Source organism: Nesterenkonia salmonea (assembly GCF_005771525.1).
In the GTDB taxonomy this organism is placed as follows: domain Bacteria; phylum Actinomycetota; class Actinomycetes; order Actinomycetales; family Micrococcaceae; genus Nesterenkonia; species Nesterenkonia salmonea.
Window position 1 is genome coordinate 1 of sequence record NZ_VAVZ01000009.1, and the last position, 57044, is coordinate 57044.

51 protein-coding genes and 3 tRNA genes (1 of these 54 running past the window's edge) are annotated in these 57044 nt (G+C 62.0%); 13 read left to right on the top strand and 41 right to left on the bottom strand.

What is annotated here, in order from left to right:
• Positions 1-159: 159 nt before the first annotated feature.
• Positions 160-236, bottom strand: a tRNA-Met gene (locus tag FEF26_RS04570).
• Between the two features lie 601 nt (positions 237-837).
• Positions 838-909 (bottom strand) — tRNA-Thr (locus FEF26_RS04575).
• 199 nt (positions 910-1108) lie between these two features.
• Between FEF26_RS04575 and FEF26_RS04580 the strand changes: the two genes are divergently transcribed.
• Positions 1109-2650, top strand: a complete 1542-nt coding sequence (locus FEF26_RS04580) for a TIGR01777 family oxidoreductase (protein WP_138252368.1) — start codon at positions 1109-1111, stop codon at positions 2648-2650.
• A 114-nt stretch (positions 2651-2764) separates the two neighbouring features.
• On the opposite strand, the gene FEF26_RS04585 is transcribed toward FEF26_RS04580, so the two are convergent.
• The 12 genes from FEF26_RS04585 to FEF26_RS04640 form a co-directional block, all read right to left on the bottom strand.
• Positions 2765-3241 (bottom strand): pyridoxamine 5'-phosphate oxidase family protein, encoded by a 477-nt coding sequence (locus FEF26_RS04585; protein ID WP_138252369.1) that lies wholly within the window; start codon positions 3239-3241, stop codon positions 2765-2767.
• A 92-nt stretch (positions 3242-3333) separates the two neighbouring features.
• A complete protein-coding gene (locus FEF26_RS04590) occupies positions 3334-5169 on the bottom strand; it encodes a DEAD/DEAH box helicase (RefSeq protein WP_243730410.1) in 1836 nt (611 codons plus the stop codon).
• A 442-nt stretch (positions 5170-5611) separates the two neighbouring features.
• Positions 5612-6064, bottom strand: coding sequence for a DUF4282 domain-containing protein (locus tag FEF26_RS04595; RefSeq protein WP_138252370.1), 453 nt, complete (start codon positions 6062-6064; stop codon positions 5612-5614).
• 148 nt (positions 6065-6212) lie between these two features.
• Positions 6213-6827: an MBL fold metallo-hydrolase gene (locus tag FEF26_RS04600; protein WP_138252371.1), complete on the bottom strand. Its 615-nt coding sequence runs from the start codon at positions 6825-6827 to the stop codon at positions 6213-6215.
• Between the two features lie 34 nt (positions 6828-6861).
• Entirely contained in the window at positions 6862-7959 is a 1098-nt protein-coding gene (locus FEF26_RS04605) for an S-(hydroxymethyl)mycothiol dehydrogenase (RefSeq protein ID WP_138252372.1), read from the bottom strand.
• Between the two features lie 54 nt (positions 7960-8013).
• Positions 8014-10383 carry an FdhF/YdeP family oxidoreductase gene (locus tag FEF26_RS04610; protein WP_138252373.1) on the bottom strand — a complete coding sequence of 790 codons (2370 nt, stop codon included), beginning with the start codon at positions 10381-10383 and terminating at the stop codon, positions 8014-8016.
• Positions 10384-10404: 21 nt separating this feature from the next.
• Positions 10405-11310, bottom strand: a complete 906-nt coding sequence (fdhD, locus tag FEF26_RS04615) for a formate dehydrogenase accessory sulfurtransferase FdhD (RefSeq protein ID WP_138252374.1) — start codon at positions 11308-11310, stop codon at positions 10405-10407.
• A gap of 21 nt (positions 11311-11331) precedes the next feature.
• Positions 11332-12564 (bottom strand): molybdopterin molybdotransferase MoeA, encoded by a 1233-nt coding sequence (locus FEF26_RS04620; RefSeq protein WP_138252375.1) that lies wholly within the window; start codon positions 12562-12564, stop codon positions 11332-11334.
• 28 nt (positions 12565-12592) lie between these two features.
• Complete coding sequence (locus tag FEF26_RS04625; RefSeq protein ID WP_138252376.1) at positions 12593-12901, bottom strand: DUF6457 domain-containing protein; 309 nt, start codon at positions 12899-12901, stop codon at positions 12593-12595.
• Positions 12902-12972: 71 nt separating this feature from the next.
• Positions 12973-13611, bottom strand: a complete 639-nt coding sequence (gene mobA, locus FEF26_RS04630) for a molybdenum cofactor guanylyltransferase (RefSeq protein WP_138252377.1) — start codon at positions 13609-13611, stop codon at positions 12973-12975.
• 27 nt (positions 13612-13638) lie between these two features.
• Positions 13639-14814, bottom strand: a complete 1176-nt coding sequence (locus tag FEF26_RS04635; protein ID WP_138252378.1) for a cystathionine gamma-synthase — start codon at positions 14812-14814, stop codon at positions 13639-13641.
• Positions 14807-16348 (bottom strand): pyridoxal-phosphate dependent enzyme, encoded by a 1542-nt coding sequence (locus tag FEF26_RS04640; protein WP_138252379.1) that lies wholly within the window; start codon positions 16346-16348, stop codon positions 14807-14809. Before FEF26_RS04640 ends, FEF26_RS04635 begins: the two co-directional genes overlap by 8 nt.
• A 102-nt stretch (positions 16349-16450) precedes the next feature.
• Here FEF26_RS04640 and FEF26_RS04645 point away from each other — a divergent pair, with 102 nt between their 5' ends.
• Positions 16451-17479: a DNA-3-methyladenine glycosylase family protein gene (locus tag FEF26_RS04645; RefSeq protein ID WP_243730411.1), complete on the top strand. Its 1029-nt coding sequence runs from the start codon at positions 16451-16453 to the stop codon at positions 17477-17479.
• Here the strand turns inward: FEF26_RS04645 and FEF26_RS04650 are convergent.
• Together FEF26_RS04650 and FEF26_RS04655 are read right to left on the bottom strand one after the other, a co-directional pair.
• Positions 17476-17859, bottom strand: a complete 384-nt coding sequence (locus FEF26_RS04650) for a thioredoxin family protein (RefSeq protein ID WP_138252380.1) — start codon at positions 17857-17859, stop codon at positions 17476-17478. The genes FEF26_RS04645 and FEF26_RS04650 overlap by 4 nt on opposite strands.
• Before the next feature lie 143 nt (positions 17860-18002).
• A tRNA-Tyr gene (locus FEF26_RS04655) sits at positions 18003-18084 on the bottom strand.
• A 121-nt stretch (positions 18085-18205) separates the two neighbouring features.
• On the opposite strand from FEF26_RS04655, the gene FEF26_RS04660 reads away from it, so the two are divergent.
• On the top strand, positions 18206-19084 hold the full coding sequence (locus tag FEF26_RS04660) for an LLM class flavin-dependent oxidoreductase (RefSeq protein ID WP_138252381.1): 879 nt from the start codon (positions 18206-18208) through the stop codon (positions 19082-19084).
• Positions 19085-19125: 41 nt separating this feature from the next.
• Here the strand turns inward: FEF26_RS04660 and FEF26_RS04665 are convergent, their stop codons facing one another.
• Positions 19126-20361: a cobalamin-independent methionine synthase II family protein gene (locus tag FEF26_RS04665; protein WP_138252382.1), complete on the bottom strand. Its 1236-nt coding sequence runs from the start codon at positions 20359-20361 to the stop codon at positions 19126-19128.
• A 277-nt stretch (positions 20362-20638) separates the two neighbouring features.
• Here FEF26_RS04665 and FEF26_RS04670 point away from each other — a divergent pair, with 277 nt between their 5' ends.
• On the top strand, positions 20639-21127 hold the full coding sequence (locus FEF26_RS04670) for a YajQ family cyclic di-GMP-binding protein (protein WP_138252383.1): 489 nt from the start codon (positions 20639-20641) through the stop codon (positions 21125-21127).
• 8 nt (positions 21128-21135) lie between these two features.
• On the opposite strand, the gene FEF26_RS04675 is transcribed toward FEF26_RS04670, so the two are convergent.
• Positions 21136-22368, bottom strand: a complete 1233-nt coding sequence (locus FEF26_RS04675) for a Na/Pi symporter (RefSeq protein ID WP_138252384.1) — start codon at positions 22366-22368, stop codon at positions 21136-21138.
• A gap of 229 nt (positions 22369-22597) precedes the next feature.
• Here FEF26_RS04675 and FEF26_RS04680 point away from each other — a divergent pair, with 229 nt between their 5' ends.
• A complete protein-coding gene (locus FEF26_RS04680; RefSeq protein WP_138252385.1) occupies positions 22598-23473 on the top strand; it encodes a M48 family metalloprotease in 876 nt (291 codons plus the stop codon).
• Here FEF26_RS04680 and FEF26_RS04685 read toward each other — a convergent pair.
• Positions 23464-24891, bottom strand: a complete 1428-nt coding sequence (locus FEF26_RS04685) for an FAD-dependent oxidoreductase (protein ID WP_138252386.1) — start codon at positions 24889-24891, stop codon at positions 23464-23466. The genes FEF26_RS04680 and FEF26_RS04685 overlap by 10 nt on opposite strands.
• A gap of 246 nt (positions 24892-25137) precedes the next feature.
• Between FEF26_RS04685 and FEF26_RS04690 the strand changes: the two genes are divergently transcribed.
• Together FEF26_RS04690 and FEF26_RS04695 are read left to right on the top strand one after the other, a co-directional pair.
• Positions 25138-25557, top strand: coding sequence for a hypothetical protein (locus FEF26_RS04690; protein WP_424991725.1), 420 nt, complete (start codon positions 25138-25140; stop codon positions 25555-25557).
• A 68-nt stretch (positions 25558-25625) separates the two neighbouring features.
• A complete protein-coding gene (locus FEF26_RS04695) occupies positions 25626-26114 on the top strand; it encodes an HIT family protein (protein ID WP_138252437.1) in 489 nt (162 codons plus the stop codon).
• On the opposite strand, the gene FEF26_RS04700 is transcribed toward FEF26_RS04695, so the two are convergent.
• Together FEF26_RS04700 and FEF26_RS04705 are read right to left on the bottom strand one after the other, a co-directional pair.
• Positions 26111-27220, bottom strand: coding sequence for a polyprenyl synthetase family protein (locus tag FEF26_RS04700; protein WP_138252388.1), 1110 nt, complete (start codon positions 27218-27220; stop codon positions 26111-26113). The two genes, FEF26_RS04695 and FEF26_RS04700, sit on opposite strands and share 4 nt — an antisense overlap.
• Positions 27221-27231: 11 nt before the next feature.
• Positions 27232-28008 carry a demethylmenaquinone methyltransferase gene (locus FEF26_RS04705; protein ID WP_341805138.1) on the bottom strand — a complete coding sequence of 259 codons (777 nt, stop codon included), beginning with the start codon at positions 28006-28008 and terminating at the stop codon, positions 27232-27234.
• A gap of 65 nt (positions 28009-28073) precedes the next feature.
• Between FEF26_RS04705 and FEF26_RS04710 the strand changes: the two genes are divergently transcribed.
• Positions 28074-29390: an isochorismate synthase gene (locus FEF26_RS04710; RefSeq protein WP_138252389.1), complete on the top strand. Its 1317-nt coding sequence runs from the start codon at positions 28074-28076 to the stop codon at positions 29388-29390.
• Positions 29391-29423: 33 nt separating this feature from the next.
• Here the strand turns inward: FEF26_RS04710 and menD are convergent, their stop codons facing one another.
• A complete protein-coding gene (gene menD, locus FEF26_RS04715; RefSeq protein WP_166432915.1) occupies positions 29424-31346 on the bottom strand; it encodes a 2-succinyl-5-enolpyruvyl-6-hydroxy-3-cyclohexene-1-carboxylic-acid synthase in 1923 nt (640 codons plus the stop codon).
• On the bottom strand, positions 31336-32388 hold the full coding sequence (locus tag FEF26_RS04720; RefSeq protein WP_138252391.1) for an o-succinylbenzoate synthase: 1053 nt from the start codon (positions 32386-32388) through the stop codon (positions 31336-31338). Before FEF26_RS04720 ends, menD begins: the two co-directional genes overlap by 11 nt.
• A gap of 52 nt (positions 32389-32440) precedes the next feature.
• Here FEF26_RS04720 and FEF26_RS04725 point away from each other — a divergent pair, with 52 nt between their 5' ends.
• The 3 genes from FEF26_RS04725 (at position 32441) to FEF26_RS04735 (ending at position 35605) form a co-directional block, all read left to right on the top strand.
• Positions 32441-33415, top strand: a complete 975-nt coding sequence (locus tag FEF26_RS04725) for a phosphatase PAP2 family protein (RefSeq protein ID WP_166432916.1) — start codon at positions 32441-32443, stop codon at positions 33413-33415.
• Positions 33412-34341 carry an HhH-GPD family protein gene (locus tag FEF26_RS04730; RefSeq protein WP_138252393.1) on the top strand — a complete coding sequence of 310 codons (930 nt, stop codon included), beginning with the start codon at positions 33412-33414 and terminating at the stop codon, positions 34339-34341. Before FEF26_RS04725 ends, FEF26_RS04730 begins: the two co-directional genes overlap by 4 nt.
• 115 nt (positions 34342-34456) lie before the next feature.
• Complete coding sequence (locus FEF26_RS04735; protein WP_243730412.1) at positions 34457-35605, top strand: FUSC family protein; 1149 nt, start codon at positions 34457-34459, stop codon at positions 35603-35605.
• Positions 35606-35621: 16 nt separating this feature from the next.
• Here the strand turns inward: FEF26_RS04735 and FEF26_RS04740 are convergent, their stop codons facing one another.
• Together FEF26_RS04740 and arsB are read right to left on the bottom strand one after the other, a co-directional pair.
• The gene (locus FEF26_RS04740; protein ID WP_138252394.1) at positions 35622-36062 is read right to left on the bottom strand and encodes an arsenate reductase ArsC; all 441 of its coding nucleotides are present in this window, start codon (positions 36060-36062) and stop codon (positions 35622-35624) included.
• A gap of 14 nt (positions 36063-36076) precedes the next feature.
• Positions 36077-37198: an ACR3 family arsenite efflux transporter gene (arsB, locus tag FEF26_RS04745; RefSeq protein ID WP_243730413.1), complete on the bottom strand. Its 1122-nt coding sequence runs from the start codon at positions 37196-37198 to the stop codon at positions 36077-36079.
• A 117-nt stretch (positions 37199-37315) separates the two neighbouring features.
• On the opposite strand from arsB, the gene FEF26_RS04750 reads away from it, so the two are divergent.
• Positions 37316-37750, top strand: a complete 435-nt coding sequence (locus FEF26_RS04750) for an ArsR/SmtB family transcription factor (protein ID WP_138252395.1) — start codon at positions 37316-37318, stop codon at positions 37748-37750.
• Here the strand turns inward: FEF26_RS04750 and radA are convergent, their stop codons facing one another.
• The 13 genes from radA to FEF26_RS04810 form a co-directional block, all read right to left on the bottom strand.
• Positions 37751-39157, bottom strand: a complete 1407-nt coding sequence (radA, locus tag FEF26_RS04755) for a DNA repair protein RadA (RefSeq protein ID WP_138252396.1) — start codon at positions 39155-39157, stop codon at positions 37751-37753. It lies immediately after the preceding gene.
• A gap of 126 nt (positions 39158-39283) precedes the next feature.
• Complete coding sequence (locus FEF26_RS04760; RefSeq protein WP_138252397.1) at positions 39284-41803, bottom strand: ATP-dependent Clp protease ATP-binding subunit; 2520 nt, start codon at positions 41801-41803, stop codon at positions 39284-39286.
• A gap of 154 nt (positions 41804-41957) precedes the next feature.
• Complete coding sequence (locus FEF26_RS04765; RefSeq protein WP_138252398.1) at positions 41958-42260, bottom strand: histone-like nucleoid-structuring protein Lsr2; 303 nt, start codon at positions 42258-42260, stop codon at positions 41958-41960.
• Positions 42261-42445: 185 nt separating this feature from the next.
• Entirely contained in the window at positions 42446-42622 is a 177-nt protein-coding gene (locus FEF26_RS15670; RefSeq protein WP_166432917.1) for a hypothetical protein, read from the bottom strand.
• Positions 42623-42628: 6 nt separating this feature from the next.
• Positions 42629-44143: a lysine--tRNA ligase gene (lysS, locus tag FEF26_RS04770; RefSeq protein ID WP_138252399.1), complete on the bottom strand. Its 1515-nt coding sequence runs from the start codon at positions 44141-44143 to the stop codon at positions 42629-42631.
• Positions 44144-44179: 36 nt separating this feature from the next.
• Positions 44180-46201: a M13 family metallopeptidase gene (locus tag FEF26_RS04775; RefSeq protein ID WP_138252400.1), complete on the bottom strand. Its 2022-nt coding sequence runs from the start codon at positions 46199-46201 to the stop codon at positions 44180-44182.
• A gap of 66 nt (positions 46202-46267) precedes the next feature.
• The gene (panC, locus tag FEF26_RS04780; protein ID WP_138252401.1) at positions 46268-47173 is read right to left on the bottom strand and encodes a pantoate--beta-alanine ligase; all 906 of its coding nucleotides are present in this window, start codon (positions 47171-47173) and stop codon (positions 46268-46270) included.
• A 34-nt stretch (positions 47174-47207) separates the two neighbouring features.
• Positions 47208-48128, bottom strand: a complete 921-nt coding sequence (locus tag FEF26_RS04785; RefSeq protein ID WP_243730414.1) for a Rossmann-like and DUF2520 domain-containing protein — start codon at positions 48126-48128, stop codon at positions 47208-47210.
• Positions 48129-48216: 88 nt separating this feature from the next.
• Entirely contained in the window at positions 48217-49926 is a 1710-nt protein-coding gene (locus FEF26_RS04790; RefSeq protein WP_138252402.1) for a PH domain-containing protein, read from the bottom strand.
• Positions 49926-50438, bottom strand: a complete 513-nt coding sequence (locus FEF26_RS04795) for a PH domain-containing protein (RefSeq protein ID WP_138252442.1) — start codon at positions 50436-50438, stop codon at positions 49926-49928. The genes FEF26_RS04790 and FEF26_RS04795 overlap by 1 nt, the downstream gene beginning before the upstream one ends.
• Complete coding sequence (locus FEF26_RS04800) at positions 50428-50976, bottom strand: DUF3180 domain-containing protein (RefSeq protein ID WP_138252403.1); 549 nt, start codon at positions 50974-50976, stop codon at positions 50428-50430. The genes FEF26_RS04795 and FEF26_RS04800 overlap by 11 nt, the downstream gene beginning before the upstream one ends.
• A complete protein-coding gene (gene folK, locus FEF26_RS04805; RefSeq protein WP_138252404.1) occupies positions 50973-52067 on the bottom strand; it encodes a 2-amino-4-hydroxy-6-hydroxymethyldihydropteridine diphosphokinase in 1095 nt (364 codons plus the stop codon). Before folK ends, FEF26_RS04800 begins: the two co-directional genes overlap by 4 nt.
• An 82-nt stretch (positions 52068-52149) precedes the next feature.
• Positions 52150-52791 (bottom strand): GntR family transcriptional regulator, encoded by a 642-nt coding sequence (locus tag FEF26_RS04810; RefSeq protein WP_138252405.1) that lies wholly within the window; start codon positions 52789-52791, stop codon positions 52150-52152.
• A gap of 140 nt (positions 52792-52931) precedes the next feature.
• Here FEF26_RS04810 and FEF26_RS04815 point away from each other — a divergent pair, with 140 nt between their 5' ends.
• Positions 52932-53936, top strand: coding sequence for a 1-aminocyclopropane-1-carboxylate deaminase (locus tag FEF26_RS04815; protein WP_138252406.1), 1005 nt, complete (start codon positions 52932-52934; stop codon positions 53934-53936).
• Positions 53937-53973: 37 nt separating this feature from the next.
• Here FEF26_RS04815 and folP read toward each other — a convergent pair whose 3' ends face one another.
• The 3 genes from folP to ftsH all read right to left on the bottom strand — a co-directional run.
• Positions 53974-54801 carry a dihydropteroate synthase gene (folP, locus tag FEF26_RS04820; protein ID WP_243730415.1) on the bottom strand — a complete coding sequence of 276 codons (828 nt, stop codon included), beginning with the start codon at positions 54799-54801 and terminating at the stop codon, positions 53974-53976.
• Between the two features lie 20 nt (positions 54802-54821).
• On the bottom strand, positions 54822-55394 hold the full coding sequence (gene folE, locus FEF26_RS04825) for a GTP cyclohydrolase I FolE (protein WP_243730416.1): 573 nt from the start codon (positions 55392-55394) through the stop codon (positions 54822-54824).
• A gap of 101 nt (positions 55395-55495) precedes the next feature.
• Positions 55496-57044 carry the 3' portion of an ATP-dependent zinc metalloprotease FtsH gene (gene ftsH / locus FEF26_RS04830; RefSeq protein WP_138252408.1) on the bottom strand. 359 nt of this gene lie beyond the right edge of the window, so the window shows 1549 of its 1908 coding nt (coding positions 360-1908); the start codon falls outside the window, past its right edge; its stop codon occupies positions 55496-55498.

The window sequence follows — 57044 nt, forward strand, 5'->3', positions numbered from 1 at the left end:
CCAGGAAAGGCTGGGCCGGCAGCCCCTGACACGCCCGGGCCATACACACATTTCTGCCTATAACCCCGTTGTGAGGAGAATGCTGCCCGCTTATCAAAGTGCCGCGAATGGGAAGAGACCTCCAGCCATGGGCATAGAGGTCTCTTCTTTATCTTGCTTTGGTAGCGGTGGGGGGGCTCGATCCCCCGACCTCACGATTATGAGTCGTGCGCTCTAACCAGCTGAGCTACACCGCCACGACAATATCCACTCCGGATGTGGTGTGTTCACAACTCCAAGTGCGGAAATGTCCAAGGAGCAATCTTTCCACACGCGCTCCGGCTGGTCAAAGCGCGGAAGTTGGGCTTCTCGATTTCTCCCCAGGAGGTTCTGCCTCGTCCTTGGAGCTCACGGCCATGCGAGTCGCCGCCTGCGGCACAGGTGCAAGGAGAGGTCGTTTGATTGCGGTACTGCGGCCCCAGTCAGGCCCTCAACTTTGCGATATGTGCGGTGGGAGACGAAGATCGCGTCGAACGCGAGCATGGCGAGCGAGAACCATGGCAGCCCCACAAGCACTGCGATCCCTCCATGAAGTACTCGTCCTACGAAGAATCTGAAGCGAAGTCGCCAACGGGAAGAACGGTATTGACCGACCAAGAAACGCTAATGAACCAGGAAAGGATGAGCAAGACACCTATGACATGCCCAAGCTGTACACACTTTTGATCCTATAACCCGCAGCACGCTCAATCGGCAAGGGGTTCGAGTTGCCATCCTCTGAAGAAAGAATGACCCGGGCGCAGCTTCCTCACACTGAGAGTGTCAAGGAAATAATGCTGCACCTCGGGCCATATGCGGAGCCCCAACCGGGAATCGATCCCGGGACCTCAGTCTTACCAAGACTGCGCTCTACCACTGAGCTATTGGGGCAACGGCAGTAAACAGTAACACTGCTGCCGACGCTCCCTCAAGTTCAAGGGCACTGGCCCGCAGGGCAGTCCCAGTTTTCCCACTGGCCAAGAAGCAGAACCATCCAGCGCATGCACCTGTGGCGGTGGTACCGTCCGTATACCGGCCTGCCGCTGACCTGCGGCTAACGGACCCGTCGGCGAGACTTGCAGGAGTTCTGATGCCACAGTTCCACTACGAAACGTATCTGCCATTCTCTAGGGAGGATGTGTTCACCTGGTACACGCGGGCGGGCGCGCTGACCCGGCTCCACCCGCCCTTCGCCGGTTCGGTCCGCCAGGAACCGCCGAACGGCCCCGTCAACGGCTCGGGCTCCGTCATCACACTCAACCTCCCAGGCCTGCTGGGCACGAGCGCCACTGCAGCAGCCAAGACTCTCAGCTCCATGTTGCCATTCCCCATCCCAAGCAGCATGAAGTGGACCTCTCGCCACGAGGACTTCGAGCAGGGTCGGAGTTTCAGCGACGTCATGGTCTCCGGCCCCATGCGCAGTTGGCGCCACTCCCGTGAGTTCAGCGACGAAGGCTCCGGCACCATGCTCCGAGAGACCGTCACCTACGAATTCCCCGTGTTGTCTCACCTCCCCCAGGCCGTCACCAAGCAACTGCACCGGGTGTTCGAGAACGAACTCTTACGCGTATTCGATTTCCGAACTCGGCAAACCACCGAGGACTTGGCCTTTCACCAGGCCCACGGCACCCTGAAGAGTCAACAGGACGACGCCGCGGCCCAGGAGTCACCGAAGCCTGAAGTACCTCAGATCGTGGCAGTCTCCGGCGCCTCCGGCATGATCGGCACACAGGTATGTGCTCTCCTCGGTGGGGCGGGCATAGAGGTCCGCCACCTTGTCCGCCGCGACCTCACCGACCCCGCCAGCACGACCCCTAAGAATGGGGAGATCGCCTGGGACCCCGACAATGAACAAATCGACGACGCCGCACTGGCGGAGGTGGATGCCGTCATTCACCTCGCAGGCCACCCGCTGGCTTCGCGGTTCACCGCAGAGCACAAGCGCAAGGTGCGCGACTCCCGAATCAAAGGCACCACACTGATCGCGGACTCTTTGGCAAGCGCTGAGAGGGCCAATCCAAGGGGCAGGACCCTGATCAGTGGCTCAGCGATCGGCTGGTACGGCGCCACCGCTGCGGACCGACCGCACCAGGACCAGGTCCTCAACGAAGATGTTGAAGTCGGCACCGACTTTTTGGCAGGGGTCTGCGACGCCTGGGAGGATGCCGCGCTCCGAGCTGAAGCTGCAGGTGTTCGTGTGGCCATGCTCCGCACCGGAATCGTGCAGTCGCCATCAGGCGGGGCACTGCAGCAGTTGCTGCCGATCTTTGCCGCCGGTGCCGGCGGGCCACTAGGCCAGGAGCAAGTCCAGAGTTGGATAAGCCTCGATGACCTTGCCTCACTCACCGTGCATTTGCTGCTGAACCCAGAAGCTCGCGGCCCGGTCAATGGTGTCGCTCCACACCCAGTGACCGCTCACGACTACGCGAAAACTCTCGGCAATGTACTGCGCCGACCATCGGCCATACCCGTGCCATCCTTCGGGCCCAAGCTACTTCTTGGTTCTGAAGGAGCCCAGGAAATCGTGTTGGCTGACCAGCATGTCAGCGCAGAAAAGGCCCTCCACCTGGGGTTCGGGTTCCGGCACCCCGAACTGGACACTGCTTTGCGTCACATTCTCGGCCGCCATTGACGCGCGGGCCGGGGAAAGTAGAAAAGCTATAGAAACGCAACATCCGGTCGGACAACAGCGTTTGGCGCTGGCAGAGTCCTACCGGATGTTGTGGTTGAGTCCGTGTGGTGGGGTTTAGAGCTCGACGCGGCCTTTGTCACCCATGGCCGGCGCGCTGTCCGTGACAGTTGAGGCGACCAGCTTCACCAGCGCCACGGCCTTGCCCGGTCCTTCCCAGTACTGGGCAGTGTCCGGGTCCACGCTGATCAGCAGGGCCTCTGAGTCCTCGCCGCCTTTGGCGAAATAGGCCTTAGCGCCGAGATCCTCAAGTTGCTGCTTCTTATGAGCATCGTCGACCACCTGGGCGACACCAGTGACAGAGATCCAGGTCTTATCGGCGACAAAGGCGAGGTTCACGTGGCCATCACCGAGGACGTCGTCGATCTTCTCCGACTCAGCAGGGCTGAAAAACCACAACCGGTGCTGCTCGTCGATATGGGACACCGACATCGGCCGTGACACTAGCCGTTTTGATGAGTCCACGGTAGTGAACATACAAGTACCGATGTCGTCGATGCGGGAAATGAGTTCTTGAGCGCTGAGTTCAGTCATCCTGCAGTGTAGGCAGGGCGAACTGGACACCAGCTCAAGACTCGCCTCTGAAACCCTTGACGGCCCCAAGAGGCGAGCCCGGAACACGAAGCCTAGCGGTCACGCCAGCGTGGCTTCTTAGCAGCTTTCTTGGCGGGCCGGTCAGTATCAAATCCGCTGCGCTTCTTGCCCGTGTCGAACCTCTTGCCTCCGCTTGATGCGCCGTGAGACCCGGAATCACGCTCGAGCCGAATAAGCTCTCCACCGATCCGCGTCTTCGACAGCGCGGCCCACTGATCTTTCGTCAGCGTCTCCGGCAGCTCCACGAGGGAGTGTGTGGGGCGGATATCGATGCTTCCGATCTCCCGGGCAGACAGACCGGCTTCATTTGCGATGGCACCCACAATGTGTCCCGGTGCAACGCCAGCCTGGCGGCCGACAGCAATCTTGTACATCGCATTTCCTGGGCCGGCCACCGAAGGTGAGCCCTTCTGGCGGGGAGCGCGAGCACCAGCATCACGGGGACCCCGGTCACGGGATGCTCCCCGGTCCTCACGTTCGAAGCTCTGCGAAGCGGCGCGGGCCAGATCGTCTTCTGCCTTCTCATCCAGCAGCAATGGGCGACCGTCGTGCACCACAGCTACTAGTGCCGCGGCGACGTCTTCAGCCGGAGTGTTGTGCTCATTGACATAACTGGTGACCAGGTCCCGGTAGTCCTCAAGGTCCTCAGTGGCAAGGGTTTGAGTAATCCGCTCAGAGAAACGATCCAAACGGGAGGCGTTGACGTCAGCAACGGTGGGCAGGTTCATCTGCTCAACAGTCTGGCGCGTGGCCTTCTCAATGGAACGCAGCATACGCCGCTCTCTCGGGGTGACGAAGAGGATCGCTTCACCGGAGCGTCCGGCTCGGCCGGTCCTCCCGATGCGGTGCACATAGGACTCGGTGTCCAAAGGGATGTCGTAGTTGAAGACGTGGCTGATCCGGTCCACATCGAGCCCACGTGCTGCAACATCCGTGGCCACCAAGAGGTCAATGCGACCGTCCTTGAGTGATTCAACGGTCTTCTCCCGGAGATTCTGTGGGATATCACCGTTGATCGCTGTAGCCCGGAAACCACGGGCGGTGAGCTTATGGGCGACCTCTTCGGTGGCAGACCGGGTCCGGACGAACACAATTGCCGCCTCGTGGGGCTCAGTCTCAAGAATCCGCACCAAAGCTTCTGGCTTGGCGTGGTGCTTGATGAAGACGTACCGCTGACGAGTGTTCGCACTGGTAGTCGTCTTGTTCTTGACCGAGACTTCAATCGGATCGTTGAGGTAGTCCTCAGAGATCCTGCGAATCGCCTTAGGCATAGTGGCCGAGAACAGAGCCACCTGCTTAGTGTCAGGGGTCTGCGCGAGGATCTTGTCGACTTCCTCGGCAAAGCCCATACGGAGCATTTCATCAGCCTCGTCCAGAATGAGGTGCTTGACCTCACTGAGGTCCAAAGATCCCTTAGACATGTGGTCGATCACACGGCCTGGTGTGCCAACAATGACATTGGCTCCCCTGCGGAGACCCTGCAGCTGTGGGCCGTAGGGAGCGCCGCCGTAGATGGGCAGCACAGAGATACCGCTGAGTTGGGCGGCGTAGCTGGAGAACGCTTCAGCGACCTGAATCGCCAGCTCGCGAGTGGGGGCCAAGACCAGAGTGTTGGGCAGGAATCCAAGGTCGCCGGCCTCATGATCGGCAGCCATGTGAGTCAGCGCTGGCAGGGCGAAGGCGGCGGTCTTACCGGTACCCGTCTGAGCAAGCCCGACGACGTCACGGCCAGCGACCAGGTGAGGGATGGTTTCTGCCTGGATGGGAGAAGGGGTTTCGTATCCCATCTTCTCAATTGTGCTCAGCACCTTCGGGGATAGTCCGAGGTCGCTGAACGCTAGCTGATTGGCCTGAGGTGTTTCTGTCACGGTGACTCCTTGTCACAGTTGTGCGGCTCGATCCCCGCTTTATGCCTCAGAGTGCATGATTCTTCAGACCACTTGTGCTCGAACTGCTGGCGCTCGGCGCAGCAGTGCATGGGCACAGCAGGATTCATCATGTGATATCACGCTGGACATTTCACGGGGACGGACCACGAGGGTTTCCGGAATCGACCCGTGACGAAAACAACGCTCAACTGGACCTACCGACCGGGGACCGGGCGAGCCAGGAGTCTGCACAGATAAACGGGATTATCCGGAGAGTGCTTGGATAGTCTACGCCATAGGAGACGGTTTCACTGCATCGGGCTCAGCAGCGCCGGGTGGCGGGCCTTATGCGGGCCACCCGGCGCTGTGACCGCGTACTGCTGTGGCACGAGGGAGAATCATCACCCCATGCTGCGCTCAGCAAGCACATCGGCTTCGGGTTCTAGCGGCGCTGAGACATTTCCCGACGCAGGTTTTCCAGCTCCGAGGTGGTGGCTGCAGTGTTCTGCGCGGTGCGAATCATTGACACATAGAGCTCCAACGTCAATCGGATCAGAATGAGGTAGAAGGGCGCAGCGACCAAGACAAGCAGAAGCGTAAGCAGACCCGCAGCGGCAGACTCAGTCATGGTGATAAACGCTATGATGATGCCCACCAGAGCAAGGACACCAATCAGCAGTAGAGCAACACCGTAGATGACCGCTGCGAATTTGATGGTGACGAAGCTCTTGAAACTGAAATCGAAGAGCGCCTTGAAGAACCCTGCTGCATTGGGTCCCTGGTCACGTGGCGCCTGGTATCCACCGAACTCAGGTGGCTGGTTCTGCTGAGGCTGCTCTGGGTAAGGGGGCTGGCGTGGCTCGTCCCCGTTCGGCGGTGTAGGTGGCTGTGTCATGGTTTCTCCATCATCATTCAAATGCGGCTGTCAGCGACACAGCAGTGCCGCTTACTCCTCACCCTACACAGTCAATGCGGCCTGCCTCCAGAGCTCAACCACGCCAGTTCCCCGCCATTGCAAGGATCAACGCCTCTCACGCGAGGGTTCAGACGTTGGGGGCTTCCTCCCCGATCGTGGTGGAGGGTCCATGCCCAGTGTTGACCCGAGTCTGAGCAGGCAGACCAAGGAGTTGGGTTCGAATCGACTCCACGATGGTGTCGAAGCTGCTGTAGGAACGACCTGTAGCACCGGGACCCCCCTGGAAGAGAGTGTCCCCGGAAAACAGAACAGGGATGTCTCCCAAGTCCTCGGAGTAGAAGCAGGTGGATCCCGGTGAGTGCCCAGGAGTGTGGATAGCGCGCAGTGTGGCGCCGGCGACGCCAAAGGTGTCTCCGGCGCTGATTTCTGCGTCGGGTTCTGATCCTTGGTGCACCTGGTTCCAGAGCATCCGGTCCTCAGGGTTGAGGTGGATGGGGCCTCCAATTTTTTCCTTGACGTCCAGGACTTGGCGGATGTGATCGTCATGCCCGTGGGTGAGCAGGATTGCTGCCACGTTCCTTCCGTTGACGGCTGAGACCACGGCGTCGACGTCGTGCGCGGGGTCGATCACGATCACATCGTGATCATCTCCGACGATCCACACATTGTTGTCCACATCCCAGGTCCCGCCGTCCAGAGAGAAAGTGCCGGAGGTCTCGAGGTGTTCAATCCGTGCATTCATGTGTACTCCTACTTCAGGTGGCTCTGCTCTGGGCTCATTCTGTGAGTTCGACGACGGTGCGCAGCACGTCTCCGCGGTTCATAGTGTCGAAGGCTTCTTGGACCTTGTCCAGGGTAGTGCGCTCGGTGACAAAGGCATCGAGGTCCAGCCGGCCCTGCTGATAGAGGTTTACCAGCATCGGGAAGTCTTGGGAGGGCAGGCAGTCGCCGTACCAGGAGGATTTCAGGGCCCCTCCGCGGCCGAAGACGTCAATCATCGGCAGTTCGATCGTCAGTGAGGGGTCAGGGACCCCCACGAGGACCACTCGTCCAGCGAGGTCACGGGCGTAGAACGCCTGCCTATATGTCTCAGGACGGCCGACGGCGTCGATGACGACATCTGCGCCGAAACCGTCAGTGTGCTCCCGAATGGCGTCTACTGGATCGGTCCGCTGGGAATTGATGACGTGAGTGGCACCCAGTTTCTGTGCCTGCTCCAGTTTCCGGTCATCGATGTCCACCGCAATAATGGTGGTCGCCCCGGCGAGCTTGGCTCCGACCACTGCGGCGGTACCCACACCGCCTACGCCAATGACTGCCACGGACTCCCCACGCTTGACCGCAGCGGTGTTGAGCACCGACCCAATACCGGCCATGATCCCGCAGCCGAGGAGCCCGACGGCGGCATTGGCTGCGTCTGGGATGTCATCGATGACAGTGCACTGCCCCGCCGCTACGAGTGTTTTCTCAGCGAAAGCGCCAATGCCCAATGCTGCCTCAAGCTCGGTCCCGTCGGTGAGCGTCATCTTCTGCTTAGCGTTGTGGGTGTCGAAGCAGTACTTCAGCTCGCCCTTGCGACAGGCCCGGCATTCACCGCACACGGCGCGCCAGTTGAGGATCACTTTGTCTCCCACTGCCACAGAGGTGACCCCCTCCCCGATCTGGGAGACCCTACCTGTGGCCTCATGTCCGAGAAGGTAGGGAAAGTTATCCCCAACTTCACCCTGCTGAAAGTGTTGATCGGTCTGGCAGACGCCGCAGGTGAGGACATCGACGACAACTTCGCCCGGGCCTGGGTCGGGAATGATGATCTGTTCAATGGCTGCGGGCGCGTTTTTGTCTTTGACAACCACGGCGTTGACGGTGAGAGGCATGGAGCGCTCCTTCTTGAGTGGGGTGGTGCAGGGTGTGCAGATGGGACAGAACGCTTACGGGGTAGCCAATTCGAGCCCAACGTCCCGCTCCACGTGATGTTCTTCTTCGCGGGTCTCTGCGGCGCAGGGTTCAAAGCGAATGAAGATCGCCTTGAACCCTGGTGTATTGGATTCTCGGGCCACCAGATCCCGGTGGACCAGGGCATTGGCCTCTGGATAGTATGCGGCGGCGCAGCCTCGAACGGTCGGATAGGCGACGAGGCGGAAGCGTTCGGCCCGTCGCTCCTCATTGCGGAAGACGGAGACCACATCGACTAAGTCTCGGTCGGCGAACCCTGCGGCCTGAAGATCTTGGGGATGAATCAGAATGACCCTTCGGCCCCCGGATATTCCGCGGTAGCGGTCGTCGAGTCCGTAGAACGTGGTGTTGTACTGGTCATGGGAACGCATGGTCTGCAGCACGAGGTGACCGGGGGGCGGCATCAGGTATTCAAGGTCCCTGACCGTGAAGTGGGCAAGACCGTCTTCCGTGGCGAAGGCCCGGTGATCTCGAGGAGGGTTCGGGAGAACGAACCCGAATTTGTCGCGAACCCGTTTATTGAAGTTCTCCGTGCCGAGAACCACTCGGGAACAGTGGTCACGGATGACGTCATAGTCTTCGGCCATCGCCTGCCAGTCCACCGGGTGGTCGGCGCCAAGAATTGCCTGGGCCATGCGAGCCACAATGACCGGCTCGGCGAGTAGGTGATCGGAGACAGGTTCTAGCCGACCCTGCGTGCTGCTGATCACCGACATCGAGTTCTCCACTGACAGGAACTGAGCACCACCGGGGTGCTTATCGTCCCGATCAGTGCGGCCAAGAGTGGGCAGGATGAGGGAGGTCTTGCCGTGCATCACATGCGAACGGTTGGGCTTGGTGGAGATATGGACCGTCAGCCCGGTGCGCTTCAACCCCTGAGCCATCAGTGCGGTGTCTGAATTAGCCATAGCAAGGTTCCCGCCCAGGGAGACGAAAACGTCGACTTCGCCTTCAGCCATGGCTTTCATGGTGTTGGTGGAGTCGTGACCGTGGGGTCGCGGAGAGGTGATGCCGAACTCGGCGTCGAGCCGGTTGAGGAACCCTTCGGTGGGTTTCTCCCAGATGCCGAAGGTGCGGTCGCCTTGGACATTGGAGTGGCCGCGGACAGGACAGGCCCCCGCGCCGGGTTTACCGAAGTTCCCCTGCAGCAGGAGCAGGTTGACGATTTCCTTGATGGTGTCCACCGAGTGCGGCTGCTGGGTGATGCCCAACGCCCAGCAGAAGATGGTCGCCTTCGAGGCAGCCAGCGTCGCCGCCGTGTCCTCGATCTGGGCTCGGGTCAGGCCGGTCGCTCGTTCGGTTTCCTCCCAGTCGAGGTGTGTGCGGGCTTCGCGGTAGGCCTCAAAGTTCTTAGTGGAGGATTCGATGAAAACGGAATCGACGACGCTGCCAGGGTTGGCTTCTTCTTCCTTCAGCAGCAAGTGCCCCAAGGCTTGAAAGAGTGCTTGGTCACCGCCGACCCGGATCTGCAGGTATTCGTCACTGATCCGTTCCCCTCCTCCCATGAGTCCCTTGGGAGTCTGGGGGTCCTTAAACTTGAGAAGCCCGGCCTCAGGAAGCGGGTTGACGGCGATGACCTTCCCGCCGTTTTTCCGGCATTCTGCCAGGGAGCCGAGCATGCGCGGGTGGTTGGTGCCAGGGTTTTGACCCACCACAAAGATCAGTTCTGCCTGCTCGATATCTTCTAGGGATACTGTGCCCTTGCCGATGCCGATAGTGGGGGTCATCGCGGTGCCGGAGGATTCGTGGCACATATTGGAGCAGTCCGGGAGGTTGTTGGTCCCCAGACTTCGCGCCAGGAGTTGGTACATGAACGCTGTCTCGTTGGCGGTTCGGCCTGATGTGTAGAACGCACACCGGTCGGGATCTGTGGCCCGAACATGCTCTCCTATGAGGTCGAAGGCTGCACCCCAGGAGATCGGCGAATAGTGGTCTTCGCCTTCGTGGATGATCATCGGCTCGGTAATCCGGCCGGACTGTCCGAGCCAGTATTCTGTCCGGGTTTCCAATTCGCTGATGGGATGTTGGGCCCACCACTCCGGTGTCACGATGCGCTGAGTGTTTTCCTCTGCCAGTGCTTTGACCCCGTTTTCGCAGAATTCGACCTTCTTGCGGTCACCGGTGGTGGACTCCGGCCAGGCGCATCCGGGGCAGTCGACGCCGCCGGGCTGGTTGACCCGATACATAGATCGCAAGGTCCTGCTGACTCCACCCTGTTCCAAGCCGCGCTCGAAGGATACTTTTACGGCTTTGAGTCCGGCGGCGGATCCCTTGGGCTCCCCGACTTGCAGTGTTGTTTCGTCGATGTCGCCGAACTCGACGCGGCGTCCCCGTACTTTAGACATGGCCTGCAGATCCTTGATCTTTCATTCGACTCTGAATGTGTCCTGGGGCACTAATTCTAGTCCGCCCTCGAGGCGATGGTCATGGGTGTAGACGTTTGCGCTCTTGCCGCGGGAAAACCCGATAAGTGTAAGCCCAGCGCGCTCAGCCAAATCAACTGCGAGCGAGGACGGGGCTCCGACTGCGCTGAGCATCTCGATCCCAGCTAGGGCTGCTTTCTGCACCAGTTCAAAGGATGCCCGCCCGGAGACCTGCAGCACTGTCCCCGTCAGTGGTAGGCGGTCGGCCATCAGAGCCCACCCGATGACTTTGTCCACCGCGTTGTGGCGGCCTACATCTTCGCGCAGACACATGAGGTGCCCTTCGGAGTCGAACAGCCCTGCTGCGTGGACTCCTCCGGTTTTGTCGAAGATCTGCTGGTGATCCCGCAGAGTCTCGGGCAGTTGCAGAAGGGTCTCTGCGCTGATGCTCAGTTGAGGGCCTGCTGAAGGGGCAGGTGGGAGCGTCTTCTCCACCGCGTCGATGGAGGTGGTGCCGCATATTCCGCAGGCCGATGTGGTGAGAACATTGCGTTTTTCACTGATGGAGGCTCGGACCGCATGCGGATCGAGGTCACAGTCAATGACGTTATAGGTTTGGTTTCCGAACTCGTCTGCGCCGGCGCAGTACCGCATTCCGCGCAGTTCCTCTGACGTGCCCAACATTCCCTCCGCCACGAGGAACCCGGCCACCAGTTCAAAGTCATTGCCGGGGGTGCGCATGGTGACGGTGAACGCTTCTCCCGACAGTCTGACCTCAAGGGGCTCTTCAACGGCCAGCACATCAACCTTGCTTCGGGAAGTGACGCCGTCTTGGTGGGGGCGGGCGGGCGCGTTGTCAGCCTCACGCAGGATCCGTGTGATCCGCTTACGCTGTGTGATACGGCCCATGGTACGCCTCCTTCTGTCTGGTCATCGGATGCTGATGTGGGCCCTGCCGCCTATGGGGCCGGGGCTCCCCGGCACTGGCAGGCATTCCACGTGCTGGTCGGTTGTGAGGCCACCGGCGGGGACGATGGCCAGAGCGTCGGCCTCCGCTAGACCCCGCATCATATGGGAGCTGGTGTGGGGTAAGGGTTGCACAGTTTCCTGGGTGACCTGCACTGGCACCAGACGCACCCCGGTGCGGGGTCCCTGAAGCGCACTACCCGCCCTGAGAGCATGGGAGGTCGCGGCTGGGGTGATCCCTCTGAGCGCGCGGATGAGGGGCTCTCCCAGGGCCGCGAGGGCCGCAAAGCCCGCCAGAGGATTTCCAGGAAGCCCCAGGATGTATGTGCCATTGTGGCGGGCCAGCAGGGCCGGGTGTCCGGGGCGCATCGCTACTGAGTCAACGAGGATCCGGGCCCTAAGCCGCGTGAGCGCTGGGCGCAGGACATCGGCGGGTGAACCAGCTGTTCCGCCTGTGGTGATGATGACATCCGGCGGATTTTTCTCCATCAGGTCGACGAGGGCGGCGGCGTCGTCGTCGATTCTGTCACTGCCTACCAGGTCTGCTCCCATGGCTCCCAGCATGGTCGGCAGCGCGAGTCCGAACACATCGCGGACCTGCCCCGGCGCGGGATGTCCTGAGGTGATGACCTCTCCGCCGGTGAGGATCAGCCGGACCCGAGGTGGAGGGATGACCGCAAGGTTGTCATAACCAGCCACTGCTGCGGTGGCTGCCCTGGTTGCGGTGAGGATGCGGCCGGGCTCGCAGAGCAGCTGACCGGTGTGCGCCTCGGCCGCCGTCGGCCGGATATTGCGGTGCGGCTCCAGGTCAGGGGTGCCCGGGGTGGCATGGAGACGCGTGCCCTGAGAGCCACTGTGGTCGATATACCCATGTTCGGAGCGCAGCACCGAGTGGGCGCCTTTTGGTATGGGAGTTCCGGTGACTACCGCGACGGCCTCCCCAGCAGCCAGCGGCTGCAGCACGATTCCCGGCCGGTCTGCGCGATCACTCCTCAGCGCCCACTGTGGTTCCTCGGCGGCAGTGACAGCCCATCCGTCCATGGCGGAGGTCGCGGCATGGGGAATATCCAGCTGCGCGGTCACCGGTTCGCTGAGCACGCAACCGATCCCTTCCTCCAGGCTGCGCCGCACAGCAGGCAGCGCTTCAGCAGAAGCCGCGATGCCTCTGGCCTGTTCGAAGGGGATGGGAGAGCTCACAATGGGACTGCTTTCCGCCGGGGCTGGTTCACTCTGCGGGCTGGGAGCGCTGTTCGAGCAGTTTGCGGGTGAGCTGCGTGGCAGCGGTGAAAGCCTTCTGGTAGTCCGCTTGCCCGGAGGCTTCGGCCAGACCGGTCACGTAGCCGATCAGAAACGTGGTCACCGGCGCGGCGGGACGGACCACTGTGTGGGCGGCTTCTCCGGCGACCTTGAGGAGCTCATCGATGTCAACATTGGTGCCTTGGATTTCCAGGTGGCGAATGAGTTCATCGACCCATTGCGCTATCGGTTCGTGGATGGAATGCTCCGTGTGCTGGGGGCTGTCGGCTTCTGGCATGGTGCTCCTCGCGGGATTCGATCCTGACGTCACGGGACGGTTCTGACCAGGTTCTCACAGAACTCTTGTGTCTAGGGCTCTTCCTTGGGCTGGGCCAGTGGAAGGGTGACACGGAGTTGTTGAGCATCTTCGGGGGTGTCGACATCCCGGCCCAGGCCTGCGGGCATGAGCGGGTGCGCGGTCGGCGCGGCTGTGAGCAGCCAACGAAGCGACCGGCCCGTCTCTTCACCCGGTGCCAGGTGAGAGACGCGGTTGCTGAGCCATATGCGGTTCACGGCGCAGCTGAGCATCTGGAAATTCCCTTGCTGGTCTCGTGGGACCACGGCTTCTTCGCCAGTTTCGCGCAGTGCAGGAATCCAGTCCAGCAACCAGTCCAGCAGCGGGCCGGGGTCGACTGTGTCCACTGCAAGCAGGAGGAGCACCTCGGCGGGTTCTGCCGGTCCTACCTGCGCCAGCGCCCGCACTCCGGCGCAGACGGCTGCTGCAGGCCCCGATAGTGGCGGGACTTCACGCGTCAGGAGGACGTCGCTGGGAAGGTGGCGGCGGAGGTGATCAGAACCGACGACGACGCCTGACACCTCACGCTCGGCAAGCGCGTCAGTCCAGTGCTCGAGCAGGGTTCGGTCATTCCTTGCGAGAAGGGCTTTGTCCACTCCCCCAAGTCTGCTTCCGGCTCCGCCTGCGAGCAGCACTGATTGGACTCGGGTCATATCAGCTGCTGCGGGGCACTCTGCGCATTAGAGCCCAGCCAGGGACTGTTCCAGATCGTCTATCAGGTCAGCGACATCTTCGATGCCCACTGAGAGGCGCAGCAGGTTTTCCGGCACTGCGAGCTCGGTGCCGCGTACCGAGGCGTGGGTCATCTCATGCGGGTAGTTCATGAGGGACTCAACGCCGCCGAGCGACTCCGCGAGGATGAAGTACTTGGTTGCCTCGGCAACTTTGCGGGCGGCTGGTTCTCCTCCTGCCAGCTGCATGGACACCATGCCACCGAAACTGCGCATCTGTGCGGCAGCAAGTTCGTGGCCGGGGTGGGAGGCAAGACCCGGGTAGAGCACGCGTTCGATCGCTGGATGACCTTCGAAGTGCTCGGCGATGGCCTGCGCGTTGGCGCAGTGCCGGTCCATGCGCACTCCCAGTGTCTTCAGACCCCGAGTGGTGAGGTAGGCGTCCAGGGGCCCGGAGACCGCTCCGACAGCGAACTGCTGGAAGGCTATTTTCTCGGCCAGATCATCAGCTGCGGGGCCTGAGCCCAGCACTGCGGCTCCTCCAACCACGTCGGAATGCCCGCCGATGTACTTGGTCGTGGAGTGCACCACCACATCGGCTCCTAGGAGCAGCGGCTGCTGGAGGTATGGGGTGGCGAAAGTGTTGTCCACCACCAGGAGCGCGGAGTTGACGTGCGCCATCTCAGCCAGCGCAGCGATATCGGTGACGGCCATCAGCGGGTTGGAGGGGGTCTCCACCCACAGGAGAGTCGCGTCGTCGTGCTCAAGTTCGGCTGCCACACGGTCGTGGTCACTGAGATCCAGCGGGGTGTTGGAGACACCCCATGCGGAGTGGATCTTGTCGAAGAGACGGAAGGTGCCGCCGTAGGCGTCGTTGCCCATGACGATCCGCTGACCGGGGCGCATCAGGCCGCGGATGATCGCGTCCTCTGCTGCGAGGCCGGAGCCGAAGCTGAAGGCGTGCTTGCCGCCTTCGAGTGCTGCCAGTTGGGTTTGGAGGGCGGTGCGTGTGGGGTTACCGGCCCGTCCGTAGTCGTAGCCGTTGCGCAGGTTGCCGATGCCGTCTGGGGCGTAGGTGGTGGAGAAGTGGATCGGCGGAACGACAGCGCCGAAGACTTGGTCCACATCCTGACCGGTATGGATGGCGTGGGTGGAGAATCCGGGGTTGGCCTTGGGGTCACTCATCGATGGTGTCTTTCTCTCTTTTGGCGCCTGACAGGTGGGCCAGCAGGTCGTTGCGGGTGAGCACGCCGACAATGTCTCCACGGTCAGCGACCAGAAGGGTGGGGTTGGCGCGCAGTTTGGTCAGAATATGCGGAACGGGTTCGGTGATCCCGACCAGGGGAAGGTTGTCGTTGAGGTGGTCTGAGACCAGGTCATCGGGTCCGGCGTGGCCCTCAATGACGTCCTCCGACAGGTGGGCAACATCTACCACGCCGTAGACCTCACCGATACGGGCAGCCCCGCCCGGGCGGTCTATGACTGGCACAATGTCGACACCGTAGCGGTTCATCACGCTCACCGCTTCACGAAGTGTGGTGTCGCGGGTGATTGAGATGACCTCCGGGAGCGCATCGGAGAACATGTCCCGTTTGGCCCGTAGGAGGTCGGCTGCAGTGGCCGAGTGATCAAGTCCAGCTTTGCGGGCTGCCTGTGCTGAGCCCCCGCTGGCGATTTCACCGTCGCGGACCGCAGCGCTGATTTCCTCTGTGGACTTCACACTGATCTCTGTTCCGGTGGAGGTGGAGACCACTTCACCGAAACCGTGGTCAATCATCCACTGATCATTGAAGATCTTGGCCAAGTATCCACGTCCGGAGTCGGGCAAGACTGCGACGACGACGTCGTCGGGGCCCAGATCCTTGGCCACTCTCAGGGCGGCGGTGACAGCCAGCCCAGAGGAGCCGCCCACGAGCAACCCCTCCTCGGTAGCGAGCCTGCGGCACATGGAGAATGACTCAGCATCGGTCACGGCATGCTTTTCGTCAGGGATCGAGGGGTCATAGTTGGGCACCCAGATGTCCTCGCCCACGCCTTCAACGAAGTAGGGTCGGCCTTCTCCGCCGGAGTAGACGGACCCGTCCGGGTCGGCGACGACTACACGCACTGGGCCGGAGGCGCGGTCAGCGGAAACTTCCTTGAGGTAGCGGCCCGTTCCGGTGACGGTGCCTCCGGTGCCTGCGCCGACCACAAAGTGGGTGAGTTTGCCCTCAGTATCAGCCCAAATTTCTGGTCCGGTGGACTCATAATGGCTGGCCGGTGCTCCAGGGTTGGAGAACTGGTCTGGTTTGAAGCCGCCCTGTATTTCACGGGCCAGCTGGTCTGAGATGCCGTAGTAGCTCAGCGGGGACTCTCCGCCTACTCCGGAAGGCCCGACCACCACGTCGGCTCCGTAGGCCCGGAGCACGTCGCGTTTCTCCTTGGCCACTTTGGGGACCGTGACAAAAACTGCCCGGTAGCCCTTCTGCTGGGCCACGAGCGCTAGACCGACGCCGGTGTTTCCGGAGGTTGGTTCAACGACCACACCGCCGGGGCCCAGCTGGCCGGACTTCTCAGCGTCTTCGATCATCTTCAAGGCGATTCGGTCCTTGATGGACCCACCCGGATTGAGGTATTCGAGCTTCACCAGCACAGTTGCTTCAATACCGGCGGTGACATTGTTCAGACGCACCAGAGGGGTGCGTCCGATCAGCTCGACGACGGACTCGGCGTATTTCATGACCTTCAGCGTACCGGCGAGCTTCTCAGTACCCCAGCCCCTGCGTCTTGTGACGCAATAATGACGGTGCACCCTTGAGCCGCACGCGCGTAGAGTAGCCCGGTGATACCTCAGGCGGTCCGGGTGGTGGACATGGATGCGCCCTTCGACCTGCCGCGGACCCTGGGGGTCCTGCAGCGTGGCTATGCCGATCCCGCCATCCGTGTGGATTCAGGTTCCTTCGCCGGTGGACCTGGAGGAACACCGGGGGCCGGTGCATGGCTGGCTCTGCGGCAATACGACACCGTCGGCCGACACGTGGGGGCCGTAGCCCTACGCTTTGACCAGTTGGATACCTCCCGCGTGAGAGTCCATGCCATCAGTGACAGTGGAGAAGCACTTGGTTCAGCCCTGGATCGGGTTCCAACGCTGCTCGGCGCAGAGGATGACTGGAGTGAAGTGGAGTTCCTGCTGGATGCTCTGGGGGACAGGATCTCCACCACGCTGGCCCAGGTGCGCCGTCGCCACCCAGGAGTGCGACTCCCGGCCACAGGAGGGCTGTTCGACCAGCTAGTGACGGCGACATTGGAGCAGAAGGTCACCCACCGTGAGGCCCGGCACGGCTGGCGGCACCTTCTCCGCCGTCACGGCGAGCAAGCACCCACGGCATCAACCCTCAGAACCCCGGACTGGCTGAGGCTGCCCCTCACCGGTGGGCAGCTCAAACGGGTCCCGAGCTGGGAATGGCACCAGATGTGGGTTCAACCACCGATGTCGCGCACGATCTTGCGATTGGCTGAGAGAGCTAGCAGCGTGCATCGTTTAGGGGCTTCAACTCCGGTCGAGACCAGCAGCGTCGGTGAACTGTCCGAGCAACTGACCGCGATTTCTGGAATAGGGCCGTGGACCACCGCTGAGGCGTTGCAGCGATCCCATGGGTCGGCAGATCTTCCAGCCGTGGGGGACTATCACCTGGCTCACTTTGTGGGTGAGGCCCTGACGGGGAAGCGGACTGATGATGCGGGGATGCTTGATCTGCTGCAGCCATTCCGTCCGCACCGGCAGCGCGTCATCCGGCTGCTGAAGTTGTCAGGTTTTCGCAGCGAACGCTTCGGCCCACGGCTTGCACCGGAGGACCACCGAGCGCGTTAGCCCTGCTGAGCAGATTCGCCGTCTTCCTGTTCGGCGACCTGCTTGTGGACCTCTTCCATGTCCAGGTCTTTCACAGCGCTTACTACCTGGGTCAGCTGTTCAGCGTTGAACGCGCCGGGCTGGGAGAACACGAGGACTTTCTCGCGGAAGGCCATAAGCGTCGGTATTGAGCTGATTTGCGCTGCCGCAGCGAGCTCTCGCTCGGCCTCGGTGTCGACTTTGCCGAATGTGATGTCCGGATGCTGCTCTGAGACCTGCTCGTAGACCGGGGCGAATTGCTTGCACGGTCCGCACCAGTCGGCCCAGAAGTCGATGAAGAGAATGTCGGAGTCCTCCAGCGTCTGCTGGAACACGTCAGAAGTCAGGTCAGTGGTAGCCATGGCCGCCACGATACGGCACACACCAGGTTCGTGTGGAGTCCTCAGAGGCTTTAAGCAGGCGGCGAAGGCTGGAATATGGCAGTGGCCCGGTCTCTTCACAGAAAATTCCGGGCCACTGCGCGCTTGCGCTGCGAACGCGTACGTGGCGGGTGAGGGATTCGAACCCACGTAGGCTGTGCCAGCTGATTTACAGTCAGCCCCCTTTGGCCGCTCGGGTAACCCGCCGTGAACGGCGCGCCCAAGCGCAAGCACCGGTCAACTTTACCGCACCCTACCCGCAATTCTCGAATTGGGGTGAGGAGTAGAATGACAGGCAGAATTCCCACCAGAATCGGAGACCATCGACATGTCTGAACTCGATGCAGAAAAGCTTGCCGGTCGGCTCACTGACCGCGCTCCGGCGGGCATTGCTGAGCAGATCGGGCAATTGATCGAGGCGAAGGTCCTGCCTGTGGACTCTCGCCTTCCGACTGTTCGTGACCTGGCCCAGGAGCTCGGGGTGAGCGTCGGTACTATCGCGCAGGCCTGGAGCCATCTGCGTGAACAGGGCCTGGTGGAAACACGCCGTCGAGGCGGAACGCGGGTGGTCCCGAGGGCTCGGCGCCGCGCGGAAGACTTCGCGGGTCCTGGCGAACCACTCAAGCGCATGGGGTTCATCAGCTCAGGCGTACACGCCCCTGGTCCGGCAGAGGGCTTGGAAGCTACGCTGCGCATCATTGCACATGCTGAGGATCTGGGGCTCGACTCCGCGGTCCTCTCCCCCGCAAGTGGCGAGCAAGGAGTTTCTTCCCCGGTGGCAGTCCTCGCCGCAGCCACTCAGCGCACGGCACGTATCCGGCTCGGCACCACGGCCACAATTCCCGCAGGTCAGGGTGAAAACTCGGTCTCAGCGGACCTTGATGCAGTGAATCTGCTCTCAGGTGGCCGTCTGATCGGTTCAGAGGAGCAGGCCCAACTGGTCCGCACTGTCATTCCCACCGATACCGCGAGCCGTGAGCAAGAGGCACGGTATCGGGAGATCGCCGAGGCCCTTCCTGAGCATGTGCTGATCGGCCCCAGCGATGAGATCGCCGATGCACTGCTTGCTGATCCCGACTATGTCGGCGCGCAGTATGCTACTTTCGCTCTTCCGCCGAGTCTCGACGAGACAGACTGCACTCACATTCTCAACGATGTGGCATCCAGGCTCGGCCCCGCACTCGGCTGGGCGCCCTCACCGCGCTGACCCTTTCGCACCACCACGACGGCGCAGCACCATCCCGCCCATCAGAAGAGCTTCTCAGTAGCGAGTTTGGCACCGGCAGCCAGGGCCTCAAGCTTGGCGTTGGCGATGAGTGGGTGAATGCGCCCGCCGAGCCCACAGTCGGTCGAGGCGATCACATTCTCCGGACCCACTCGCTCAGCGAACCTCAGAATGCGCTGGGCGACCAACTCCGGGTGCTCCACCACGTTCGTCGCATGAGAGACAACACCCGGAACGATGACCTTGCCCTCAGGAAGCCTCACACTGTCCCACACAGCAAACTCATGCTCATGTCTGGCATTGGCAGCCTCGAAGGAGTAGTACTTGGCATTGATCTGAAGCATCAAGTCCACAATGTGCCGGAACTCGATGTCGGTGGTGTGCGGACCATGCCAGGAACCCCAGCACAGGTGGAATCGAATCTGCTCCTGCGGCAGGCCCCGGAGAGCGTAGTTCAACGCGTCAATGCGTAACTGGGTGAAGGCGCGGTAATCCTCCACGGAGGGTTCGGGGGAAATCTGGTCCCAGTTCTCCGCAATGGAGGGGTCATCGATCTGCAGGATCAGACCCGCGTCGATCACAGCCTTGTACTCTTCACGCAGCAGATCCGCCCACGCATAGATGTGGGCTTCCTCATCACCGTAGTAACGGTCGGCGATCCGGGCACCGGAACCGGGTGACAAGGAGGTGATGAAGCCAGTTTCAAGCCCGGCGGCGTCCAATGCAGCGCGTAGATTCTGCACATCAGAGGTGATCTGCGCCTGGCCTTTGTACTTCAATGGACCCGTGGTTGCCGGAAACGGCGTAGCCGTGGATCCGGTGCCTATCCCGGATGCTGGATCGGCATAGGCATCATGGAAACGGACCCAATCACGACGATGAGGGAAGCTGGTGAGCTTCACATTGCGCGGTGAGGACGCCACCGGTGGCTGGGTGAAGATGTCCTCCCCTGTGACCTCCAAGCCCTCTGCGCGCTGGAAGATATAGGACCACCAGGCGCCGTAGTCCACGGGTGAACTCATCGCTTTGCCGAACTCTCCGTCTCCCGGAACGGTGATTCCCTGAGCCTTCTGCCGGGCGACCAGATCTTTGACCGCCTCGGCGAGCAGGTCGTCGAACTCGGCGGTGCGCCTCAGGGTGAGCCCATCGGCCTCGAACGATCGGGCAGCGTTGGCCTCTATGAGCTCTGTGGTGCGCGGTAGTGAGCCCGCATGGGAGACGAGAATTTGGTGCCGGGAATCCTGGATAACGGCAGGCATGCGGCTGCGTCCTTTCGAGAAGTTACGCCGCGCCGGGGAGCCCTGTCGCCTCGTTGTCTCTGAGGCTGCGAACTCCGCGACACAGCATGTGGTGTGCGGTCGGGTCCGCAGCGTTGCCGGCCACATGTCCCGGTGGCCTGGGGCGAGGCTTCGCATACGCGCTGCTGCGAGCGAGTCTACACAATCCACCTCAACAACTGAATTATGTTCAATATCTTGCGCTGGTGAGTCGTCGTAGTCTGTACTACACATCAATTCACCGACAGAAGGAGCGACCATGGCTAAGGAATCGACGTTCGACATCGTGTCAAAAGTAGATTCTCAGGAAGTGGCGAATGCGCTGAATCAGGCGTCCAAGGAAATCGCCCAGCGATACGACTTCAAGGGCACCGGCGCCTCGGTGGAACAGAGCGGTGAGCTGATCGTCGTCACAGCCAATGCCGAAGAGCGAGTGAAGGCTGCCAATGACGTGTTGGAGAGCAAGCTCATCAAGCGGGGGATCTCACTGAAGTCTTATGAACCGTCTGAGCCGAAGCAGTCGGGAAAGACATACCGAATTGAGGGACAGATCAAAGAAGGGATTGATCAGGCGACCGCGAAGAAGATCACAAAAATGATCCGTGATGAAGGTCCCAAGTCAGTGAAGGCTCAGATTCAGGGCGATGAACTGCGAGTATCGTCAAAGTCTCGTGACGATCTGCAGGCAGCCATCAGCATGCTGAAAGATTTTGAGGACGCTGATCTTCAGTTCATCAATATGCGCTGATCAGCGCATCAGAGGAAAAAGATAAGCGCCAGCGGTAGGGCGATGAAGACGCCCACTACCCAGGCGAAGGCGATGATCGTGCGGTCAACGGCCAAATCGGAGAGCCACTCGGCTCCCTTGATCGGAATCTCACGAATCCCTGGAAGGCCGTAGATCAGGATGGTGCCGAACACGTTGAAGAACAGGTGGACCAGGGCTGCGGTCAGGGCGATCGTGCCCACTGCACCGTCAAAGGCAAAGGCGGCAACAAGGGCCGTGATGGTCGTTCCGATATTCGCGCCCAGCGCGAACGGGTAGAGCTGGCGCAGGCTCAGCGCACCGGACCCTGCCAGCGGAACCATCAGGGATGTGGTGGTGCTCGAGGACTGGACCATCACCGTCACCAATGCTCCGGAGGTAATGGACGTCACCGGGCCGCGGCCGATGGCGGTGTTGAGCACCCGTTGTGCCCGACCCACCAGCAATGCCTTGAGCTTGCGTCCGATCAGGTTGATCACGGTCAGGATGAGCGCGATAGCGACGACGATCATCGCGACCCCGGCCCAAACTCCCGGGAGCCATTCCAGACTCCAGGTGATCAGCTTCGCCAGAGGCGTCGTCGCGGTCTTCACCACTGTTCCGATGCCGCCGAATATCGAAGCAACAATCCCGCCGTCGGAGCCTGTAAGTACAGAGGCTGAGGCAGTCGCCATACGTTCCAGCAAACCGAATGCGATCTCCAGAGGCAGGAAGATCGCCACCGCGAGCAGGTTGAAGAAGTCATGCACGGTCGCAGCTGCGAAACCGCGCCGGAACTGTTCCTTGTCCCGAATCATGCCCAGGCTTATCAGCGTGTTTGTCAGGGTAGTGCCGATGTTCGCACCCAGGATGATGGGCACGGCGATCCCCAACGGCAGGCCACCTGCAACAAGGCCGACGGTCACCGAGGTGGTCGTAGACGAGGACTGGCTCAGCGCGGTGGCAACGATGCCAATCATGAGACCGACGACGGGGTTGGCAGCGAACTCGAAGAGTGAGGCAGCGCGATCGCCGGCAGCGATGGAGAAGCCTGAGCCGATCACGTTGACTGCGGTGATCAAGACGTAGACGCAGACGGCGACGATCAACCAGTTCAGGACAGTGACGGTCCTGGTGGAGAATCGGTGGTGAAGGCCTGCGGGAAGCCGGGGGCTGTGAACCGTGCCAGCAACTGCGCCGGTGCTAAACGTTTCGTGCTTCTCCGGTGCTGGCAGTACAGCCATCAGCTCTCCGTTCGTGCATGGTGAGGGCGGTCCCTCGACGGTACTGGAGCGATCCAGTTGCTTTGTCCCCTGAAGGCTGACAGCCGAAAGTGAATTTCAGGTAAACAAACTGGGAACTTCACTCAAAAGATCCAGACCGTGACGAAAGTCTCACCGGAACACACAGACATAGAATGGCGTTGATCCAGGTGAACGAGTCACCACGGCGCTTTTACGACAGGAGTCAACGATGCATCATCATCACGGACGGTTGCGCACCGCAGGACTGCTCGCGTTCCTGTTCGCCATGGTGCTCATGGTGGGCGCCATCGTGGCCTACTCCATGCAGAGCCCCGCAGCGCTGTTCATCTTTGCGGGTATTGGCCTGATCTCCGTTGCCTACTCCTATTGGAATTCAGACAAGATCGCTCTCAGAGCGATGCGCGCCTACCCGGTGACCCGGGAACAGGCGCCAGCGCTCTATGAGATGGTTGAAGAGCTCGCTCACCGGGCACAAGAACCAGTGCCGCGCATTTTCATCTCCCCTCAGCCGACACCCAATGCGTTCGCCACCGGACGCAACCCTGAACGCGGCGTGGTCTGCTACACAGAGGGCATTCTCAATCTGCTGACTCCCAGGGAGCTGCGGGCAGTCACCGGGCATGAGCTGATGCACATCTACAACCGTGACATCCTGATCTCCTCGGTAGCGGCGGCAGTGGCAGGATTCCTCACCACCATCACGCAGTTCTTCATCCTCTTTGGGGGCGGTCGCGGCCGCGGTGGCGGCGGTAACCCGCTGGCACTCGTGGGTGGCCTGTTGGCGGTCATCCTGATGCCCATCGCGGCGAGCCTGATCCGTTCCGCTATCAGCCGTACCCGCGAATATGACGCAGACGCTGATGGGGCCGAGCTGTCAGGGGACCCACTGGCGCTCGCCTCAGCGCTGGATAAGCTGCAGAACGGCATCTCCCGGGTTCCGCTACAGGAAGACCCCAAACATGATGCTCACGCCCATATGATGATCGCCAATCCGTTCGGCCCCCGGGCACGGCAGATGTTCTCCACCCACCCTCCGATGGAAGACCGGATCGCGCGGCTCAAGGAGATGGCCGGTCAGCGCTGAGCGCGGCTGATCCGCACCATATCTGCGCGGGGAACAACCTTGACCCGCTCACGCTGGACCTCACCTGACTCGGAGGCGGCTGCACCCAGCGAGAGTTCGTGCTCGTCGAGCTTCAGCCATCCCTCCCAGGTGGTGTACTCCACGCCACGGGACTCCAACAGCTCGAGGATCGCCTCCTCACCAGGATTCTGCGCCTCGGGAAGCCGGTCAATGTCCTCCAGCAGGCAACCGATCGTCTCCAGCGCGTCGCCCTTAGTGTGACCAATAAGCCCCACAGGGCCACGCTTGATCCAACCAGTCGCGTACGTGCCGGGGACGTGCCTGCCTTCCTCGTCAAGGACGCGCCCTGCTTCATTGAGCAGGACGCCCCGCTTGGAGTCGAACGGGATGCCTTCAATCTCTGAACCGAAGTATCCAATGGCGCGGTAGACCGCCTGCACCGGGTAGTCCTGGTACTCACCGGTCCCTGTGACATTGCCGGTCCCGTCCAGTTCCATCCGCTCAAAGCGGATCCCGGCCACTTTGCCGGTGCCCTCACCGTTGCTGTCCTGACCTTCGAGGATCTTCACCGGCTGGTGGAGGAAATGCAGGTGCAGTTTGCGGGAGGACTCCTCTGTACGTTCTTCCTGCTCGACGAGCCAGTTCGCCAGTGTGTTCACCATGGTCTTGATCTGATTGCTGGACTTGATGGCCTCATCGGAGGCTTCATCGAAGTCGAAATCCTCTTCATAGAGGACGATGTCCACATCCTCAGAGTGGGAGAGCTCACGCAGCTCCAACGGAGTGAACTTCACCTGGGCTGGCCCACGCCGGCCGAAGATATGCACATCAGTGACTGGTGAGGCCGCCAGGCCCTGATACACGTTTTCTGGGATCTCGGTGGAGAGCAGATCGTGGGGCTGCTTGGAGAGCACGCGCGCCACGTCCAGCGCGACGTTGCCGTTACCGATAACGGCCACCTGCTCAGCTTCAAGGGGCCATTCCCGAGGGTAGTCGGGGTGCCCGTCATACCAGGACACAAAGTCAGCCGCGCCGAAGGAACCTTCCAGCTCAACCCCGGGAATGTCCATCTCGACGTCCTTGATGGCGCCGGTGGCGAAAATCACGGCGTCGTAATGCTCCCTCAGCTCTTCAATGCTGACATCGGAGCCGATGTTCACATTGCCCAAGAGCCGCACGTCACCGCGGTCCATCACCTTGTGCAGGGCCTTAATGATGCCCTTAATCCGCGGGTGGTCAGGGGCCACTCCGTAGCGGATCAGGCCGAATGGCGCGGGGTACCGGTCGAACAGGTCAATGGAGAAGCGCAGGTTGTGCTTCTTCTGGGCCTTGGCCAAGATGTCCGATGCGTAGACCCCGGCGGGACCTGCACCGACGACTGCGACGCGTGTGGGCCGGGAGTTGAAAGTCTCAGACACGGTACGGCGGGTTTCCTTTCAATGAACGCAACGAGCGCGCGAATTTACCTCAGGACAGTATGCCCTATATGGGTCGTGCGCCCATAGGTCGTATCAGGGTTTACCACTGGGCCTTCCAGTACACCCACTATGGTCAACACACCCGGTTGCCGCAGTTCTTCCCATGGCCCATAAGATGACAACACAGCGATCCGGAAACCGGTTGGCACACAGCGGAAGGCGGGAAGCGAGCACATAATGGCGGAGATGTTCCTGGATAAGTTCAAAGCCCTGGTCCCCCGGTATCTTGATGCCGAATGGACACCTGGTGAAGGGTACAGCCGCAGCGAACTCTCAGAGCTGCTGTCCGACTCAGAGTTACCTGACCGGACCAAACTGCCGCTCATTCTGGAGGAGCTCTACCTGGCTCTGGGCCAGTGCGAAGAGATTCTGGAGGCCTATCACTTCATTTTCGATCCCGATGAGCTGGTCACCGAAGAGGGGTACCTGCTGTTCTTGGAGGATGAGGATGAACGCTGGGTATGGGGAGTGGATACCGCTGATCTGAAAGTGCCGGATCCGTTAATTTACCGCCGCAACAACGACAAGCACGAATGGACACCGGAAGGAGCAACTGTCAGTGAGTTCCTCTTCGACCTGCTTGAGTTCTCCTTCGAGGAGGACTGACCGTGCCTGAGCAGTCCTCACGCTTCACAGCGGAGCACACTCCCGGACAGGATACGTACGACGACGCGGTGGTCCAGTGGGAATCTCACGCACCAGAAGGCTATATCTGCCCTTTCTGCCAGTTCGCTGCCGGCGACGTATCCGATCCCGGGAACCGCTGTGAATTGAGTGACCTGGTGTATCAGGATGAGGACCTTCTGGTGTTCATCGCCTGTGACGGATTCGGCCCACATGCCGGGCACGCCATGATCATCCCGACCGCTCACCGAGAGGCGCTCTATGACCTCGAGGACGATCTGCTAGCCAAGATCAGCATTTTCTCCCGACATGTGGCGCTGGCCATCAAACGTGCCTGGGGCCCTGAGGGCACCTCCGTGAGGCAGCACAATGAGCCGGCGGGAAACCAACACGTATGGCACTACCACCTGCACGTTTTCCCGCGCTATGGCGACGATCTGCTCTACCGGCAGATCCGGCATCCGCTGGAGGTTGGATACCGGGCGCAGCTGGCCCGGGAACTCAAACCCGCCCTTGAGAAAGTCCTGGAACAGAGCTAGCCTTCGCGGTCGACGACGGCGTCTGCGAAACTCAGCAGCGCGGCCTTCACCGTCGACTCGGGCAGGGGTGAGATCGCGTCCTTGGCCCTGGTGGACCAGCTCCGGGCAACAGCCCAAGCCTCCTCCGTCACCGGATGCGACACCACAGCCTGGACTGCCTCCGCCAACTCAGCGTCCCCGCTCAAGTCTCGCTCTAGGAGCTCCAGAGCGGCGTGGGCGGCGTCGTCGTTGTTCTGAGCGGCACGGCGCAGCAGCAGCACCGGAAGTGTGGGCACCTGCTCCCGAAGATCCGTTCCAGGGGCTTTTCCTGATGAGACGCCGTCGGCAGTGAGGTCAATGACATCATCAGCTAGCTGGAACGCAATTCCTACGGCTTCACCATAGGTCTGCAGCATCTGGGACAGTTCGGGGTCTGTGCGCCCGTAGTAGGCACCCAGCTGCGCCGCGGCCGCCACCAGGGACCCGGTCTTATTGGCGATGACGCCCAGGTAGTGGTCGTAGGGGTCTTCACCACCGCGTGGGCCCACGGTTTCCTTCAGCTGGCCCATGACCAGGCGTTCAAAGGTCTCCGCCTGGATCCGGGGCCCGTCGTCGCCGAGCTCAGTCATCAGCTGTGAAGCTCGGGCCAGAATAAGGTCTCCGGTGAGGATCGCCACGGAGTTCCCCCAGACAACGTGGGCGCTGGGAGCTCCCCGGCGCAGCGGCGCGGAGTCCATGACGTCGTCGTGATAGAGAGTCGCCAGGTGAGTCATTTCCATCACCATAGCGGCCCTGAGCACCCGGTCATCCACGCCATCTCCCAAGAGGGAAGTCAGGATGGTCAGAAGCGGCCTGACCCGCTTGCCGCCAGCTTCAGCCAGGTACCGCGCAGCAGAGTTGGCCAGCTCATCAGTGCTGGACAGTGCCGCCAGGAGCTGCTCTTCCACGGCATCAAGGGATTCAGTGACCTGCGCCGTGAGCTGCTCATCGTCGGCGAGAACATCGAAGCCTGCCGGAAGCTCGATGTTCACTGGGTCGGTTTTGTCCTGCGGAAGGTCAGCGGCGTGCACCGTCTGCTCGGCTGCTGCGGCGCCGGTGCTCGCACCTGAGGCTCGTGATTCGGTCATTGGGCTTAAGCCTAGCCCTTCCGGTCGGGTGCACCCTCGCCAGAGAGCTCCGCACTGTGGGAAATGCGGGAGCTGCTCTGGTGGGGCTTGAAGGCACGGTGGATGGCTACGATCCCGCCACTGAGGTTCCGGTACTCCACCTGTGACCAGCCGGCGGCGTCGATCAGCGCTGCTAGGGCGTCCTGATCGGGCCAGGCGCGGATGGACTCCGCCAAGTAGACATAGGCCTCCGGATTGGAGGATACGGCGCGGGCCACCGGAGGAAGAGCCCGCATGAGGTACTCGTTGTAGATGACGTTGAATGGCCTGTACGTGGGGTCGGAGAACTCCATGACCGCCAAGCGTCCGCCAGGTTTTGTCACGCGGAGCATTTCGCTCAGCGCCACAGAAGTGTCAGTAATATTACGCAACCCGAAGCTGATCGTCACCGCATCGAAGCTGTCATCGGCGAAGGGCAGATTCATGCCGTCCCCTGCCACGAAGGTCAGCTCCGGGTGCCTGCGCTTGCCTACCTGCAGCATGCCGAGGGAGAAGTCACAGGCCACCGCGGTCGCTCCGGCGCGATGAAACGGGAGAGTCGATTCGCCCGTGCCTGCCGCCAAATCCAGCACAAACTCGCCTGGTTGGAGGTCTAGAGCCGTAGTGAGCTTCCGCCGCCATCTCCTGTCCTGCCCCAAAGAGATGACGTCATTGGTGAGGTCGTAACGTTCAGCGACCTGATCAAACATGGAGGCGACGTCATGTGGCCTCTTGTCAAGGTCGGCTCGGTTCCCAGCGCGGCGATTCACCCCAGTATTCTCCCATGAGCCGGGGCACAGCGTTCCCCTGGTGGGCCGCGTAAGATGGGTGAGCCATGATCTCAGCGCCGCCCAGCCTCCACATCACTGCGCGCGACGTAGACCTTCCTGGCGGACTGGTGGCGCTGCTTCCCCACCTCAACCCTTCCGGCACCTGGATCCGCGGCGGCGAAGGCATGATTGGTCTTGGCATTGCGGCAAGCACCACAGCTACTGGGCAGGGCCGTTTTGACTCGCTCTCCGTGTTTTGGGATTCGCTGATCGAATCACGGGCAGCTGGGGAGAGCGGTCACGGACCTGTGGCGTTGGTCTCAGTAGCGTTTTCCAAGGACTCCGAGTCTGCTTCACAGCTTCTGGTGCCTGAAGTTCTCATCCGTCGGGAAGGTGGAAAAACCACCCTTCTACTCATCACCGACCGCCCAGAACCGGATGCGCAGGTCCTTGACCGGCACGGCCTTTGGCTGGAGCCTACAGGTGGACTCCGCGCTACGCACCCCGCCCCTGCCGCGGATCTATCGGAAGCGCGGCTGCTGCCGGGTATCCAATCCGAACGCCAGTACCTGAGCGCGATCGCCGCAGGATTGTCGGCGATTCACGACGGAACCGTCGACAAGCTCGTGCTGGCCCGGGATGTGCTGGTGACCGCCGAGGCACCAGTGCCCATCGGCACGCTGTTGTCTCGGCTCGCCACCGAATACCCCCAGACGTGGACCTACTGTGTGGGCGCGGGGCCCGGGGTCCCGCAGACTCTGCTCGGCGCCACACCGGAAATGCTGGTCCGATTGCGCGGCACTCAGCTGTCCTCGCGGGTCCTCGCAGGCACCATTGACAGGGCCCAGCGCACCTCGACTCTGGTCCGCGACGCCAAACAGCACCGCGAGCACGATCTGGCCGTGACCTCCCTGCTCGAACAGCTCCGCCCCATCACGGACACTCTGCAGTCACCGACCGAGCCCAGTGTGCTGCAGCTGCCCAATGTGTATCACCTGGCCAGCGACATCTCAGGAAAATTGGCAGCAGATTCCTCAGGCCGCCTGCCCAGTCCTCTGAAGGTGGCAGAAGCTGCGCACCCGACAGCCGCAGTGTGTGGAACCCCGACGACGACGGCCGCTGACCTCATCGCCCAGTTGGAGGGTATGGACCGTGGCCCCTACGCCGGGCCAGTGGGTTGGATGGACGCGGAGGGAAACGCCGACTTCGGCATCGCCCTGCGCGGCGGAGTGTTCGAAGATGACGTCACCCCGGCCGGTGGTCGGCGACTGCGCATCTTCGCCGGCTGCGGAGTGGTGGCCGGTTCGGAGCCCGAGTCAGAACTGGCCGAAACCAAGGTCAAGCTCAAACCCATGCTGTGGGCGCTGGGGCTCGACCCCTGATCAGTGCGGTGTCCTGCGGCAGGCCGCCTGGGCTCAGCGTGAAGGTGTCAGGGCCTGCAGCAGTTTGGCGTGAAGGTCTCGGAGCCGGGTCCGGTCAGTCCGCAGCTCGATAATGCGAATGCCCACCCGATCATCCGGGTAGGACAGTGCCCGACCAAGCTCCTCCAAATCCTCGGTGAAGAAGTACTCGTGCTGGTAGGCGTCTGCGAGCGCTTCAATGTCCACTGTTTGGGGAGTGCCGAAGAGCCTTTCCACAGTCTTGGCCTGGCCAGCACGGCGTCCCACTTCACCGTGCTCCAATTGATCGAAGATCGCGCCACCGGCATCGTTAATCACCACAATGTCCAGGTGGGGCGCCTGTTCGGTGGAGGGGATAAGCAAAGAGTTGGCGTCATGGAGAAAGGTCAGGTCTCCGACCAGGGCGGTCACTCGCTGACCCGCCGCGAGTGCCACACCAGAGGCGGCTGAGAGGTTACCGTCAATCCCAGATACTCCACGTAGTGCGTGGATCGAACGTGAGGTGACGGAGCTGCCGGTCATGCCGGGCAGCGACCGAGTCAGGGCAGCTGCCAGGTCCACGTCTCTGATCACTGAGGATGACCCGAGCATAAGTGGCGTCCTGACTGTCTCAGCCACGAACTGGGCTGCGCGGACCGAGCTGAGGCCCCCCGCGGCGTCGTCGTCTTCACGCAGCACAGTGTCAATGATGCTCTGTGCCTTCAGCCCTTCCTCCTCCCAGGCGCGGGACCAGGCGGTCCCAGGGCGTCCGGCAAAGTCTGCAAGCTCCTGGTGGCCGGTGATGATCCGGCGGGCGAGCCGTGCATCGTGCCAGGGGCTGGCGCGGGGCTCGTACTGAACCACCTGGATGTCTTCCCGGGAAATCAGCTTCTGCACTGGCCTGGTCAGTGTGGGCCGCCCCGCCACCACTACCCGCTCCACTGCGGCGGTCAGCTCAGCGGCACGTGACCCGGGCGGAGACTGCAGCAACAGCCGGTACCCCTGCACGGGTGTCAGGTCAGTCCAGCGGGCCCCGGAGGTCGGTTCTGCGAGCATGGGGTGACCCAGTCGGCTGGCGAACTCGATGGCTTCCTGAGGGGCCTGATCTCCCATGACGAACAGCACACGGCCTGGTTCCTCGACAGCAGGATCCCCAGCTGCGGTCACCTCATGGTTTGTCTCTGCCTCCACTGGTTCGGCGAGCCAGGGGACCTTCTGTGCGGTTTCTTTCCCGGCACCAGCTGCTGCCGCACGGTAGAGGCGTGCGCGTTCGCTGGGCGGGATCACCCCTTTGCGCGCCCAGCGCTGCGTTCCAGCGTTGCCTGGCAGTTCTGCAGGAACCAACGGGTCGGCGAACCCGATGTTGAGGTGGACCGGGCCTGCGGCGGATCGGGAGTTCACCGTGGTGGCAGCTCGGAGCAGGAGGGCCACCTGCGTCTCGGCGGCGAGCATGTCGTCACGGGAGACCGGCTCCAGGCGCAAGCTTGAATCGTGGATGTCCGACTGCTCAAGGTGAAGCTCATCGCGAACCCTTCCAGTGAACATGCCCTGCTGCCACACGGTCTGGTTCGAGCCAGTGCCGTGCATACGCTCAGGCCGGTCCGCGGTGATGACCACCAGCGGAACCCCGGACATGTCAGCTTCCATCACTGCTGGCAGGAGGTTCCCGGCTGCTGTGCCTGAGGTGGTGACCACCCCGGCTGGTTCCCCTGTAGACAGTGCGATCCCGAGGGCGGTGAACGCCGCGGAACGCTCATCTGTCCGCACGTGCAGGGTGAAGGCGCCCAGCTGCTCCGCCTCGGCGAGGGCGTAGGCCAGTGGGGCTGAGCGCGATCCGGGGGCTATCACCATATGGCGCATGTTCAGGGCCATGCCGCGCAGGACCCGGCGGGCCAGTCTGAGCGATTCGGCGTCGTGGGAATCGTCGAACTCCCGGAACGGACCCCTCTCAGCTGCCATGGAGTACATCGTAGGCGGCTGTGAGCCGGTCGAACCACCACGCCTCGCGCGCTCCGGTGACCCGGTGCTGCTGCACCAGGGCTGGTACCGGGTCTGGTGAGCGCACGACGACGCCGCCTGCTGGGTCTTGTGCCACGGGCACCTGGATCACGCCGCCGTGCGGAATGAGCGGTTCTGCGACCACTTCTGCGTCGAAGAGGCTGACGGTTCCCAGGCCGCAGGCATAGGGCAGAGCGGGCAGCTGTGCCGCCAGGGCGAGTCCTGCTGTGAGGCCGACTGAGGTGTCCAGTGCTGAGGAGACCACTGCGGGCAGTCCGGATCGAGTGACAATATCGAGGGCTCGTCCGACGCCGCCCAGTGGCGGGACTTTCACCACCAGGAGGTCTGCGGCGCCCAGCGCGGCCACCCGGAACGGGTCTTCCGCTTTGCGCACCGCTTCATCGGCGGCGATCCGGATCGGCAGCCCCCGGCTGTGGAGCTGTTCACGCAGGTCGGCCAAGGGTTCGATTCCGGCGACTGGTTGTTCGGCGTACTCGAATGCCTCCCCGGCGATCTCCGCGATGGCTGACAGGTGGGTCACCGCCTCAGCGATGCTCCAGGCCCCATTGGCGTCTACTCGGATCCCCGCGTGTGGGAGCAGCCGGCAGACCTCGGCGACGCGGGCGGCGTCGTCCTCTCCGGTCTCTCCCGGTTCAGCGACCTTGATCTTCACTGCGGGGATGGAGTCCAGGTCGCCGTATCGTGTCAGGACGCCCTCCACCTCGGCGGGCCCTATGGCGGGGACGGTGGCGTTGACGGGCACCTGCTCGCGGACCGGGGAGCCCAACCCAGACCATGCCGCATGGACTGCCGCCTGCAGCCAGTGGGAGCTCTCCCGAGGGCCATATTCGGGGAACGGCCCGAACTCAGCCCACCCGGCAGGGCCACGGAGCAGCATGACCTCGCGACGGGTTTGGCCTCGGAACCGGGTGCGCATAGGCACAGAGACGATGACGGCGGCGTCGAGCAGCTCTGCGCGCTCCGGAAGCTGGTGTTGTGGCACAGCCTCAAGTCTATGTTCGCAAGTTCACAGGACGAGCTGGAAGAATAGGTCTATGCCTTCATCCTCGTCTGCGCTGCGCGCGCCCGCTCGTCGCACTGGCCTGTGGATTGCCGCGCTCGTGGTGACGGGGGTGCTGTTCCTGGTCGTGTACGAATACTTCGTCCGCACCGAGTCCGGCCAGTTCCTCGACAATGTGATGCGGATGACCGCGGACCACTTTGATCACCCGCTGCCCTTCCTGAATCCGCAGAACCGGTGGATTGCGGTGTTCATCATGGCTCCCCCAGCTGTGCTCTTCGCTGTCATCGTGCTCGCAGGTCGGAAGTACCTGGCGGGCCTGATCGCGGTCGGGACTGTGCTCGCGGCCAATATCTCCACCCAGGTTCTGAAGTACGGGATGTTGGACCGGCCGGACTTGACGGACAACCCCACGTACTGGATCAACAATTCGTTGCCTAGCGGGCACACCACGATGGCCGCCTCGATTGTTGTTGCGGTGTTCCTGGTCGCCAGCCCCAAAGCTCGGCCAGCTATTGGCGTGCTGGGCGCGCTCTGGGGCGGAAGTTGGGGTGCCTACCTGTTCATTGAGGCCTGGCATCGACCCTCCGATATGATCGCCGCCTATCTGGTAGCGGCGGCATGGGGCCTGGTGGGCGGCTGGCTGATCTTCCGTGCCGCACCGCGGGACAACACGGTGATCGCGGACGCTGAGCCTGAGGTGGCCCCGGCAGCCGGGGTGTGTTGGTTCCTGGGGATCGTTCTCACGGTAGGCGGGATGCTGTGCTTGGTCTTCGCCGGTGGGTGGACCGGACTCGAGCGGTCCGTCGCAGAACCCACCCTGTGGGCCTGGGCTGCGGGCACCCTGCTGTCGTTCGGACCGGCTATGCTCACCGCCGCGGTGGGTATCAACTTCTTCGGCGCAGAGACTGGCCGACGGATGCGAGGGGCGGATGTGCCTGCTGCACATGGAACCCGTGTGGTGTACCCGATCCCTCCTGAGCTACGCCAGCTTTACGACCGCGTATGACGGCCCGTACCGCATTATCCCCTGAGCCAGTCCACCACACGCTGACCTCCTGGTACCACCGGGCAGCGCGTGATCTTCCTTGGCGCCGAGAGGACTGCTCTGCCTGGGGCGTGCTGGTTTCCGAAACCATGCTTCAGCAGACTCCGGTGGCCCGGGTGCTGCCGCGTTGGGAAGAGTGGATGCGCCGCTGGCCCGAGCCTGCTGATACGGCCCAGGCCCCACTGGCAGAGATTCTCACCGTGTGGGACCGGCTGGGCTACCCGCGGCGAGCGCTGCGCCTTCAGCAGGCCGCTGTGGCGATCGTGGAGCGCCACGGCGGGCAGGTGCCGCAGGATGTGGATCAGCTGCGCGCTCTGCCTGGTGTGGGCGAGTACACCGCCGCCGCTGTGGCCTGCTTTGCGTTTGACCAGCCTGAGGTGGTGGTCGACACCAATATTCGACGGGTGCACGCCCGGATCTTTTCCGGACAGGCGCTTCCTGGAAAGACGTTCACCGCCGAGCAGCGCAGACTGGCCCGCGACGTGTTCCCTGACCCGCAGGCTGATGGCGGCCAGCTGGCCTGCACCTGGAACATCGCAGCCATGGAGCTCGGAGCGCTGATCTGCACGGCACGATCCCCCGCATGCTCTGCGTGCCCGGTCGCTAAGCTCTGCGCATGGCGGCTCGCCGGCTCACCTCCGCCCACTGAGGAGCAGAAGACCCGGGGCCAGAGCTGGGTTGGGACGGACCGTCAGGTGCGCGGTGCCATTATGGCCGCGCTGCGCACCGGTGGGACCACTGCACGTGATGACCTGCTCTACGGTCTACCCTTGCCGTCCGCGGATCTCGATCAGCGGCAACGCTGCCTGGAATCGCTCCTGGCTGACGGACTCGCAGAACAGCGGGAGGCCCGGATAGCCCTGCCGGGAGCCCACCCAATGTGTTGAGTGTCTCAGAATGTGGGGAACGATCCCTCTCAGGCCCGTACTTTCCCCGATTCCGAGACACTCTTTGGCTGGGAAGGCGTGCTCACACGCTGCCCTGGAGTTCTAGACTTCTGGTGTGAGGACATTTTTTGAGCACCTGCGGCGTGCGCTGAGGTCCACGCGCCGGGTGGCTGCCAATCGGGCTCGGGCTGGGGCGGTCCGTTCCAAGCGCTCGGTGCTGCCTGCGTTGCAGATGACAGTCGCCGGTGTGGGCGCCTACGTGATCTCTGAGCAGGTACTGGGCCATGAAACCCCGCTGTTCGCTGCGGTGGCGGCCCTCATCGCCATGGGGTTCACCAAGGAGCCCCGGCTGCGCAAGGTCCTGGAAGTCGCCATTGGCTGCACGTTGGGTGTGCTGCTTGCTGACATGCTGGTTCTCGGCCTGGGAACCGGCATCCTGACCGCAGTTCTGGCGGTGTTCGCAGCAGTCATGCTGGCCCGATTCCTCGACTCCGGTTCCGTGTTCGCGATGCAGATGGGCCTGCAGGCGTTGCTTGTGGTCATGGTCCCGGTGCCTGCAGATGCCGCTCTGGGCCCGTTTACCCGCTCGGTGGATGCGGTGGTCGGCGGCACCACAGCCTTGCTGGTCACCTTACTGACACCGAAGGATCCGCGGGGCGAACCGGTCCGGGAACTGCGTCGAGTCGCTGAGGAGTTCACACTTTCGCTGCGGGAGACTGCAGCCGCTCTGCGCTCCTCTGACTCCCGGCAGGCGTGGCATGCGCTGATTCGTGCGCGTGGGTTGCAGTCTCAGGTGGACGAAACCTCTAAGGCCCTTTCGGCGGCCAAGGAATTGACGCATTACTCCCCCGCCCATCGTCGGCACCGGCACTACGTCCGCCGCATTGAGCACACGGCGGAGAAGCTGGACCTGGCGGTGCGGAGTCTGCGCCTGATGACCCGCCGCGCTGTGAGCACTATCGATCACGCCAAGCTTTCCGATGCAGGCACTCTCGAGCTGGCAGGTGTGATTGAGCAGCTGGCCGATGCTTCGGCTCAATTGGGTCAGGCTGCCAGCGAGACCGGTCCGGGTTTTGACCGGTGGATGAACACCGCCCGGGACTCACTGGCCGCTGTTGCGACCGGCCTCCACCCGCAACGGCTGGACATTCACGACCTCGAAGGTGAGGCTCTGGTCCTGCTGGTGCGCACTATGGTGGTGGACCTTCTTGAGGCCTCCGGATATGAGCACGACGACGCCCTCACCTACTTGCCTGACCTGTAAGAGCAAACTGCGGAGTTCAGCTGGTGAGGGAGGCCAGCAGACCTTCCACACGGGCTTTGATGTCATCCCGGATAGCGCGTACAGCTTCGAGGTCCTTGCCCGCAGGATCCTCCAGCGGCCAGTCCTCGTAGCGTTTCCCCGGGTAGTAGGGGCAGTCGTCACCGCAACCCATGGTGATGACGGCGTCCGATTCCTGGAGCATGTCAGCAGTGAGTTCATTGGTGGACTGCGCCGCTATGTCGATCCCGACCTCTGCCATGGCTTCCACTGCTACCGGGTTGAGCTGATCGGCCGGCTTGGTGCCGCCGGAGTAGACGACCAAGCCGCCAGCTGAGAGCTCCCTGAGGAACCCTGCGGCCATCTGGGAACGGCCTGCGTTGTGGACACAGACGAACGTCACAGCAGGCGGGGTGGATTCGGAGTGCTGATGGTTTTCCACAGTGGAGGGGCTAGACATCGGGGGGACCTTTCTTAGCGGGTTGTGGTTGCAGCTGAGGCGCGAGCAGGCGGGGCGCTGATGGGCATAGCTCTTCCGCGGAAGAACTTCCGCGCCCACAGGGCCACATAGACCAGACCGACCAGGACGGGGACTTCAATGAGCGGCCCGACGACGCCGGCGAGAGCTTGACCGCTGGCGGCACCGAATGTCGCGATGGAGACTGCGATTGCCAGCTCGAAGTTGTTCCCTGCAGCGGTGAAACTCAAAGTGGTGGAGCGTTCGTAGCCCATGCGGAGGATCCACCCGATCACCATGGATGCGGCGAAGGTGACAACAAAGTAGATCAGCAGTGGCACAGCGATCCGGACCACATCCAGCGGTTGACTGAGGACTTGGTCACCTTGAAGGGCGAAGAGCACCACAATGGTGAACAGCAGCCCGTAGAGCGCCCATGGCCCGATGACGGGCAGTACCTTGTTTTCATAGGCGGCCCGGCCCATCCGTGCCTCACCGATGGTACGAGTAAGGAATCCGGCCAGCAGCGGGATGCCGAGGAAGACGAGCACTGAGATGGTGATCGCCCATATGGAGAAGTCTGTGCTGGTGGTTTCCAGCCCCAACCAGCTTGGCAGGAGCTGCAGGTAGAACCATCCGAGGAGCCCGAACATGAACACCTGGAACACGGAGTTGATCGCTACCAGGACGGCGGCGGCTTCACGGTCTCCGCAGGCTAAGTCATTCCAGATGAGCACCATGGCGATGCATCGGGCCAGACCCACGATGATCAGACCCGTGCGGTACTCAGGAAGATCGGGGAGGAAGATCCAGGCCAGGGCGAACATAAAAGCAGGCGCGAGCAGCCAATTGATCACCAAGGATGTGATGATGAGGCGTTTGTCTGAGATCACTCGCCCTGTCTCGTTGTACCGGACCTTGGCGAGCACGGGATACATCATCACCAGCAGGCCTATGGCGATCGGTACGGAGACGCCAGCGATCTTGACTGACTCCAGGGCCTCACCGAAGACAGGTAGCGCTGCGCCGAGAAGAAGCCCGAAACCCATCGCGCCGAGAATCCACAGCGGCAGGAATTTGTCCAACAGGGAAAGCTTTTGAATGACAGCGCCTGTATCTGGAGCCTCAGAAGTCGTCACGAGTGCCTTATCGTTGAGAGTGCATGAGCATCATCGACAACTGTCGATATAACGAGTATTCTTCACTACATCGATACATGTCAATCTAGCAGTTGTGATGCAAGAAAGGGCCGCCTGATGACATTAACCGCGACGCTCCCGGACTCTTCGGCGACTCCTGCCCCGGTCGCGGAAGAGTGCTGCGCCCCGCCCCCTGGCGCCGCTGAACTTCAGGCCGAAGCTGCGGCAGACCTTGCGATCAGGTTCAAGGCTCTCGGTGATGCCAACCGCCTGATGCTGCTGGCCACCATCGCTGGCGGAGAGTCTGCCGAGGCGTGCGTCTGCGATCTCACCGAGCCGTTGAACCTCGGGCAGCCCACCGTCTCCCACCACCTGAAGATTCTGGTTGATGCTGGGTTCCTCACCAGAGAGAAACGCGGAACGTGGTCCTACTACTCAGTGGTCCCCGGCGCCCTGGGAGGGCTCTGCGGTGATCTGTGCTCTGAGTCCGCCCTGGGAGGCCTGATGAACCCAGCAGCCTCTGCTGAGTCTGCTCCTGAGCACAACGCCTGACTATTTCTCTCCCAGTACTAGGCTCAGCGCTTCCGCCAAGGATCCCACCTCACGGACCGTCATACCCTCAGGGATATTCTTTTTCTCTGCAGAGCCCTTGCTTTCTGGAGTTCGGGGAACGATGGCGTGCGTGAAGCCGAGCCGCTGAGCCTCCTGCAGGCGCCTACTGAGCCCCTGCACCGGCCTGACCTCTCCCGCAAGACCGACCTCCCCAAAGGCGAGGAACCTGTTGGGCAGCGGTTTCTCCAGGGTCGCAGAGGCCACCGCTAGGGCCACTGCCAAATCTGCCGCTGGTTCGGTGATCTTCACCCCGCCCACCGTGGCCACGTAGATTTCGGACTTCATCAATGTGGCGAGCTTGGCCCGCCGCTGCAGCACGGCCAAGAGCATCGAGACCCGAGGAGAATCCAGCCCTGAGACTGCTCTGCGCGGCTGTGCGGCCTGGGACTCTGCCACCAGAGCCTGCACCTCCGCAGTAAGCGGCCGGCGGCCTTCCAGCGTAATGGTGATGCAGGTTCCTGGTACCCGTTCGGTCATCGCGGAGACGAAGAGCCCACTGGGGTCTGCCAGAGACACCAAACCGTCCTCGGTGAGGTCAAAGCAGCCTACATCGTCAGTCGGTCCGTAGCGGTTCTTCCCAGCTCGAAGCAGGCGAAGCCGCGAGTGCCGCTCCCCTTCGAACTGGCACACGACATCCACAAGGTGTTCTAACATTCGCGGCCCGGCAATGTTTCCCTCTTTGGTGACGTGGCCGACCAGAATAGTCGTCATATTGCGCCGCTTGGCGGACTCGATCATGGCGGCTGTCACTTCACGGATTTGGGTGACCCCACCGGCTGCGCCGTCGACTTCGGCCGACGAGAGCGTCTGGACAGAGTCCATGATGGTCAGCTGGGGGCCGCCCTGTTCGGCGCCAGTCTCTTCAATTTGCCCCAACGCTTGACCCAGGTCAGCTTCGGCTGCCAGGTAGAGCCCGTCCGCCACAGCACCGATCCGCTCTGCGCGCTTCTTCACTTGGGCAGCCGATTCCTCACCTGTGAGATAGAGCACCGGTTGGGAGGTGTGTTTGCGCGCCACATCCGCGGCTGCTTGCAGCAGAAGCGTGGACTTTCCCACGCCAGGCTCCCCCGCCATCAGAATGACTGCGCCTGGTACCAGCCCTCCGCCCAGCACTCGGTCCAATTCCCCGATCCCGGTCGGCCGGAACTCAGCCACGGAGGAGTCCACCTCCGCAATGGTCCTCGCCGGTGCGGTCAGCGAGCGCGAGGGGCCCGTGCGAGCCTTCGTCTGGCCCTTCTCCACGACGGTTCCCCAGGATTGGCACTCAGCGCACCGCCCGACCCACTTAACGGTCTGCCAGCCGCACTCTGAGCACTCGAACCCCGCCGAGGACTTGTTCTTCGCCATGCGCTCCACGTTATCCTTTCCCCCGGACTCCTCAGGCGCCGTGGGCGTAAGAAGTCCGGGCATGAGAAAGGCCGGGCCCGGTCACACTCTGTGTGGCCAGGCCCGGCCCGTTCGCTTTGGTGCTGCTCAGCTTTCGATAGCTGCCGGTTCTTCGGCTGCCTCCAGCTGGTGGTCAGTCGGCATACTCCAGTCGAAAGTCAGCTCACGGTCGGGGCCAGTGCCCTTCACCGCAATGCTGATCTCCGAACCGTGCGGTATCTCACCGTAGAGAATCCGCTCTGAGAGCTGGTCCTCAATCATGGACTGGATCGCCCGGCGCAATGGTCGCGCGCCCATGGCGGGATCGTAGCCGCGGTCGGCCAGGAATTCGCGTGCTTCCTGGGTGATTTCCACGGTCATTGCCTGCTCTGCCAACCGCTTGCGCAGCCGGTCCATGAACAGGTCGACAATCTTGACGATCTCCTGCTGTTCCAGCTGCGGGAAGACGATGGTGTCGTCTACACGGTTGAGGAACTCGGGGCGGAAGTGCTGGCGCAGCTCCTGGCTGACCTTGCCCTTCATCCGCTCGTAGTTGGTTGCGGTGTCCGAGGTGGACGTGAAGCCTGTTGTCACACCCTTGGAGATCTCACCGGTCCCGAGGTTGGTGGTCATGATGATGACGGTGTTCTTGAAGTCGACTACCCGACCCTGGGAGTCGGTGAGCCGACCATCTTCAAGGATTTGCAGCAGTGAATTGAACAAATCAGCGTGTGCTTTCTCGACTTCGTCGAAGAGCACAACCGAGAAAGGACGACGCCGCACCTTCTCCGTCAGCTGACCACCCTCCTCATAGCCCACATACCCTGGGGGCGCACCAAAGAGCCTCGAGACTGTGTGCTTCTCGCTGAACTCCGACATGTCCAGAGTGATCATGGCCTCTTCATCACCGAACAAGAACTCTGCCAGCGCTTTGGCCAGCTCTGTCTTGCCGACACCGGTAGGACCGGCGAAGATGAATGAGCCCGAGGGACGGTTGGGGTCCTTCAGACCTGCGCGGGTCCGGCGAATAGCGCGTGAGAGGGACTTCACAGCCTCATCCTGGCCGATGACCCGCTTGTGCAGCTCCTCTTCCATGCGCTTGAGCCGGTCGGATTCCGCCTCGGTGAGCTTGAAGACGGGTATACCGGTCGAGAAGGCGAGGACTTCGGCGATCAAATCACCGTCAACTTCAGCGATCTCATCCATTGACCGAGATTTCCAGGTTTCTTCTTTCTGGGCACGCTCTTCGACGAGCTTCTGCTCTTTGTCGCGGAACTGGGCAGCACCTTCGAAGTCCTGAGCGTCAATGGCGGCTTCCTTCTCCCGCTTGACCTCTTCGATTTTGCCGTCGAATTCCTTCAACTCCGGTGGAGGAGTCATTTTCTGAATTCTTAGACGCGCACCGGCCTCATCAATGAGGTCAATTGCTTTGTCCGGAAGGAACCGGTCATTGATATACCGGTTCGCCAGATTGGCGGCCTGCTCCAGTGCTTCTTCTGTGATGGACACCTTGTGGTGTGCTTCGTAGCGATCACGCAGACCGCGCAGAATCTGCACTGTGGTTTCCACCGAGGGTTCATCGACTTGGATGGGTTGGAAACGGCGTTCCAGAGCAGCATCCTTCTCGATGTGCTTGCGGTACTCATCCAGCGTGGTCGCGCCGATGGTCTGCAGTTCTCCACGCGCCAGAAGCGGCTTGAGGATATTGGCAGCGTCAATTGCACCCTCTGCTGCACCGGCACCCACCAGAGTGTGGATCTCATCGATGAACAGGATGATGTCTCCGCGGGTACGGATCTCTTTGAGGACCTTCTTCAGGCGCTCTTCGAAGTCACCGCGGTAGCGAGAGCCTGCGACTAATGAACCGAGGTCCAATGTGTAGAGCTGTTTATCGCGCAGCAGTTCGGGGACATCGCCGTTGACTATTGCCTGCGCCAGGCCCTCAACGACGGCTGTCTTGCCGACGCCGGGCTCACCAATGAGCACAGGATTGTTCTTGGTCCTGCGGGAAAGGACCTGCATGACCCGTTCGCGTTCGTAGTCGCGGCCCACCACGGGGTCCAGCTGCGCTTCACGGGCAGCTGCAGTGAGGTTGCGACCGAACTGGTCAAGCACCACAGAGCCTGCAGGGGTTCCCGAAGCGCCGCCCTGTCCGACTCCAGCACCAGCTTTCTCCTGCTGATCGCCTCCGGAGTAGCCGGAGAGCAGCTGGATGACCTGCTGGCGGACCTTATTGAGGTCAGCGTTCATCTCCACCAGCACCTGAGCGGCGACACCCTCACCTTCCCGGATCAATCCGAGAAGAATGTGCTCTGTGCCGATGTAGTTGTGGCCCAGCTGAAGAGCTTCACGCAGTGAGAGCTCGAGCACTTTTTTGGCGCGCGGAGTGAAGGGAATGTGCCCGGACGGGGCATTCTGGCCCGGTCCGATCTTCTCCTGCACCTTCTCCCGAACACCCTGAAGGTTGATGTCCAGGGACTCCAGCGCCTTAGCAGCGACGCCTTCACCTTCGTGGATCAACCCAAGCAGAATGTGCTCAGTGCCGATGTAGTTGTGGTTAAGCATGCGGGCCTCTTCTTGGGCCAGCACGACGACGCGACGTGCGCGGTCAGTAAATCTCTCAAACATAGCCAACTGACGCTCCCTACAGCATTGTCTTCCGAGAGTCCAAGGCTACGGCCATTTGCCGCCGACTCACCTACCTGTTCGCCACAGGGAAAAGACTGACCCCCGGCGGGAGCTCGTACTAGCCCGCGCCGGGGGTCAGTCCTACCCGAAAATGTCAGCGCTTCTTGGCGTTGCGATACGCCTCGACGATGTCCCGGTGAAGGCGACCCCGTTTAGCGACGGTGTATCCATGGGACACCGCCCATTCTCGAATTTTCTTTGCCTCATTCTGAGGTGACGGGGGAGGAACTGCCTCAGCCTTGCGAACGTACTTCTTGAGAGTGTCGCGGAGCGCTTTGGCGTTCTCTTCCGACAGGTCAATCGAGTAAAACCTGCTGTCAAGACCGAAGTGAACAGTCTCCTTAGCCGGTGATCCATCTAGATCATCAACGAGGATTTCTTGTACTTTTTTCGCCATGAGCGATGCACCTCACTGCAGAGTATCGACAGCCCGCGAAAACTGTGCTTGTTGTCTGCACACTGAGGGCTGATAAATAATTATAAGTGGCCAGGGACCAATTCTCTGACGACAGCTCTATTCTCGCAGGGAAAAACAAAGACCGTCAACTCAGTAAGACCCCACAAGAATTCATCTTGGTTTGTTCACTGATGGGCTTGTGTCTCGCGGCTCGTAGTGTCATTCATCTCCTGCCGCACCGCAGCCTCAGTGGCGCGCTCATTGCGGTCAGCGCGGAAGATCGCCCGCATCGCCAACCAGAAGACCAGACCCACGCCTATCGATGGCGCAAGCACTTCAAAATACGTCCAGAAATTATCCATATTGGCTCAACTTTCCGGCTTGAGGAGAGGAAACAGTATGGTTTCACGAATACCTGATCCAGTGAACAGCATCACAAGTCGATCGATTCCTAAACCGATTCCACCCATCGGTGGCGCCCCATATTCCAGCGCTCGGAGAAAGTCTTCGTCCACTTGCATTGCCTCTTCATCCCCGCCAGCTGCCTGATGAGCCTGTGCCACCAAACGCTCTCTTTGAATGACGGGGTCAATAAGTTCAGAGAAGGCTGTGCCCGTCTCCATTCCGGCAATGATGAGGTCCCATGCCTCAATCACACCAGGCTTTTCTCGATGTGGCCGGGCAAGCGGCTGGGCGGCTGGCGGATAGTCGCACACAAACGTGGGCTGAAGCAGTGTCGGCTCGACGATCTCGCCGAATAGTTCAAGGACCAGCTTCTGCGCACCCCATGCCGGGTCGACTCTCACCTGATGCCTCTCGGCGACAGCCAGCAGTGTGCCGGCATCAGTATCAGGGGTGATCTCTTGGCCTACAGCTTCCGACAGCCCGGGGTAGACCGAGAGCCATGCCCATTCGCCGCTGAGATCAACAACACCTCGCTCAGTCTCAATCTTCAGGCCCTTGCCTGCGGCCTGTGCAGCATTGCGGATCATCTCCTGCATACGGTCTGCCATCACATACATGTCACCCCAGGCTTCGTAGGATTCCAGCATGGTGAACTCTGGGGAGTGCGTTGAGTCGACGCCTTCATTGCGGAAGACGCGGCCGATCTCGAAGACGCGGTCAATGCCTCCCACTACGGCCCGCTTCAGGTAGAGCTCCGTCGCGATACGCAGCGTCATGGGCTGGTCAAACGCATTGAGATGAGTGCGGAACGGCCTAGCCTGCGCTCCTCCGTGAATGAGCTGCAGAATGGGAGTTTCAACTTCCACGTAGTCCCGCGAGTGCAAGGTGTCACGGATGGCGCGAACCATAGCCGCACGTGTGTAGACCATTTGGCGCGCCTCATCACGCACGATCAGGTCTGCATACCGCTGACGAACTCGGGTTTCCTCGTTGAGATCGGCGTGCAGCACTGGAAGTGGCCGAAGCGCCTTCGAGGCGATGACAAACGACCGTGCCATGACGCTGAGCTCACCGCGACGCGAGGTGATCACCTCGCCGGTGACCTGGACCTGGTCGCCGAGGTCGACAGCAGACTTCCACTGCGCCAAACTCTCTTCACCGACCTCGGCCAGCGAAATCATGGCCTGCAGCCGAGTGCCGCTGCCCTGTGGCCCGCCCTCCTGCAGCGTGGCGAAACAGAGCTTGCCGGTGTTCCGAATAAACATCACACGTCCGGTGACCGAAACGGTCTCACCAGTAGAGGCACCTGGCTCCAGATCGGGGAAGCGGCTGCGCACGTCCGCCAGCGAAGCGCTGCGCTCGACTGTGACCGGGTAGGCCGGCACACCCTGCTCCAGCAGGCGTGTGCGCTTGTCCATGCGCACAGCGCGCTGGTCGGTGGTGTCTATGTCGGTCGTGGTCGAAGTCTGCTCAGTCACCCCGCCAGTTTACGTCTTCTACTCCAGGTAGAAGAACTACCAGATTGTCACCCGCTGATCAGGTGAAAGGTACATGCCATCACCCTCAACGGTCCCGAAGGCGCGGTGAAAGGCATCCACGTTCTTGACCGGCTGGGTCGCGCGGAACTCAGCAGGAGAGTGCGGGTCAACGCTGAGCAGCGTCAGGGCACGCTCAGGCCGGGTGACGTTGCGCCACCCCTGTGCCCAGGAGAAGAAGAACCGCTGGTCACCGGTGAGGTCTCCGACGGCGTCGTCGTCTTTCTCCTCAGGGCCACTCACCTCGGTGATTTTCACGCCTTGGTTTCGGGCAGCCAGCCACAACTTATACGCCTTGTGGGCGATGCCTATCCCCCCGAGGTCACCGATGTTCTCCCCCAATGTGAGTTCGCCATTGACAGTGTGTTCATCATCAAGTGCTGAAGGACTCAGCGCATTGAACTGCTCGACCAGTCGGGCTGTGCGCTCCTCGAAGGCGGTGCGGTCCTCAGCTGTCCACCAGTCGGTGAGAGAACCATCCGCGCCGTAGCGGGATCCCTGATCATCGAAACCGTGACCGATCTCATGACCAATGACCGCACCGATGGCACCAAAGTTCTGCGCCATGTCCCGGTCAACGGAGAAGAACGGCAACTGAAGGATCGCTGCCGGGAAGCAGATGACGTTTTCCAGCGGGTGGTAGTAGGCATTGACTGTCTGCGGCGTCATATGCCATTCGTCGGGGTCTGGACCCTCGTCAATTTTGGCGACGTCGCGGTCCCATTCCTTCTCCGCGGCGCGGGAAACGTTGCCGACGACGTCATCAACAGCGACCTCGACATCTGAGTAATCTGTCCATTTGGAGGGGAATCCGATCTTCGGGATGAAGGTGTCCAGCTTCTCCAACGCCTTCTGCCGTGTCTCTTCACCCATCCACTCCAGGGTGCTGATGGAGCGACGGTAAGCCTCAATCAGGGCAGCAATCAGCTCATCCATGGCCTGACGAGCCTGCTGGGGATAGTGCCGTGCAACATAGATCTGTGCCACGTCCTCACCCAGGTGACCATTGGTCAGCGCCACGCCTCGCTTCCACCGCTCCTTCAACTGAGGGGTGCCGTTGAGGGTCTTAGCGTAGAAGTCGAAATGCTCGTTGACCACCTCAGAATGCAGCAGTGGAGCCGCCCACCGCAGCAGCTGAGCGCGGAGCCAGTGCTTCCACGTCTCGACTGGGTATTCAGTCAGTGCGGACTGGAAAGCGGGCAGCACATCCGGTTGGCCGACCACGATCTCCGCCGACTGAGCATCAGAGAGCCCCCAGCCCTCAAACGCCTCACTGATCAGGGGTATCAACTGCTCAACTTCAGCACGCGACTTCAGGTTGTAGCGCTTCTGCGCATCCCGAGTGGTCACCCGGTCCCAGTGATGGGAAGCCAACTTGGTCTCCAGGTTCAGGACCTCAGACGCCGCCTGCGCTGAGTCTGCGACTCCGGCGAGCGCGAGGAAGGTTTCCAGATGAGCCTTGTACTTGTGACGAATCTCGGTATAGGTATCTTCCCGGTAGTAGGCCTCATCAGGCAGCCCCAGGCCGCCCTGCATCATGTGCAGAAGCTCCCGCTCAGGGTTACCTGCATCGCGGGTCACACCGACCATCACGAGGCCATCAAGTCCCTGACGCTGCCATGTGGCGGCTAGGCGCAGCAGCTCACCGGGGGTTGAGGCGGAGCCAATCTCATCCAGGCGCTCCTGGATGGGGCCCAGTTTCAGCTCTTCAGCCCGCTCAGCGTCCATGAACGCGCGGTAGAAGGTGCCGATGCGCTGCTGGATGTCTCCGAAATCGGGGTCTACATCAACCACTCTTTCGGTAGCTGTCTGCGCAGCCTCGTCGAGGATGGCGCGAACATCTGCCTCAGCCTTGTCCCGGAGTTCGAGGAAGGAGCCGTAGGCATCCAAGTCATCAGGGATCTCAGCTGTTTTCAGCCACTCTCCGTTGACGTGGTGATTGAGATCATCCTGCGCTCGGACGGAGGAATCGATGTAGGGGAAATCGGTCTCTGTGCTCATGGATCCACCCTACGTCAGCGGCTGAGGTGCTGAAATATTGCTTCAGTGCGCCCCTCTTCGTGGGGTTCACTTCGACGGCGAGAGCCCTGGCCGCAGGTCCATGGTGTCGATGAGCCGAACCGGACCCACGCGTGCGGCGATGAGAGCCAGTGCGGGCTTGTCCAGGGCGCCGTCTTCGATCTCCTGAAGGGTCGTGGGGTCGACGACCACCAGGTAGTCCAGATCGAGACCATCCGCGGCCCGAAGGTGCCCGCGCAGCTCTTCAAGGTCCAGCTCCTGCCCCGATTCGGCCCGTTCCACCAAGGCGACAAGGGCACGGGGGATGCTGAGGGCGGCGTCGTAATCCTGGTCATTCAGCCGCATATTGCGGCTGGAGAGCGCCAACCCGTTCTCATCGCGGACGATCGGCAGCGCCCTGATGCGGACTGGGAGGTTCAGGTCAGTGACAAGCCGGCGCATAATGGCGAGCTGTTCGGCATCCTTCTGCCCGAACCACGCTTCACAGACAGCGGGAGCTGGTGGGTGAAGAATAGTGAAGAGCTTTGTCACCACGGTCGCGACTCCGTCGAAGTGACCCGGCCTGGACGCCCCCTCCCACCGTTGGCCGAGCTCCCCAGTGCTCACTCGAACCAGGGGGGCTTCTGGGTGGCCCGGATACATCTGCTCCAGGTCGGGCGCGAACACAAAATCAACACCATGCCGAGTGAGCAGCTCAAGGTCCTTCTCAAACTGACGGGGGTAGTGCTGGTAGTCCTGAGGGTCATCGAACTGCAGCGGGTTGACGAACACACTGGCGATCACAATGTCTGCGCTGGTGCGTGCCGCCTGCAGCAGTGCACCATGGCCGGAGTGCAAGGCCCCCATAGTGGGGACAATGCCGACAACCGGCTGCCGCCGCGCAGATTCTTGGGTGGCGCGTGTCACTGCGGCACGGATAGCTGTCACAGTGTGGAAGACCTGGGTCACGGACATATCCTAGTGCTGCTGCTAGCTGGAGCCTTCGACGCTATTGCGCCAACAGGTCAAGCAGCTCAGCCGCCTGGGCCTCGGAGATGGTGCCCAGAGCCAGGGCCCGTTGAGCGGCAGACTGGGCCATGGCGATGTATGCGCCGCGCGCGTCGGAGGGCAGCCCGGAGGCAGCCAATTCCCTGAGGTGCTGCCGGACCGTTCCCGTGTCCCCGCGGGCCACTGGGCCAGTCAGCGCCCCGGTCCCCGAGGCCAGTGCGTTATCCAGCGAGGCCTGCATCAGCGGGCCCAAGACACGGGACGGATCATCGATCCCAATGCGTTCGAGCACTTCGGATGACTGAGCAGTGAGGATATTGAGGTGGTTTGAGGCATGCGCCAGAGCCGCGTGATAGGCGCCTCGGTGCTGTTCTTCCACCACAACGGGCTCGCCGCCCATTTCCACCGCGAGCGCCTGAGCCACGGGGAGGACATCTTGATCAGCGGTCACAGCGAAAGCGCTGGCGTTGAGCCTCTGCAGGTCCAGACTCATGCCGCTGAACGTCATTGCTGGATGGATGGCCAGGCCGATCGCCCCCGCCCGCTGCGCTGGTGCCAGCACACCGGTGCCGAAGCGGCCAGAGGTGTGGATCACCAGCTGGCCGGGCTGGAAGTGACCGGCCTCTGCTATTCCGGTGACCAACTCACCGAGAACGTCGTCGGGTACAGCCAGGAGCACAAGTTCCGCACGGCGCACGATCTCCGGAATTTCCAGAACCGGCACACCTGGCAGGAGGTTCTCTGCCCGGTCTTGGGAGTCGACTGAGACAGCGTGCACGCCGACTACCTGGTGGCCTGCGTTGCGCAGTGCCGCGCCCAGCACGGACCCGACTTTTCCGGCGGAGATGACGCCGACGCCCAGCCGGCCTTCCCTGGCCCAGGGAGGCATGTCAGCGGCATACGGATCGATTGGTGTGGTCATCCTCGCTGGTCCTCACGTTGTTTGGGTGCACACAGGCAGGCGGGGCGCAGTTCGGGGCCGAGGACCGTGTGTATGCGCCCAAGCAAGTCTAGGGGGCGGAAGTGCTGGTGGCGGCGTCGTCGAGCTTCTCTACCGCTTCTGCCACGTTCTTTTCGAACTCCGCCAATTCCTCCGGCATCATCCAGTGGTTCCGGTCGGTGAGGCGACGAGCTACGGCGGCGTACGCGGTTTCCTGTTCGAACAGGTAGCGAATCTGCTCAAGGTCCTGGTTCTTGGCCAAAGCGGTGATGGGACCTGACGGGATATGAATGTGGAGCGTGGCGACCTTCCGCCACCGGGCCAAGGGCCCCTGCTGCAGGGCGGTGGATTGGATGCGCTCATGCGGGACCATAGTCAGCCGCCGGGTCATCCGCCCATCGCGGAGAAGGATGGCGCTGGGGGTGGTGAAGAAGCCGCGACGCTTGCGCACCAGCGGGTCGAACGCCCTAGCGCGGGCGGGAACCTCAGTGAAACCGAGCTGTGTGCCGGTGCCGCGGAGCCCCTCCATGAACACCTCCTCGGGGTGCTCCACCTTGAGGTCGGGGAACATCTCCGCGGTCAGGCTCATCACGTCATCTGCGGTGCCCACCGGCAGCAGTGTGGTGCGTGAGTCGAGTCCGTAGCCGGCAACAGTGACGATGACCTTGTACCAGCCGAAGGGCCGCCACATCAGACCCTGTTGGATTTGGATCGCCTGCACCCGCCCGGGAGGAACAGTCTGCGTGTTGGTAGTGGTCAATCCGTATTTCAGCCGCAGGCCCGCTTGAGTCATGGTGGCGGTGAAGTTCCACCCTCCGGTCAGCTGACCCCAGAATCCGACCACTGCACCAATGATGATGGGAATCCCCACAGCGGGCTGGAGGCCGACTTCCATCACCAGTGAGGCGTCTTCCTCGCCGGTCAACCACACAATGGCTGTGGTGACGCCGAGGTAGGTGACGTAGATGCCTGCCACGATCACGACGATAACGCCGCCAGGCCCGCAGACCATGGAGGCGATCAGGCGCCAGATCGGCACGCGGGCAATCTGCCGGTCAGGCACTGGTGTGTGAGCGGGTGACGTCTGCTGCTCAGAATGTCTCGGGATGTTGGAAATGCCGGAGAATTCGCCGTTATTTCCAACATCCCGAGACGCAGATTCCTCGGTGGCGGCACCCTCGGGGGTCTCCTCAGCAACGGATGCCGGCGCGCGCCCTGCGGCGCGGTCCATAATCTCGGTGCGCAGCTCCTCCGCCTCACGCTTGCGCAGGAACGCCAAGGTGGCGGCGGTGCCGTCGCCTTCGGCAACTTCGAACCGCAGCTCTGCGAGCTTGGCGATCCGCGCCAGAAGAGGTTGACGCAGGTCAACGGCCTGCACGCGGTCGATCCGAGCCTGGCGGTGCTGCCGGACAAATATCCCGGACTTCACCATCACATGCTCTTCCGTGATCTTGTACCGGGTGAACCACCAGGAAAGAGTGAACCCGATGAAGATCATCAACGCCAACGCCAGGAAGGCTCCACCGCCGATCAGGTAGGGCAGTGGATTCGACTGGACGTTGTCGATCAGCTCTCCGGTCCGCCACGCGGTCCAGAGGCTGGACCACATTTCCCAGTTGTAGGCGAAGAACGCCGCGGGGATCGCCACTATCGTGACCCATCCGCGCACCAGAGGGCTCAGCGGGTGGACCTTGGTCCAGGTGTCGTCGAACCAGACTTCTTTGCCGGACTCTTCTTCCTTCTGCTCTGGCTGCTCTACTTGGCCGGACTCGTTCTCCATCAGAGACCAGCCAGACGTGCTTGTCCGCGGGCGGCGAGCTCGTCGCGCAACCTGGCCCCCTCTGACCGCACGGCTCCCGGGATCGTGGCATCGGTTGCCGCCGAGGCGGTCTTCAACTGCACAGTGCACAGGCCGAGCTTGCGCATGATGGGCCCAGCTTCAATGTCCACGTACTGCAGCCGTCCGTAGGGAACAGCCACCACGCGCTGCCAGAGCAGCCCACGGCGGATGAGCAGGTCGTCGGCACGTTCGTGGTAGCCGATGGCGCGAACTCTGCGCGGGACAAGAATCAAGTCCACCGCGGTCCAGAACACCAGACCTCCGATCACCAGAACCTGCAGCCAGAGCGGGAACTCTGCCCAGATCCCCGTCCAGCTCAGCACCAGCGGGGTGCCTACGATCGCGAAAGTGATCAGCCACCCGGTGATTCCGGTGATGTACTTGACGGTGATGTACTTCTCATCCACACGTGTCCATTCAACCCCTGTGGGGTCGATGGCCTCAGAGTGCAGCATGCGGCTCCGTTCCATTGTCGTCGAATCGTGTCTCACTCTGCCCGACGCCGCGGTCGGGCGGCAGTTTGCACAGCGTCTCCACCACAAACCCTGTGATGACCCACACCATTCCCCCGATCACCACGACCAGCGCCGAGGTGACGTTGGGTGTGCCGGCGCCAGCGGCCGGAGCTAGGTCGATGAGGACTCCGGCGTGCCAGCCGGCAATCAGTGAACCAGCATAGGCGCAGGCTTGTCCGGCCGCCACGACTCGGACTGCCTGCAGGGGGTGGAGTCTGCGGGCGGGACGTGACCGGTTGGGTCGTTTCTCATTGCGTGCCCGGTCTTCGGCTTCCTGGATCTGGCGCTGGTCACGCCAGACGACCAGCCCCAGGGCCAGAACAATGAGCCCAATCGCTCCCAGGGTGATGGCGGAGGACAGCGGCAGCACTGGGGAGCTGAATCCGGCGGCAGCCATCAGGACCGTCGCAAGGTAACCGGTTAGTGCGGCGAAGACGACGATCACCAACAGCCACAGCGGTCGCAGCTGGGTCACGTCTCAAGCCTCACCACGTCGTCGTAGTCTTCCGCTTCTTGAGCCAGTTCACGCACGGGCCGCCCACTGAGCAGCGCCACCGGGTCCATCCAACTCCAGGGCAGCAGCACAAAGGCTCGGCCTGCCGCTGAGGGGTGCGGGACCTGGAGTCGTGATGAGTCGATGGTCGCCGAGGCGAAGGTGACGATGTCCACGTCGAGCGTTCGGGGCCCGTGCCGCTGCTCCCGGACCCGGTTGTGGTCCGCTTCAATCCGTTGAGCCAGATCCAGCAAGCCGTGCGGAGAGAGTCTGGTCTCGATCTCCACCACGCGATTGAGGAAATCTCGCTGATGGGCCGGTCCGCCCACGGGCTTGGTGCGCGCCGTCGGTGAAACCTTGACGACGACGACGTCTTCAGCTTCCTCCAGTGCCCGCACGGCTGAGGCTAGCGTGGCCCAGGAGTCACCGAGGTTGGAGCCTAGGGCCAGGACGCTTCTCACCGGGAAGGCCGCGGGCAAGTCAGGGTCGCGGTAGTGGTCAGTGACGGAGGCGTCGTCGTGCCCAAGCTCTGCCAGAGACGTGCGGTCATAGTGTCCTAGGTGCGCCGTAGGGGTGGTGAGCGTGACGCCCTCATCGTCGGTCAGCGGCGAGTCAACCGAGCTGGTTTGGTCCTCGACCAGTTCACCCTCGTAGATGCCGGAGACTGTCTGCCGTGGGCTTTCCAGTGCGGGGCTCTCCGAGGTTTCGGAGCGGGTGCGGTGGATGGTGACCGACACATCGTCGAACGCCTGCGTCAGCGGAGCCTGCGGCTTGTGCACGGTGACTGCGGCCGCTTCGATGCGCGCGTCAGACCGGATGATGGCAGTGGTCAGGGTCTCTGCGAGCGCCTCGATGAGCGCGAATCTCCGATCTGTGACGATGTCCTCGATGAGGTCAGCCACCGCTGCGTAGGACACCGTGTCGTCCAGATCGTCGCTTTGGCCAGCAGAGGTCAGATCTAGGCGGAGTTCTGCATCAATGACCAGGGGTTGTGCTGCCGTCTTCTCCTGGTCGAGAACACCGATGAGCGCCGACAACTGCAGGCCGTTCAGCCGAATCACGTCGTACCCCATGGTCCAAGGCTACGCCACCGGTCGGGTCCCGTTGAAGCCTGCCGCGCGCGCCTGACGATGCGGCATTCGGGGCGCTGCGTGCTTAGGTTTCGAGGGCCATCCAGTTAGACCGCACCAGATCTCTGCACTGTGCAGAATCGGAAGCGGCTGCGGCATCAATAATGTGTTGGTGCTGGGCCACAGAAGCATGGGCTCGGGCTGAGTCGAAGTGCAGGTACTCGGCTCGCCTGAGGACCGGCATCACCTGATCCAGATGCTCGGCGAGCACGGGGTTGAGGCTCCTGCTGGTGAAGACTCCGTGGAAGGTATCATCAGCCTGAACGCACTGGTCAGCGTTCTGGGTACCGACGCCCTCGCTGAGGGCCTCATTAGCATCTTGGAGCTGGTAGAGATCTTCCGGGCGTAGGTTCGGTACTGCGAGGAAGGCGGCCAGTGCGTGGAGTTCAGCCGCTACGGCTCGGGAGTGAGCGACTGCCTCCTTGTCGTAGGGCGTGACCATGGTCGAACGGCCCGGGATTGCGGTGACCAGGCCAGTGCGCTCTAAGCGCAGAAGCGCTTCCCTGATGGGGGTTCGAGACACTCCCAACCACTGCTGGAGCTGGGTGTCGACCAGCTTCTCGCCTGGGTGGATGGCACCGGTGACGATCGCATCGCGGATGGCGCGGTAGACGTCGTCGCGCAGCAGCGACCGCTGGTGCACTGGGTTCGTTGTGGGCACGGGCATGCCAAGCATCCTATGCGAGTGGGGAAGTGCGCTCGCGGAAGATTCGCCATTGACATATCCTCGGCTGCAATATTCAATATATTGCAAGTGGTGGTGCGATACGCCTCTCGATCGTGATGTCTATCCAAGGAGGCCCTCCGATGGCCCTGTCTGACTTTGACCGCTATCCCCTGACGTTCGGACCTAGCCCGGTTCATCCGTTGGAGCGGCTCACGGAGCATCTTAGGGGCGCGCAGATCTGGGCCAAACGCGAAGACGTCAACTCTGGGCTCGCCTTCGGCGGCAATAAAACACGCAAGATGGAGTACATCGTTCCCGATATTCTGGCCTCGGGAGCCGACACCTTGGTGAGCATCGGCGGCTACCAGTCCAATCACACCCGCCAGGTCGCCGCCATCGCAGCCAAACTGGGACTGAAAGCCCGGCTCGTGCAGGAAAAATGGGTGGACTGGCCAGACGCGGTCAATGACAAGGTCGGCAACATTCTGCTCTCCCGGCTCATGGGCGCGGAGGTGTCCCTCAGCCCCTCTGGTTTTGACATCGGCATCCGCTCCAGCTGGCAAGAGGCTATCGCTGAGGTTGAAGAGGCTGGAGGGGTCCCCTATGCGATTCCCGCAGGGGCCTCGGAGCACAAGTTCGGGGGTCTGGGCTTCGCGAACTGGGCCTATGAGGTCGAGCAGCAGGAGAAGGAGCTCGGCATATTCTTTGACACGATCGTGGTCTGCACAGTCACCGGATCAACCCATGCGGGCATGATTGCTGGATTCGCAGGGCAGGACCGGCCCCGTCAGGTGTTGGGCATTGACGCCTCAGCCACACTTGAGAAAACCCATGATCAGGTCTCACGCATCGCTCGGCATACTGCTGAACTCATAGGGCTGGACCGCGAGCTGCGCGATGATGAAATCACTGTCCTGGCGGGCTGGGCGGGAGACCTTTATGGAATCCCCGTTGAGTCCACCGTGGAGGCCATGAGGACCAGCGCGCAGCTGGAGGGCATGATCATTGACCCGGTCTACGAAGGAAAATCCATGGCTGGACTGATCGACCTGGTGCGTTCAGGCCAAATCAGCAGCGATTCCACGGTGTTGTACGCACACCTTGGCGGACAGCCGGCCCTCAACGCCTACTCAGGAATTCTCTGAGCTACGGGGCACTGTGACACTCCGCCGGCGGGCAGGTTCAGCGCAGCGCGGTGAGCACAGCGAGAGCATCGGCTGTGGGACGCGGGTCGTGGACCCGGGCTGCCCAGCAGCCAGCGTGAGCTGCGTGGATGCTCAGGGATGCCGTGGCTGCGTCGCGCTGTTCAGGAGGTCGGGGTGCGCCTTGAGAATCGGCCAACAGTTGGCCGAGAAATCCTTTGCGGGAGACACCTAAAAGTATCCGGTGTCCCAGGTCGGTGAATCGGGACAGATGACGCAGCAGCTGCCAGTTCTGGTCGTGGGTCTTGGCGAAACCGATCCCGGGGTCAAGAATGATCCGCTCGGCAGAGACGCCAGCGTCCAGATAGCGTTGGCGGATCGTCAGCAGCTCAGTGATCACCTCACCGACCACGTCACGGTACTCGGCTCGGTCCTGCATGGTGCGGGCATCTCCCCTGTTATGGGTGATGACCACCTCGCAGCCGAAACGAGCCACCGTGCGGGGCATCGCCGCATCAGTGAGGAGACCGGAGACATCGTTGATGATGAGCTCTGATGCCCGGTGGCCGGCGAGCTGCAGTGCAGCCTCTGCGGTGGCCGGGTGCCGAGTGTCGACAGAGATGACCGCTGAGACGCCGAGCAGTCTCTCCAGCACTGGCAGGATCCGCTGCTGTTCGTGGTCCGGGTGGACAGGTTCGGCGCCTGGGCGGGTCGATTCACCACCGATGTCGATGATGTCGGCTCCGGCGTCCAGTAGGCGTTGGGCCTCTTCTACGACGACGTCGATCTCCTTAACGGCACTCTGGCTAGCGCTGATGAACCGGCCACCGTCGGAGAAGCTGTCTGGGGTCACATTCAGGATTCCCATGATGTGCATGATGGAAGGCCTCAGCTGTGCAGGATGAGGCTCATAGCCTCAGAGCGGGTCGCAGCGCTTCTTAGGGCCCCGCGCACGGCGGAGGTGACGGTTTTCGCTCCGGGTTTTGAGACTCCGCGCATGGACATGCAGAGGTGCTCAGACTCGATCACCACGATCACACCCTGTGGCTGCAGGTGCTCCATGAGCGAATCAGCGATCTGGGTGGTGAGCTGCTCTTGAACCTGGGGGCGCTTAGCAAAGATGTCTACTAGACGGGCGAGCTTCGACAGCCCTGTGACTTTTCCTTCTTCGGCCGGGATGTAGCCCACATGCGCCTTGCCGTAGAACGGCACCAGGTGGTGCTCACACATGGAGTAGAAGGGCACGTCCCGCACCAGCACGAGTTCTTGGTGCCCGATGTCGAAGGTAGTGCTCAGCAGTTCTGCGGGGTCCTGGTGGAGCCCTTTGAATGCCTCCGCGTAGGCCTTGGCCACCCGGGTTGGGGTTTGTTTCAGGCCCTCCCGGTCCGGGTCCTCACCGATCGCCAGGAGGATCTCGCGCACGGCGGCCTCAATACGGGGCAGGTCGACTGCATCCGTCATCACGCGTCCTCCCTCATACGGCGGCGCATACTGCCGATACATCTGCCACGTATAGGCGGGTTTTCTGGGCGGCATTCGCCGACGAATGGCGGGATGCGGTCTCAGCCATTCTTTTCCTCGATCACCAGCGGGCGGTCGGGACTGGACTCCCAGACCTCGCGGATGGGGCGCTTGGTCACATTGGTGAAGATCTCAGCAACCTCGTGGGCGTTGAGCGTTTCGACCCGCAGCAGCTCTTCAGCGAGAGTATCCAGGATGTGCCGGTTTTCAGTCAGCGCCCAGTAGGCCTCATCGTGGGCTTCATCAATGATGCTGCGCACCTCGGAGTCGACGATCGCCGCCAGGTTCTCGGAGTACTCCTTACCTGAGGTCATCTCCTTCCCCAAGAAGGGGCTGGAGTCCCCGGAGCCCAGCTTCACGGATCCGACCTTAGCGCTCATGCCGTACTCGGTGACCATCCGGCGTGCAGTGTCGGTGGCTTTCTGAATGTCATTGGCGGCACCGGTGGAGGGGTCGCGGAAGACAATCTCCTCTGCCACCCGGCCACCCATGGCGTAGGCGATGGTGTCCAGCAGCTCATTGCGCGTGGTGGAGTATTTGTCATCTTCGGGGATCACCATGGTGTAGCCCAGGGCGCGCCCCCTGGGGAGGATCGTGATTTTGGTGACCGGGGCCGAGTAGTTCAGTGCTGCAGCAACCAGCGCGTGACCGCCTTCGTGATAGGCGGTGACTCGACGTTCGTGGTCCTTCATCAACCGGGTGCGTTTCTGCGGACCTGCCATGACCCGGTCGATCGCTTCATCTATAGCGCGGTCATCGATCAGGTCGGCGTTGGAGCGGGCCGTGAGGAGGGCTGCCTCGTTGAGCACATTGGCAAGATCCGCGCCGGTGAACCCGGGGGTTTTCCGCGCGACTTGTTTGAGGTCCAGGTCAGGCACCATGGGCTTGCCCTTGGAGTGGACGTGCAGGATCTGCTTACGGCCGTTGAAGTCTGGCGCTTCAACCGGAATCTGCCGGTCGAACCGGCCGGGGCGCAGCAGCGCTGGGTCGAGCACATCGGGCCGGTTGGTTGCGGCGATCACGATGATATTGGCGTTGGCGTCAAAGCCGTCCATCTCCACCAGCAGCTGGTTCAGGGTCTGCTCACGTTCGTCGTTACCGCCGCCTACGCCGGCTCCGCGCTGACGCCCGACGGCGTCAATCTCGTCGACGAAGATAATCGCCGGTGAGTTCTCCTTGGCCTGCTTGAACAGGTCACGCACTCGGGAGGCGCCTACGCCGACGAACATCTCGACGAAGTCCGAACCCGAGATCGAGTAGAAACTACCACCGGCTTCACCGGCCACTGCCTTGGCCAGCAGTGTCTTACCTGTGCCGGGAGGGCCGTAGAGCAGGACACCCTTGGGGATCTTGGCGCCAAGACGCTGGAACTTCTCCGGTTCGGAGAGGAATTCCTTGATCTCGTGGAGTTCCTCTACAGCTTCCTCGGCTCCGGCAACGTCCTGGAAGTTCACCTGCGGCATGTCCTTGTCGAACATCTTGGCCTTGGACTTACCGAACTGCATGACCCGGGATCCGCCGCCGGACATCCGGAGAATGAGCCAGATGAAGATCGCAGCGATGATCAGGAACGGAATCATGAACCCGAGC

What these genes read in the sequence shown, in the direction of transcription:
- FEF26_RS04635 (WP_138252378.1), bottom strand. Translation starts at nt 14,814, where the DNA reads ATGAGTGACCCCAAGGCCAACCCCGGATTCTCCACCCACGCCATCCAT.
- FEF26_RS04730 (WP_138252393.1), top strand. Translation starts at nt 33,412, where the DNA reads ATGACGGCCCGTACCGCATTATCCCCTGAGCCAGTCCACCACACGCTG.
- FEF26_RS04660 (WP_138252381.1), top strand. Translation starts at nt 18,206, where the DNA reads ATGTCTGAACTCGATGCAGAAAAGCTTGCCGGTCGGCTCACTGACCGC.
- FEF26_RS04680 (WP_138252385.1), top strand. Translation starts at nt 22,598, where the DNA reads ATGCATCATCATCACGGACGGTTGCGCACCGCAGGACTGCTCGCGTTC.
- FEF26_RS04605 (WP_138252372.1), bottom strand. Translation starts at nt 7,959, where the DNA reads ATGCCTCTCACCGTCAACGCCGTGGTTGTCAAAGACAAAAACGCGCCC.
- FEF26_RS04650 (WP_138252380.1), bottom strand. Translation starts at nt 17,859, where the DNA reads ATGGCTACCACTGACCTGACTTCTGACGTGTTCCAGCAGACGCTGGAG.
- FEF26_RS04700 (WP_138252388.1), bottom strand. Translation starts at nt 27,220, where the DNA reads ATGACCGAATCACGAGCCTCAGGTGCGAGCACCGGCGCCGCAGCAGCC.
- FEF26_RS04670 (WP_138252383.1), top strand. Translation starts at nt 20,639, where the DNA reads ATGGCTAAGGAATCGACGTTCGACATCGTGTCAAAAGTAGATTCTCAG.
- FEF26_RS04580 (WP_138252368.1), top strand. Translation starts at nt 1,109, where the DNA reads ATGCCACAGTTCCACTACGAAACGTATCTGCCATTCTCTAGGGAGGAT.
- folE (WP_243730416.1), bottom strand. Translation starts at nt 55,394, where the DNA reads ATGACGGATGCAGTCGACCTGCCCCGTATTGAGGCCGCCGTGCGCGAG.
- FEF26_RS04765 (WP_138252398.1), bottom strand. Translation starts at nt 42,260, where the DNA reads ATGGCGAAAAAAGTACAAGAAATCCTCGTTGATGATCTAGATGGATCA.
- FEF26_RS04665 (WP_138252382.1), bottom strand. Translation starts at nt 20,361, where the DNA reads ATGCCTGCCGTTATCCAGGATTCCCGGCACCAAATTCTCGTCTCCCAT.
- folK (WP_138252404.1), bottom strand. Translation starts at nt 52,067, where the DNA reads ATGGGGTACGACGTGATTCGGCTGAACGGCCTGCAGTTGTCGGCGCTC.
- FEF26_RS15670 (WP_166432917.1), bottom strand. Translation starts at nt 42,622, where the DNA reads ATGGATAATTTCTGGACGTATTTTGAAGTGCTTGCGCCATCGATAGGC.
- FEF26_RS04790 (WP_138252402.1), bottom strand. Translation starts at nt 49,926, where the DNA reads ATGGAGAACGAGTCCGGCCAAGTAGAGCAGCCAGAGCAGAAGGAAGAA.
- FEF26_RS04785 (WP_243730414.1), bottom strand. Translation starts at nt 48,128, where the DNA reads ATGACCACACCAATCGATCCGTATGCCGCTGACATGCCTCCCTGGGCC.
- FEF26_RS04710 (WP_138252389.1), top strand. Translation starts at nt 28,074, where the DNA reads ATGATCTCAGCGCCGCCCAGCCTCCACATCACTGCGCGCGACGTAGAC.
- panC (WP_138252401.1), bottom strand. Translation starts at nt 47,173, where the DNA reads ATGTCCGTGACCCAGGTCTTCCACACTGTGACAGCTATCCGTGCCGCA.
- folP (WP_243730415.1), bottom strand. Translation starts at nt 54,801, where the DNA reads ATGGGAATCCTGAATGTGACCCCAGACAGCTTCTCCGACGGTGGCCGG.
- FEF26_RS04740 (WP_138252394.1), bottom strand. Translation starts at nt 36,062, where the DNA reads ATGTCTAGCCCCTCCACTGTGGAAAACCATCAGCACTCCGAATCCACC.
- mobA (WP_138252377.1), bottom strand. Translation starts at nt 13,611, where the DNA reads ATGACCCGAGTCCAATCAGTGCTGCTCGCAGGCGGAGCCGGAAGCAGA.
- FEF26_RS04625 (WP_138252376.1), bottom strand. Translation starts at nt 12,901, where the DNA reads ATGCCAGAAGCCGACAGCCCCCAGCACACGGAGCATTCCATCCACGAA.
- FEF26_RS04675 (WP_138252384.1), bottom strand. Translation starts at nt 22,368, where the DNA reads ATGGCTGTACTGCCAGCACCGGAGAAGCACGAAACGTTTAGCACCGGC.
- FEF26_RS04585 (WP_138252369.1), bottom strand. Translation starts at nt 3,241, where the DNA reads ATGACTGAACTCAGCGCTCAAGAACTCATTTCCCGCATCGACGACATC.
- FEF26_RS04690 (WP_424991725.1), top strand. Translation starts at nt 25,138, where the DNA reads ATGTTCCTGGATAAGTTCAAAGCCCTGGTCCCCCGGTATCTTGATGCC.
- FEF26_RS04760 (WP_138252397.1), bottom strand. Translation starts at nt 41,803, where the DNA reads ATGTTTGAGAGATTTACTGACCGCGCACGTCGCGTCGTCGTGCTGGCC.
- FEF26_RS04750 (WP_138252395.1), top strand. Translation starts at nt 37,316, where the DNA reads ATGACATTAACCGCGACGCTCCCGGACTCTTCGGCGACTCCTGCCCCG.
- FEF26_RS04815 (WP_138252406.1), top strand. Translation starts at nt 52,932, where the DNA reads ATGGCCCTGTCTGACTTTGACCGCTATCCCCTGACGTTCGGACCTAGC.
- FEF26_RS04810 (WP_138252405.1), bottom strand. Translation starts at nt 52,791, where the DNA reads ATGCCCGTGCCCACAACGAACCCAGTGCACCAGCGGTCGCTGCTGCGC.
- FEF26_RS04725 (WP_166432916.1), top strand. Translation starts at nt 32,441, where the DNA reads ATGCCTTCATCCTCGTCTGCGCTGCGCGCGCCCGCTCGTCGCACTGGC.
- FEF26_RS04610 (WP_138252373.1), bottom strand. Translation starts at nt 10,383, where the DNA reads ATGTCTAAAGTACGGGGACGCCGCGTCGAGTTCGGCGACATCGACGAA.
- FEF26_RS04640 (WP_138252379.1), bottom strand. Translation starts at nt 16,348, where the DNA reads ATGAAATACGCCGAGTCCGTCGTCGAGCTGATCGGACGCACCCCTCTG.
- fdhD (WP_138252374.1), bottom strand. Translation starts at nt 11,310, where the DNA reads ATGGGCCGTATCACACAGCGTAAGCGGATCACACGGATCCTGCGTGAG.
- radA (WP_138252396.1), bottom strand. Translation starts at nt 39,157, where the DNA reads ATGGCGAAGAACAAGTCCTCGGCGGGGTTCGAGTGCTCAGAGTGCGGC.
- FEF26_RS04600 (WP_138252371.1), bottom strand. Translation starts at nt 6,827, where the DNA reads ATGAATGCACGGATTGAACACCTCGAGACCTCCGGCACTTTCTCTCTG.
- FEF26_RS04595 (WP_138252370.1), bottom strand. Translation starts at nt 6,064, where the DNA reads ATGACACAGCCACCTACACCGCCGAACGGGGACGAGCCACGCCAGCCC.
- menD (WP_166432915.1), bottom strand. Translation starts at nt 31,346, where the DNA reads ATGGCAGCTGAGAGGGGTCCGTTCCGGGAGTTCGACGATTCCCACGAC.
- FEF26_RS04775 (WP_138252400.1), bottom strand. Translation starts at nt 46,201, where the DNA reads ATGAGCACAGAGACCGATTTCCCCTACATCGATTCCTCCGTCCGAGCG.